Origin of the sequence: Anaerocolumna sp. (assembly GCF_032079385.1) — a bacterium.
Taxonomy (GTDB): Bacteria; Bacillota; Clostridia; order Lachnospirales; family Lachnospiraceae; genus Anaerocolumna.
In genome coordinates this window covers 1-40518 of sequence record NZ_DAMAUC010000036.1, presented here as the reverse complement: position 1 = coordinate 40518, position 40518 = coordinate 1, and the positions used below count along the sequence as shown (strand labels likewise).

General features: G+C 36.9%; 38 protein-coding genes and 1 riboswitch. Of the genes, 6 read left to right on the top strand and 32 right to left on the bottom strand.

The features are described 5' to 3' along the window. Positions 1–340: 340 nt before the first annotated feature. The 9 genes from RT261_RS19500 to RT261_RS19460 all read right to left on the bottom strand — a co-directional run bounded on the left by RT261_RS19500 (position 341) and on the right by RT261_RS19460 (position 9395). Positions 341–844: a MogA/MoaB family molybdenum cofactor biosynthesis protein gene (locus RT261_RS19500; RefSeq protein WP_313134801.1), complete on the bottom strand. Its 504-nt coding sequence runs from the start codon at positions 842–844 to the stop codon at positions 341–343. A 49-nt stretch (positions 845–893) separates the two neighbouring features. Continuing rightward, positions 894–1340, bottom strand: a complete 447-nt coding sequence (locus RT261_RS19495) for an MOSC domain-containing protein (RefSeq protein WP_313134800.1) — start codon at positions 1338–1340, stop codon at positions 894–896. 210 nt (positions 1341–1550) lie between these two features. Further along, complete coding sequence (gene moaA, locus RT261_RS19490) at positions 1551–2579, bottom strand: GTP 3',8-cyclase MoaA (protein WP_313134799.1); 1029 nt, start codon at positions 2577–2579, stop codon at positions 1551–1553. 73 nt (positions 2580–2652) lie between these two features. Beyond that, the gene (moaC, locus tag RT261_RS19485; protein WP_313134798.1) at positions 2653–3153 is read right to left on the bottom strand and encodes a cyclic pyranopterin monophosphate synthase MoaC; all 501 of its coding nucleotides are present in this window, start codon (positions 3151–3153) and stop codon (positions 2653–2655) included. 36 nt (positions 3154–3189) lie between these two features. Continuing rightward, positions 3190–4416 (bottom strand): molybdopterin molybdotransferase MoeA, encoded by a 1227-nt coding sequence (locus RT261_RS19480; RefSeq protein ID WP_313134797.1) that lies wholly within the window; start codon positions 4414–4416, stop codon positions 3190–3192. 2 nt (positions 4417–4418) lie between these two features. Next, positions 4419–5444, bottom strand: coding sequence for a molybdopterin-binding protein (locus tag RT261_RS19475; protein ID WP_313134796.1), 1026 nt, complete (start codon positions 5442–5444; stop codon positions 4419–4421). Between the two features lie 145 nt (positions 5445–5589). Next, positions 5590–5724: riboswitch (molybdenum cofactor riboswitch) on the bottom strand. Between the two features lie 16 nt (positions 5725–5740). Further along, positions 5741–6535, bottom strand: coding sequence for a hypothetical protein (locus RT261_RS19470; protein ID WP_313134795.1), 795 nt, complete (start codon positions 6533–6535; stop codon positions 5741–5743). 87 nt (positions 6536–6622) lie between these two features. Beyond that, positions 6623–8749 carry an aldehyde ferredoxin oxidoreductase gene (locus RT261_RS19465; RefSeq protein WP_313134794.1) on the bottom strand — a complete coding sequence of 709 codons (2127 nt, stop codon included), beginning with the start codon at positions 8747–8749 and terminating at the stop codon, positions 6623–6625. Positions 8750–8762: 13 nt separating this feature from the next. Next, positions 8763–9395, bottom strand: a complete 633-nt coding sequence (locus RT261_RS19460; RefSeq protein WP_313134793.1) for a ferredoxin-like protein — start codon at positions 9393–9395, stop codon at positions 8763–8765. A gap of 269 nt (positions 9396–9664) precedes the next feature. Between RT261_RS19460 and RT261_RS19455 the strand changes: the two genes are divergently transcribed. Together RT261_RS19455 and tatC are read left to right on the top strand one after the other, a co-directional pair. After that, positions 9665–9862, top strand: coding sequence for a Sec-independent protein translocase subunit TatA/TatB (locus RT261_RS19455; RefSeq protein WP_313134792.1), 198 nt, complete (start codon positions 9665–9667; stop codon positions 9860–9862). Between the two features lie 10 nt (positions 9863–9872). After that, positions 9873–10616: a twin-arginine translocase subunit TatC gene (tatC, locus tag RT261_RS19450; RefSeq protein WP_313134791.1), complete on the top strand. Its 744-nt coding sequence runs from the start codon at positions 9873–9875 to the stop codon at positions 10614–10616. A 131-nt stretch (positions 10617–10747) separates the two neighbouring features. Here tatC and RT261_RS19445 read toward each other — a convergent pair whose 3' ends face one another. Both RT261_RS19445 and RT261_RS19440 read right to left on the bottom strand, forming a co-directional pair. Continuing rightward, positions 10748–11278, bottom strand: a complete 531-nt coding sequence (locus RT261_RS19445) for a GNAT family N-acetyltransferase (RefSeq protein WP_313134790.1) — start codon at positions 11276–11278, stop codon at positions 10748–10750. Between the two features lie 275 nt (positions 11279–11553). After that, positions 11554–12345 carry an FMN-binding protein gene (locus tag RT261_RS19440; protein WP_313134789.1) on the bottom strand — a complete coding sequence of 264 codons (792 nt, stop codon included), beginning with the start codon at positions 12343–12345 and terminating at the stop codon, positions 11554–11556. Between the two features lie 396 nt (positions 12346–12741). Here RT261_RS19440 and RT261_RS19435 point away from each other — a divergent pair, with 396 nt between their 5' ends. Together RT261_RS19435 and RT261_RS19430 are read left to right on the top strand one after the other, a co-directional pair. Next, positions 12742–13317, top strand: a complete 576-nt coding sequence (locus tag RT261_RS19435) for a hypothetical protein (RefSeq protein WP_313134788.1) — start codon at positions 12742–12744, stop codon at positions 13315–13317. A gap of 704 nt (positions 13318–14021) precedes the next feature. Then, the gene (locus RT261_RS19430) at positions 14022–15719 is read left to right on the top strand and encodes a methyl-accepting chemotaxis protein (protein WP_313134787.1); all 1698 of its coding nucleotides are present in this window, start codon (positions 14022–14024) and stop codon (positions 15717–15719) included. A 143-nt stretch (positions 15720–15862) separates the two neighbouring features. Here RT261_RS19430 and RT261_RS19425 read toward each other — a convergent pair whose 3' ends face one another. The 15 genes from RT261_RS19425 to RT261_RS19355 form a co-directional block, all read right to left on the bottom strand. After that, complete coding sequence (locus tag RT261_RS19425) at positions 15863–16681, bottom strand: FAD binding domain-containing protein (protein WP_313134786.1); 819 nt, start codon at positions 16679–16681, stop codon at positions 15863–15865. Further along, complete coding sequence (locus RT261_RS19420) at positions 16675–17151, bottom strand: (2Fe-2S)-binding protein (protein ID WP_313134785.1); 477 nt, start codon at positions 17149–17151, stop codon at positions 16675–16677. The genes RT261_RS19425 and RT261_RS19420 overlap by 7 nt, the downstream gene beginning before the upstream one ends. After that, a complete protein-coding gene (locus tag RT261_RS19415; protein WP_313134784.1) occupies positions 17148–19268 on the bottom strand; it encodes a xanthine dehydrogenase family protein molybdopterin-binding subunit in 2121 nt (706 codons plus the stop codon). The genes RT261_RS19420 and RT261_RS19415 overlap by 4 nt, the downstream gene beginning before the upstream one ends. Positions 19269–19354: 86 nt before the next feature. Further along, positions 19355–19984, bottom strand: a complete 630-nt coding sequence (locus tag RT261_RS19410) for a nucleotidyltransferase family protein (RefSeq protein ID WP_313134783.1) — start codon at positions 19982–19984, stop codon at positions 19355–19357. A gap of 39 nt (positions 19985–20023) precedes the next feature. Then, on the bottom strand, positions 20024–22585 hold the full coding sequence (gene xdh, locus RT261_RS19405) for a selenium-dependent xanthine dehydrogenase (protein ID WP_313134782.1): 2562 nt from the start codon (positions 22583–22585) through the stop codon (positions 20024–20026). Positions 22586–22742: 157 nt separating this feature from the next. Further along, positions 22743–23690, bottom strand: a complete 948-nt coding sequence (locus RT261_RS19400; protein ID WP_313134781.1) for an NTP transferase domain-containing protein — start codon at positions 23688–23690, stop codon at positions 22743–22745. Between the two features lie 278 nt (positions 23691–23968). Further along, the gene (locus RT261_RS19395) at positions 23969–24913 is read right to left on the bottom strand and encodes a nucleoside hydrolase (protein WP_313134780.1); all 945 of its coding nucleotides are present in this window, start codon (positions 24911–24913) and stop codon (positions 23969–23971) included. A 142-nt stretch (positions 24914–25055) separates the two neighbouring features. Then, entirely contained in the window at positions 25056–25832 is a 777-nt protein-coding gene (locus RT261_RS19390) for a nucleoside phosphorylase (RefSeq protein ID WP_313134779.1), read from the bottom strand. Between the two features lie 49 nt (positions 25833–25881). After that, positions 25882–26655 carry a nucleoside phosphorylase gene (locus RT261_RS19385; protein ID WP_313134778.1) on the bottom strand — a complete coding sequence of 258 codons (774 nt, stop codon included), beginning with the start codon at positions 26653–26655 and terminating at the stop codon, positions 25882–25884. Continuing rightward, a complete protein-coding gene (locus RT261_RS19380) occupies positions 26642–27580 on the bottom strand; it encodes an ABC transporter permease (protein WP_313134777.1) in 939 nt (312 codons plus the stop codon). The genes RT261_RS19385 and RT261_RS19380 overlap by 14 nt, the downstream gene beginning before the upstream one ends. Continuing rightward, positions 27573–28661: an ABC transporter permease gene (locus tag RT261_RS19375; RefSeq protein WP_313134776.1), complete on the bottom strand. Its 1089-nt coding sequence runs from the start codon at positions 28659–28661 to the stop codon at positions 27573–27575. The genes RT261_RS19380 and RT261_RS19375 overlap by 8 nt, the downstream gene beginning before the upstream one ends. Continuing rightward, positions 28651–30213: an ABC transporter ATP-binding protein gene (locus RT261_RS19370; protein ID WP_313134775.1), complete on the bottom strand. Its 1563-nt coding sequence runs from the start codon at positions 30211–30213 to the stop codon at positions 28651–28653. Before RT261_RS19370 ends, RT261_RS19375 begins: the two co-directional genes overlap by 11 nt. A 290-nt stretch (positions 30214–30503) precedes the next feature. Then, the gene (locus RT261_RS19365) at positions 30504–31688 is read right to left on the bottom strand and encodes a BMP family ABC transporter substrate-binding protein (RefSeq protein WP_313134774.1); all 1185 of its coding nucleotides are present in this window, start codon (positions 31686–31688) and stop codon (positions 30504–30506) included. A 213-nt stretch (positions 31689–31901) separates the two neighbouring features. Continuing rightward, positions 31902–32669: a GntR family transcriptional regulator gene (locus RT261_RS19360; protein WP_313134773.1), complete on the bottom strand. Its 768-nt coding sequence runs from the start codon at positions 32667–32669 to the stop codon at positions 31902–31904. Next, positions 32662–33444, bottom strand: coding sequence for a nucleoside phosphorylase (locus tag RT261_RS19355; protein ID WP_313134772.1), 783 nt, complete (start codon positions 33442–33444; stop codon positions 32662–32664). The genes RT261_RS19360 and RT261_RS19355 overlap by 8 nt, the downstream gene beginning before the upstream one ends. A 591-nt stretch (positions 33445–34035) precedes the next feature. Here RT261_RS19355 and RT261_RS19350 point away from each other — a divergent pair. Further along, entirely contained in the window at positions 34036–34614 is a 579-nt protein-coding gene (locus tag RT261_RS19350) for a hypothetical protein (RefSeq protein WP_313134771.1), read from the top strand. A 386-nt stretch (positions 34615–35000) separates the two neighbouring features. Here RT261_RS19350 and RT261_RS19345 read toward each other — a convergent pair whose 3' ends face one another. From RT261_RS19345 to RT261_RS19320, 6 genes are all read right to left on the bottom strand, one after another. Further along, entirely contained in the window at positions 35001–35345 is a 345-nt protein-coding gene (locus tag RT261_RS19345; RefSeq protein ID WP_313134770.1) for a LytR/AlgR family response regulator transcription factor, read from the bottom strand. 1020 nt (positions 35346–36365) lie between these two features. Next, on the bottom strand, positions 36366–36641 hold the full coding sequence (gene rpsR, locus RT261_RS19340) for a 30S ribosomal protein S18 (RefSeq protein WP_313134769.1): 276 nt from the start codon (positions 36639–36641) through the stop codon (positions 36366–36368). Positions 36642–36693: 52 nt separating this feature from the next. Then, positions 36694–37128, bottom strand: coding sequence for a single-stranded DNA-binding protein (locus tag RT261_RS19335; protein WP_313134768.1), 435 nt, complete (start codon positions 37126–37128; stop codon positions 36694–36696). A gap of 21 nt (positions 37129–37149) precedes the next feature. Continuing rightward, positions 37150–37437, bottom strand: a complete 288-nt coding sequence (rpsF, locus tag RT261_RS19330) for a 30S ribosomal protein S6 (RefSeq protein WP_313134767.1) — start codon at positions 37435–37437, stop codon at positions 37150–37152. Between the two features lie 164 nt (positions 37438–37601). Next, complete coding sequence (locus tag RT261_RS19325) at positions 37602–38654, bottom strand: NAD(P)H-dependent flavin oxidoreductase (RefSeq protein ID WP_313134766.1); 1053 nt, start codon at positions 38652–38654, stop codon at positions 37602–37604. Positions 38655–39118: 464 nt separating this feature from the next. Beyond that, entirely contained in the window at positions 39119–39304 is a 186-nt protein-coding gene (locus RT261_RS19320; protein ID WP_313134765.1) for a DUF951 domain-containing protein, read from the bottom strand. 405 nt (positions 39305–39709) lie between these two features. Between RT261_RS19320 and trhA the strand changes: the two genes are divergently transcribed. Next, complete coding sequence (trhA, locus tag RT261_RS19315; protein WP_313134763.1) at positions 39710–40378, top strand: PAQR family membrane homeostasis protein TrhA; 669 nt, start codon at positions 39710–39712, stop codon at positions 40376–40378. The last annotated feature ends 140 nt before the right edge of the window (positions 40379–40518 follow it).

Here is a 40518-nt window from a genome sequence, read left to right as displayed (position 1 = left end):
ACTATTAAAATTTTATGTCAGTTTTTTGAGTTTACACGGACTTTGAAACGGTCTCCATCATCAGATATTGCATCATGATACTGCACCTTGAGCCTGGGACTTACCTTACAAATCATTTTTAAAAATGCCTAAGGCAAGTCCGCTTAACTTAATACAGTACCATTCTAAAATATATTTTCGATTTCATTATTAAAGTTTTGTTAATTTTAAAATTTATCGTTACTCACTGAATTCCATGGATATACTTATTTTTCAATGTTCACCTACTCTACAGGCTGCTTTATTCCGAAAGATTCCGAGAGACAATATAAGTGATACTTCACTTATAAATTCTGAATGATTATTTTATTTCTGCCGGTTGCCCGCACTCAGATGCTTCACCTTTTAAGATGTCAAGTCCATGTCCTAATCCATCTATAATAACTTCCAGATTTTCTTTTACACCTTTAGGACTTCCGGGAAGATTGATAATTAGTGTACCTCCTCGAATGGCTGCAATACCACGGCTTAACATGGCATGTTTTGTAATCTGAAGGCTGTAATAACGCATTGCTTCCCCTATACCAGGAACCAATCGTTCTGCAACTGCAAGAGTAGCTTCTGGGGTTACATCTCTTTTAGAGAATCCAGTGCCTCCAGTTGTTAGAAGTAAATCCACTTTATTATTATCGCACAAGTCTATCATTTTCTGTTCCAGCTGTTGCTGTTCATCTGGCAATATCTCGTATTCTGTTACTTTCCAGCCTTGGTTTTCAACAATCTCACGTATAACGCCACTGCTAGTGTCCACACGTTGTCCAACAGAACCTTTGTCACTAGCTGTAATGATGCCAACTCGAATCATTTTGATGTCTCCCTCCCATCTATAGTATTTTCTTCACTCAATGCTAAAATTATGCGTTAGCTCCTTCTGTGAGAATAACCATTTCATCTCCTTCGGAAATAGTCCCTCCGTGTTTTACTATCGCAAATACACCTTCTCTAGGCATAATACAATCTCCAACTCTTTTATAAATCTCACAGTGGGAATGGCACTCCTTTCCAATCTGAGTCATTTCAAGAACTACATCATTACACTGAAAGACAGTTCCGATAGGAAGGTTCTTAAAATCAAATCCATCTACAATTAGATTTTCACCAAATGCACCGTCTTCAACCTTAGCACCACGCTCATTAAATGCATCTATCTTTTCTTTTGATATTAAACTAACCTGTCTATGCCAGTTACCTGCATGAGCATCTTTTTCTATACCATAATTCTCAATAAATGTAGCAGTATGTACATTTACTTTTTGAGTACCTTTTTTTTCACTAATACAAACTGCAATAACTTTTCCCATATTTATAACCCTGCTCCTTTCATAGGTTGAAAAATGGATTCTTTCAGCCTTCCAAACATAATGCCCCATTGCGGTATCTCAAATAATGAAGCAGGAGGATTTTTTTCTTCACACTTGCTCCCATTGCATGCCATGTCTGCTTGCAGATGCGGCACTGCCATAAATCAGGGGGTGTGAATTAGGTATTTCAATAATTCACACTTGCTCCTATTATCCGCCTATTTGAGACATTCTGCGGCTTTCCAGTTCCTGGTCTATATTTTTACTAATATCATTTTGGATATTAGATAAATTATCTTTCTCTTTATTAACAACTTCATTAAAATGATGTTCCTTCGGTTTATGGGAGATGGCTTCCCGAATCGCCCCTATAAGTTCCTCATCACTGATTCCCTGTCGCATTAAGGATTTTAAATCAATGCCATTGGCATATTGAAGGCAATTTTTCAAATATCCTTCTGAGGTAAGCCGGACACGATTGCAGGAATCACAGAATTGATGGCTTATTGCGCTGATAAATCCGATTTTCCCTTGAAATCCTTCCAAACTGTAATAATGGCAAGGGCCATTTCCTATAGATGTTTTATAGGGTGTGAGAGTTCCATACTCTTTTTCTATGATTTCTTTGATATTCTCTTCTGTCAACCCCTTTAAATCTTTCCCCAGCCCAATTGGCATAACTTCAATAAATCTCACATGAAGTTTCTGATTTTTTGCAAGAGAAACCATTGACAATATGTTATTATAATCCTCTCTTAAGGGAACACAATTTATTTTTAGGGCAATATCAGTGTACTTAAGTGTTTCTTCTATTCCTTCCAAAACCTGATCTAGTTTACGAAATCTGGTCAGTTGTTCAAATTGATCCGGATCTAAAGTATCAAGGCTTACATTTACCGCGTCAATACCTGCCTGTACCAAATCTTCTATTTGTTCCGCAAGTAAGATTCCATTGGTAGTAAGGGTAACATTTTGTATGCCGCTGATATTCTTAATCTCCTTCACCAAATAAGACAGATTCTTTCGAACCAAAGGTTCTCCTCCTGTCAGCTTTACCTTGCTCATACCCAAACTGGCAAAACACTTACAGAGGCGAATAATTTCTTCATAAGTTAATATATTTTCATGTGGTATGAATTCCATGCCTTCTTTTGGCATGCAATAAATACATCTTAGATTACATCTGTCCGTAATGGATATACGAATATAATCAATAACTCTGTTATAATTATCTACCACCTAATCGCCTCCTCCCTATACTCAAAGCAGCAGGTATATCTATCTCTCTTTTGCGATTTTAATCTCAATAAGATCAGCTTTCACTATTACGTGAATTTAAATTAATGAAAGTACCGCTTTTTCCTCCGGTTTTCTGAACCAGATGTATATTTGTCATCTCCATCGATTTATCAATAGCTTTGCACATATCATATATGGTCAATAAGGCAATTTGAACACCGGTTAGTGCTTCCATTTCAACACCTGTTTTTCCTTCAACTTTAACGGTGCTTATAACAGTAATGGAATTATTTTTCTGATCTATTTCAAAATCAATGCTGCACTTTTGAATCATTAGGGGGTGGCACATAGGAATCAGCTCCCAAGTCCGTTTAACAGCCATAATTCCTGCCACTCTTGCCACTCCAAGCACATCGCCCTTTTTAACTTCTTTATTCACAATGGCATTCATTACCGCATCATTTACCAGAATTCTGCCTTTTGCTATAGCAGTTCTGGAGGTATCCTGTTTACCTGATACATCTACCATGATTGCATTCCCATCATTATCAAAATGATTTAACTTATTCTCCATAAATACTCCTTACTATTAGGACTTATTAAAGGTTTCTTATAATAAGAGAATCTCAACCTCACTGCCCTTATACAATTCCCCGCTGCCTGTCGGTATATCTATCAGGCAATTACATCCAGCCATAGATGCCAGCATACCGGAGGAATGTTTTGCAGCAGGGGGGATGGATACCTTTCCCTCTTCCATTTTTCCGCGTATAAATCTCCTGCCATTACTTATTTTTATGAAATCATCCTCTAATACTGCTCTTTTTCTCACTGTATATAAAGATTCATCCCTGCCTGCCTTGGCAAGGTATGGTCTTACTAATAATTCAAAAGTAGTAGCTGCTGCAAATGGATTACCGGATAAATGAAACATAGGTACTCCTTCATAAATAGCAAACATTGCTGGTGTGCCCGGCTTTAAATTCACTTTCCAAAAAAGTCTTTCCGCCTTAAGTATAGGTAATACTTCATGGAATATATCTTTATCACCTACGGATACGCCCCCAGTAGTTATAACAAGATCCACCCTTTCACAGCTCTGTTTTATTGCATCGGCAACTTTCTCCGGCTCATCGGATAGATGCTTTGCAATAACGGGAGTAATGCCAAACTCACAAAGTCTTGCATATAGCATTAACAGATTGGAGTCATATATTTTTCCCGGTTTTAATTCTGTCCCAGGCTCTATCAGTTCGTCTCCAGTTGCAAATACTGCAGCTCTTAATTTATCATATACTTTTACCTGCTCAACACCTAAGGAAGATAGAATTCCTTGTTCAATATAGGTTAGCTTAACACCTTTTTTCAGTAGAAGGGTACCCTTCTTTACATCCTCCCCTTTAAAGCAGAAATTCTCATACTGTTCTAATTCTCTGTCAACCAATATGAGAGTATTCTCCTCATTAAATCCTCCATTTATGTCCTCCAGCCGTATAACACAGTCGGCTCCATCAGGTATAGGTGCTCCTGTCATAATTCGGACAGCTTCTCCTTGATTTAATGTCCGGCTACAGAAGCCTCCCGCATAAACGGTATCAATAACCTGAATAGGTTTTGGCATTTCCTTAGAAGCCCCCACCAAGTCTTTGGAACGGAGAGCAAAACCATCTAAGGGAGAACGATGAAAAGGCGGATTATCAAAAGAAGCATATATATCTTCAGCTAATATTCTCCCATTTGCCTCTTTGGTAAAAACAAACTGGGTCCTTTTCATCCTGTTTCCGGTATTTAAAATAATTTCAACTGCCTGTTCCAATTCTATTCCTATTTGTTCCATTCTTACACGCCTTTCCCGAAGCCGCATTCTGGGAAAGTACAGACTTTACAGCTAAGACATAGCCCGCCATGTCCCAATTTTACCAAATCCTTTTTCTCTATTTTTAAACCTGCTGCAACTCTTGGGAGTACCAAGTCAAAGATCGTTGCTTTTGCATACATAACACAACCCGGCAGTCCCATAATCGGGGTTCCATCTTCAAAATATCCCATTAAAAACATCGCACCCGGCAATACCGGCGCACCATAGGAAATAATACCGGCTCCACTTGCCTTGATAGCACCAGGGGTACGGTCGTCAGGGTCTACGCTCATTCCACCGGTACAGACAATCAAGTCCACACCTTTTTCCTTTAATTCTTTAATTGCCGTCACAATGTTATCCATTTCATCATTTACTATAACGTGTTCCACTGTTTCTATATTATACTGGGATAATTTATTCACAACCACAGGGGTAAAGGTATCTTTGATACGTCCATAAAATACTTCGCTTCCTGTAGTTACAATACCTGCCTTTCTCTTTGGGTATGGCAGCAGTTTTAACAAAGGTTCCGGTCCTGCGACTTCCTTAACCTCATCCATTTTTTCTTTTTCTATTACTAAGGGAATAATTCTGGTTCCCGCTAATTTATCACCTTTTTTTACCGGATAATTGGTATGTCTGGTTGCTATCATCATATTATCCATGGAATTAATGGCTTCCAATCTATCCACATCAACTATAAACAAACCGTCACATCCGGCAAATAACTCAATTTTTCCCTCTTTCGTTTCCGAACGAGTCATATTCTCATTTTTACAAACATCGTATAAAATTTCTGCTGCTTCATCTTCATGCAATAAATTACTATTTTTCTCCCATACATAAAGATGTTCCTTGCCTATGGATAATAAAACCGGTATATCCTCTTCTTTTACTACATGACCTTTATGAAATGCCACACCTTTTTCTACATCTTTAACAATTCTTGTAATATCATGGCACAGTACATGACCCACTGCATCTAGGGTGTTGATTAATTTCATTATGTTACCTTCCTTTCCCGGAGAGACCAGAGATTAAAGCTTACTGGCCTTAGCTTCTAAGGCTGCATACCTGCTCTTCTACAATGTAAAAAACTGCCTTCTCTATTACAGAAAAGGCAGTATGAAGACTAGAGTCTGCTCCTGCAGTCTCTAACTAAATACTCCTTTTCAAACACGGAAGGCTGATGCGTTTCCACCTCAACCCAAAAGCAAATTCTTTGCTTAGGCGAAGCATCCTAGAATTCTCCTTAGATGCTTTTGCTCGGAGTTTATTATTAAATTGTATTCGTTAATAATTAGTCTATGAAATCATCCTCATGTGCTAATGCCTTGGCATACTTTGGTGTCATGAATTTTGTAGAGAATAGAAAATCAACATTTTTGTTATTGGTAAATCGTTCTATATCACTATTTTCTTCTTTACCGGAAAGAACCGAACAAGCCCTTTCTATCTGAGGTCTGCTTGCATAATAAGGATGTCTTTCAAAGTAGGTGATGGGAGTTGGCGCCGGATATGTTTTACTATTAAATCGTACCATATTGACTATGGTGGTGACCAAGTCTTTATCTTCTACTAATGATGTTATCATAGCATAATTATCGCTCATATTCAACTTTGAATAAAAATATTTATCCTTCTGACCTTCCTTATATACAATGTCTTTACAGGCTTCATCTTCCTTTATTTCCATAAGAAGTTGATCTACCTCCTCTATCTCTTCTTTTAAAGAAGCATATTTGGTTAAATTACCGGCAGCTGAGCGAAGACGTATATAATCTGCCAACTTCCTTGCTTCTGACATTTCTTCTTTTTCAGCTTCGTTTTGATCTTCAGGTTCCACAACATCTGCAAATTCATCTTCTGCATCAGGCAAAGCAGAAAGGTATTCCAGTAAATCAGGTTTTTCCGTAGATTTGTTGGAATCTCCTTCTTCAAGCTCGGCTGCAGGCACTGTTGACGCTTTGTCACCCACATTTACTGAAGCTTTACTCTCTGTAACATCCTTAATTGTTTCTTCTGATGAGTTATTTGCAGCTTTATCGATTTCTTCAATCTTTACAAAACCCGGTTTCTTTCTTCCAAATAACATGTTAAAACCTCTTTCTATGTACCAGCCTCCTATATCAAGGCTGCACTATCAATAAATTATTGAACTAAATATAATGATTTACCTTATTTATCTAGGAAGAATTCCTCTAGCTTCCAAATCGTCTGCCATATCTCCTAGACCAAATTTCTCAAGAGTTTTTCTGGTAGGAATACCGGTTTTTACATCCCAGCCCATTTCTTCATAGAAATAGTCCTTTGCAAGTTCCATATCTTCACGGCCCATCTTATAAGTTCCTTCTTCAAATGCTTCAAAATCAGGATCTTGATCAAATACCCAATCAGGAATCGCATCGTGTGTGTCACGTAGACTAGTATCTCCAAAGGCAATATTAAACGAAATTGCTGTCATAGCACGAAGCATTTGCGATATACGTTCTGATGCAAATTCAAGACTTTCCCTTGTATAGTTTACACCAGTAACAGCTGCCATAAAGTCGGCTTCCAGATTTAAATCACCAACATAATTTCTTTCTTTAGACGGTGATTGTGTCATTGGCCACATCCAGTTACATAAAGTAGCACTATCGTGGAATTGTTTTCCGTTAAATGCCCATTTAGCTACTTTGGCTTTATTACGGTTCATAGGAGCATAAGCTTTTTTATTATCGTAACAGCCTTTACCAAAGAAGCCTTCCATGGTTGCTTTCGTTACTTCGTAAGGAGCGCCGGAATTCTCAACATTGGTTAAATGATGAATCATACAGTCACGATTGTACATTAGGTTGAATAACAAACCGATTTGACCGGAATCTTCATTTGCATGATGTTTTGGATAACCATTATAAGTAATGTTAGTGTTGTTGGAATCCACCTTATCAAAGTATTCTTTTCCAAGTTTCCATTTTTCAACCATGGCAAGTGTACCTTCACCTAAAGTTGCAAGTTCGCCTTCTTTATAAGCAATACGGCGAATAATTTCTACAGCCCAGCGAGGATCACTGCTCTTTTCCCATTCCCAGGGAAGGCTGTCATATTCTGCTTTCGGAAGCACTTCTTTAATCTTGCCGGATACACATAACCAGTTAAAATCTCTATAAAGGTTGGCATAGTTACACCATAATCCCATATCATCCAGTGCATGTGATGTCGCGCCGCTCATAACCAGGCTTGCATCTCCTTCATATTCAAAATCTTTAACACCGCTTGGATAAAACATAAATCCATAAAGGATAGGAACACAAGTGTTGGATACATGAACGGGAAGATCAAAATCTGCAAGAGGATCCATTTCATATTGGGTGTAACAGCGAATTGGACAAGAAGTACATCCGCCTTGCTTTATTATGTAATTCGATGCAACTTCACCATGGTCAAATACACCTTTTAAGCAGCGATATGCAATCTTATTAATATCGCCGCATGGCTGTTCTCCCATGTCAATAGGTCCACCTTCTGCTTTCTTCCACTGACGGCCGGGAGCACCTGACCAACGATTTTTTCCGCCTACTGCAGAATATTCTGCCCAGCTTTGAGGAACTGCAGGAACGTTATGATTGTTGTTAGCACCAATCAGATCTTTTAGCATGTAGTTATTTAACTCCATTAATCTTTGAGGATCTGCAACTTTAACCGAGCCGGTTCCACGCACTGCAATACCTTTTAATTTTTTACTTCCCATTATGGCACCGATTCCACCGCCCCCTGAATTACCGAAGGAAGTATTAATGGTGGAATAATTCACCAGGTTCTCCCCTGCAGGGCCAATAGCTGCTGTTTCAAACTCACGGCCATTCTCTTCCGTCATAATTCTATTGGCCTCAAAAGTTCCTTTTCCCCAGATATGGGATGCGTTTTCTAAGGTTACTTTATCATCGTCTATCTTAAGATATACCGGTGCAGAAGATTTACCTTCTACTACAATGGCGTCATAACCTGCATATTTAATACGTGATCCAATATGTCCGCCCATATGTGCATCAATAACGGAGTTTCCTTTTGACCATGGTGATAAGAAGGAAATATTCATTCTTCCTGAACATGGTACACTGGAACCTGTTAATGGCCCTACTCCCATGACAAATTTGGATCCTTCATCATATGGTTTTGTTTCTAAAGGTACTTCTTCATATATAATTCGGTAGCCCATACCCATGCCACCAATATAATCCTGGTATCTTGTTGAATCTTCTGTTGTAATTTTCCCTGTCGTTAAGTTAACACGAAGAATTTTTCCAGCCCATCCGTATGTTGCCATAATTTATCCCTCCTTATACAATAGCTTGAGCAGCTGCAGTTACTTCATCCCAAGAAATGATAGCCAAAGCACCGCTTGGACATCCTGCTGCGCACGCACCACATGCAATACATTTGCTTGATTTGTTTGTTTCCGGATTCACGGCTGGCATATGCCATGGACAGGCTTCTACACAAGCTCCACAACCAACACATTTGGATTCATCTACCACCCTTGTCCCTTGACCATTAGCAATGATGGCCTTTTGAGGACATGCATTTCCACAAGCAGGATCTTTACATTGACGGCAGGTATCCGGATAGTATGTAAAACTGCCATTATACATTCCGTCTTTTCCATGAATATGTAGGTTACGACTTACTTTAACTCTTGAAATATAAGTAGATATTTCCCCATCGTTTACTAATGTACAATTGTTTTCGCATCTTTCACAACCAGTACATTTTGCAGAGTTTACCACTAGTAGGCCTTGAGGGAGTGCCCAGGTTGCTACTTGTTCATCATCAATTTCTTGCTGCGAGCAACCAAATAGGGAAAGCATTGTTGCAGTAACAGTAAGTCCTGCTATGCTTTTCCCCGAAACTTTTAAGAATTGCCTCCTTGTCATTTGTTTGTCAAAGAAGCTCTCCTTTACATCGTTAGACATAAAAAAACCTCCAATCTAGTAATTTTATTATATTTATGTCTCTTTCATATTGCATTGAACTCCACCCGCTAAAATACAGGAAAGTTCAAGCCCTGTGCAATATTTTTTAACTTCTTTATTGTATATCGACATAACATAGTTAGTCAATATGATTTCGTTATTTTTTTAACATTCTGGACAAATATTTATTGATTTTATAGTATATCTAATGTATAATAATGTAGAACTTAAAACTGATTTAACAAATAAATGGAAATGAGGTAATTGTTATGTTTGGAAGATTGGGACCTTTTGAATTAATTCTAATCCTTTGTATTGCTTTGGTTGTCTTTGGACCTAGTAAACTTCCGCAAGTTGGACGTTCTTTGGGAGAAGCAATTCAAGAATTTAAGAAGGGTACTTCTCAGGTAAAAAAGGATCTAAATAGCATTACAGAAGATACTATAGAAAACGACAAAAACGCTTAAGGTGACAGATATGGATTTAACGAAAAAGACCAATAAACTGGTGGAACATTTGGCTGCACTTAGGAAAAGGTTAATCATCATTTTAGTTGTAAATATTGGTGCTGCATTGGTCTGTTATCAATTTGCGAGAACTTTGATACAATACATTTTAAACTTAAACCCGGGGATGCAGTTCGTATATCTATCACCCTCTGAGAACTTTATGGCATGTATAGAATTAGCACTAACCTGTGCTATTGTCTTATGTTCCCCTATAACTATTTTACAGATTTGGATGTTTGTATCCTCTGGACTTTATAAAAAAGAAAAACTATACGTCCTTTTATCCCTGTTTTTTGGATTCTTTTTCTTTGTTGGTGGCGTGTTGTTTTGCTATTATGTTGCGCTTCCCATCACCTTAGACTTTTTTATGAGGATAAGTTTGGAAACAGTAACTGCAGCTGTATCAATCAAAAGCTTTATTTCTTTTTGTAATACAATGTTATTATGCTTTGGAGTCGTATTTGAATTACCTGTAGTCGCTTTCTTATTATCACTACTTGGTATTTTAAAACCTGCCTTTTTGAAAAAAAGCCATGGTGTATTAATTTTAATTATATTTATCATTGCTGCAATTATTACTCCACCAGATGTTGTAACACAAATAATGCTGGGAGTTCCTATGACAATCTTATTAGAATTAAGTATATTAATATGTACTATAGTAGATAAAAGCAAAAAGAAAAAGCGAGTTATGAGCGAAAGCCATACATAATAATGAGGGGAAACTTTTATAATATAAAACAATTAACTACTATAAGTAGATAATAGAAATCTGCTTTCTAAAAAACCATGATGCACTTGGTATGCACCATGGTTTTTTATTTATAAAGCTATATTATAAACCTATTTATACCATTCTTCTTTCAATATGGCATATTCGTAAGTATCAACCCATATAGGCTCACCATTGCTATTTGTTTTAAAATAGATATTTTGCAAAAGCAAACCCTCCCGTCTCATATGTACGCGTTCAAGCAATTTCCACGAAGGGCTATTCTTGGGATTACACATGGCTGCGATGCGCCTTGCTCCTAAATGTGTAAAGGCATAATCAAGCAATGCTTTGGCACTTTCTGTGGCATAACCTTGCCCTTGATACTTCCTGTTAAATACAAATCCTAATTCCCAAGTATCAAAGTCTCCTTTATCCAGATATAAGTTTCCTATTACTTTTTCATTTTCCTTTAAACAAACGGCATAGAATGATTCACTCTTTGACCTTTCTATTGCTTCTTCTTTAGCCTGTTCTTCCGAATAAATATCATATGGCTCAAATTTAACAACTTCTTTATCTGACAAGTATTCATATAAATCCTGCCAGTCATTTTGTTCAAACTTTCTAATAATTAATCTATCTGTAACTATGCTTTTCATATTATCTCCTTCATTATCTTATAGGAGAAGGTACCCCCTATAATTTGATCCTTTAATACTAATTTCTTTTTTCATATTAATTTCCTCCCTTCCTTAAAATTAAATCTATGTATATTGATAGATTTGCTAAATAGAATATAGATGGTTTCACTCAGTAACCCAAATAAATGATTACTAATTTACAAACCATCTATATAACGATTAAACCATTTCCAAATTTATTATGCACAAATCCTGTCTATGACAGTTTTCCCTTTTTACATAAGAAGCTTCTGTTACTTTAATACTGCTTCCTTTAAAAAGAAATACCCGTTATTAATTGTAGTAGCAACCGCTTTTGAAGAAACCGTTGCGCCTGACACTGCATCTACATCCGTGACAGTCACTGGTTCTCCTGTCGGTTCATCTTCACTTGCACTTACTAACAGATTCGCTTTTTGCAGTTTTGCCTTCGCCTGTTCTTCCGGTGATAAGTCAGTAATTGGTGTGGATAGCTTTTCACCTTTCTTAGAACTTGCCAGCAAACCGGAATCATATAACGTACGCATTGCATTAGCTTCTGGTGAGGTATCCTCCGGATTCCATTCTATAGAACTATAATTTTCATCAGCTAATTCTGTTGTTGCAGCAGCTTCTCCTGAAGTATTCACCTTTCCTGTAGTTGGTGATACCACTTCTAAATCTGCAACTTTAATAGGAACTGCAATATTATGAAACTGGCTTATAAATTCATCTTCCGTTACCTTACTGCCTATTCCATCTGTTTCTCCTTGGGATAGAACTTTCAAAGATAAGATATTCTCTCCGGTTTCATCAAAGGTTGCCGCAGTTTCTATATCACCTGCAAATCCTTTCGCCGCTCCATATACAACATAGCTTCCATCCTCCAGTTTATGTAATTCTTTCACCTGATATGTATCCGCATTCATTCCGACCACATCTACTGGTGTACCGCTAGCGGCAACCGTCCCCTGCTCTTTCATTGTTTTCATACTAAAAATTATCCCCAGAGATAAAACACACATTGCACCTAAAGCAATACCTTGACCATATCTTTTTCTACTCATTAACTTCATCTCCTACCTGTTTTATTCATAATTTAACAAAGCAGCTGTCATAGCCATCTACTTTGTCAGAATTCATATATTTAGGACCACTCTCTAAAATGATACCAAATTATCCCTAGCATGTAAAGATTCTTGTTAAATTTTTATCATATTCTTTCTAGTTGAACAGGCTGGTTTTCCCGCTTATTTTCTTTATAAAAAATACCTTCATTTTTTATTTGTTTCGTATATAAGGTGCTTATACTAACTGAACAATTTATTAACCCATTCATCCATATTGTAACTTAATTGGGAAACTGCTATAATATATGCAGTTTTAATTGAGGAAAAAGTATCAAGATTGAAAATTAATTATCAACCCTACTTTATATATTTATTGAAAGATTGGAGCTACATATGAATTCAGAGAAAGCAGAACTTCTGCAAGTAAAGCAAATGATACTAATTGGTGCAACAGGGCGGAATAGTGGAAAAACAACCCTTGCTCCCGGGATTATTGATGAATATAAAGATAAGTTTCCTATTATTGCATTCAAACTAATTACCGTACATAATCAAGGCGATATATGCCCCAGAGGTGGTAAAGGCTGCGGTATATGCAAAGGATTAAAAGGATGCTTTGATATAACAGAGGAAATTGGCAAAGGAACAAAAGATACCATGTTATTAAAAAAAGCAGGTGCCAGACATGTTTATCTTATCCGCGCGCTTAAAGAAAATATAAGAGAAGCATTAGAAGAAGCATTAAAATTGGTACCAAAAGGCACCCTGATTATCTGTGAATCTAATAGTGCACGCCTTGTAGCAGAGCCTGCCTGCTTTATTATGATTGAAAGTAGTACGTCTTCCAGTGTAAAACCAACAGCACAAGCTGTAATGGGGTATTCTAATCTTAAATTAAAGCAGGACGAAGAGGCATTTGAAAACTTTGTTAAGAATATGCTTCCAAAATTTATAAAGTTAAAATATTAAATATTTACAATTTCATTTTCATCGTACTTTACAGACTTTTCTTCAAAATAGATTGTTATCAGCAGGGAAGGAGTTTCTTTTTGCTACTTTGCTCCATAATAGTCTTATGAGTATATTTAAAATACTTTTTTGGGACTATTATATATGGATATTCTATAAAGTAATATTGTTTTACTGTGAAGCATCCTGTGATCACACGGTAACTTTTAATATAAGGCTTAAATAAAAAGCATTATAAATGTTGTATTAATCAGCATTTATAGTGCTTTATTTGATATATTGAAAATATCAAATAAAGGTGAGGAAATTGCGGTATTTAGAACAACAGTAAAAAATAATTTTTAATTTCATGAACATAATACCATTTCCCTGCATTACAAATAACATATGAAAATTTTCTCTTTTATTATGCATGACTGCAGAAAAGCTTTAGAAGAGGCATTGAAATTGCATCCAAACGGTTCGAAACTATAAGCACCTCCAAACGCGATTTACTCACACTTATTTTTGAAAATAAAAACTTGATATATAAACGATTTTGATATAAAAACAACGTCGTATTTTGTCGATATATAAGGTAATAATTATTACCTTATATATTTTTTAACATATTTTAAAGTACACTTAATAAGCTATGATCCAATATTATATGAGATATTAATAAATTTTATTAATATAGACAAATTGCAAACGGAGGAATACATATGACACTTAAGCCAAAATCAGTAAAACAGTCAGTTATTATGAAACAAATGACAGCAAAGATGGTAATTCTCTTAATATCGGGATCAATCGCTTTTCTACTTGCAATTATACTAAGTATTTTTATGAGAAATGCTTTGGAAGATCAGAATCAATTAACAAAATCTACTAACCAATATCGATTAGCCTCAAAAAGATTGACCTATGATGTCCAGTTCTTTGCCACTAGTGGAGAAAAAAAGTATTATGATGATTATCTGGCAGAATTAAATGAAGACAAGAACCGTGATCACGCTTTAGAAAAAATGGATAAAATCGGATTGACGGATAAGGAATGGGATTATATTAATAAAATATCTACTTTATCCAATGATTTAGTTCCTTTAGAAACCGACGCATTTAAATCAGGTTCTGCAGGTGATTATGAAACAGCAGTAAAATCTGTTTTTGGTGAATCATATGGAAATACTGTTACTGAAATTAATGAGCTATCTGATAAGCTGATTGATGCAATCAATTCAAGAATGAGCCGAAAGGCTACTATATCACAAGTATTAGTATTTATGTGTGAAGGGATCGTTATTCTATGTTTTCTGGTCATAATAAAACACGTACTTTTTTTAATCCGCTTTGCTAATACCCAATTGCTCCAGCCAATCATACAAGTTGAAAAACAAATGAGTTTGATAGCAGCAGGAAATTTTTCTGAAGAATTTCCATTGGTGGAAGATGAATCTGAGGTTGGAAGAATGATAGGTTCTATTCATCAGATGAAACGGGTTTTGAAATCTGTTATTTCGGATATAAGTAACGTATTGAATGAAGTTGCTAATAAAAATCTTACCGCCGATCCAGGAGCAGAATATGTAGGGGAATTATCCAGCATTAAAACTTCCATAAACGGTATTATGATCCACCTGAATGAGGTAATGAATTATTTGAAAGAAAGTGCATTACAAGTGTCCTGTGGTGCTGATCAAATCTCAGATGGGGCACAGACGCTATCTCAGGGTGCAACTGATCAGGCTGGTTCAGTAGAGGAATTACAGGCAACCATTACCGATGTGGCGGAAGAAGTAGAAAGAAATGCAAAGAACGCCCAAGATGCTAATGCCATGGCTCAATTAGTAGGTAATGAAATTGAAATGAGTAACGAGCAAATGAAAATAGTAGTGGATTCTATGCTGGATATAGCAGACTGCTCAAATAAGATAAAGGCGATTATAAATACCATAGAAGGAATAGCTGCACAGACAAATTTGCTATCCCTGAATGCATCCATCGAGGCTGCCAGAGCAGGCGAAGCCGGAAAGGGTTTTGCTGTAGTTGCTGATGAAGTTGGAAAACTTGCAAATGAAAGTGCTGAAGCGGCCAAGATATCCTCGGATTTAATTCATTCCTCCATTCAGGCTGTAGAAAAAGGTAAAGCAATCGTAGATGAGACCGCTGAAAAATTAAATATATCTTCCATAAAAACAAAAGAATTAGTAGATAGCATTGTTGAAATTTCAGATGCAACTGTTCGGCAGGCAGATTCATTAGATCAGATAACCAAAGGGATTGATCTTATCTCTTCGATTATTCAAGAAAATGCTGCCATGTCCCAGGAAAGTGCTTCTTCTTCAGAACAATTAGCGGAACAATCCAAGGTATTACAAGGTATGGTAGAGGAGTTTCATTTAAAAAGCACAAATTCTTAAAAGCTGAAAAAGATTTGCTATAGAAAGGGAAAAAGTCCATGAACTTTTTAAAATGGTTCATGGACTTTTCCATTATCTCTTAATAAAGTGATTAAATTCTTTCTCTGCCCTATAATTGGCCCCCATTTGTCAGCAGCACCTGATTATATATGATTCTGCTGTAAAAAATCATTCAGCAGGTTAAGACATGTTTCTTTACGGTACTCAGAAGACACACGGCCGCTAATTGGAACAATTGCTTTTTCATATGCATCAAGAAAAACCTGTTTCTGTGCTTTTGCCTCTTCCAGTGTTTTTCCGATCATGATTGCTTCAATTTCCTTAAAGCGAAGAACGGTATCTGCAACTGCACCAAAGGCTATACTTAATTTAGAAATTCTGTCTCCCTCCATACCAAATATACCCACGAAAGCTACTTTAGAAATAGCAAGCGCCTTTCTTCCTCCAACCTTCTGGTAATAGTAATTATCAAGACCGTTCTTTGGCAAAAGAATCTCTACAATCAATTCATCTTCTGCCAGATCCAGTTTCTTACGTCCAAGATAGAATGCATCAATATTAACAATACGTTCACCCCGGACACTTGCCAGACGCAGTTTGGCATCCGCAGCATAGTGAATCAGAACGCTGTCGGCTTTAGCCGAGCCATTTCCGATGTTGCCTCCCATGGTACCCAGATTACGGATTGCAGGAGCTGCAATAAGGGATATTGCATCCTTAAGAATCTGAGATGTCAGGCTATTTTCCAACACTTCCGTAAAAGTTGCTGCTGCACCGATTCTAATATAGTCCTGATCTTCTATTATATTTTTCATTTCCGGAATCAGGTTCACAAATAAATAAGTATCAGGCTTATCCTTTCCAACCATAAGGTCAGTTCCGCCCCCATATATTGTTACTCTATGTTCTGCTTTTATGTTAAGTGCTTCCTGCAGAGAGACTGGTTGATAACCGTTTACCATAATCCATTTCCCTCCTTTGCTGCTATATTAATAGCTTTCACAATTGCATTATATCCGGTACAACGGCATAAATTGCCTGAAATACCTTCTCTGATTTCGTCTTCTGTTGGATGAGGATTTTTAGATAAGATAGCCTCTCCTGCCAGAATCATGCCGGGAATGCAAAAGCCACACTGAACAGCTGACACCGCTGCAAAGCCTTTTTCCAAAGCTGAAAAACGTTCTGTTTTACTAAAGCCTTCAATGGTAACAACCTTTAATCCATTGACTCTTCCCATTGCAACCATACAGGAGTTTATGAGGCTTCCTTCCATAAGCACGGAACAGGCTCCGCATTCTCCTTCATTACAGCCGCATTTTACTCCTGTCAATTTATATTCATCCCGTAATACATCTAATAATCGATTATCTGCACTGCCGGTATAGGTCGTTTCTTCTCCATTCAATATAAATTTGATTACATTATTCATCTCTTAGCCTCCTTAAGAACCTTCATGGTATCCTCGTATGTAAATGGAGCATGGTTTAATTTCGAATCCACTGCCTGTTCCAATGCTTCCACATAAGCACCAGGAACACCAACCAAAGGTAATTCTCCAGCTCCTTTCGCACCATATGGTCCAAGTGGATATTTCTCAACATGCATAATTACCTCAAGATTGGGAACGTCCACTGCCGTAGGAATGATGTAATCGCTGAAACTGTTATTCCGGATTCTGCCTTGGCTGTCGGTTGCCATATATTCCATAGAGGAATATCCAATACCCTGCATAAGTCCTCCTTCCATCTGTCCTACCACAATATTCATATCAATCGGAGTACCAACATCAAAGCTTCCCCATGCACCAAGGACCTGATTGGTTGCCGTTAGTGTATCTACCTCCACTTCAACTGCAACCACACCCCAGGCATAGGTAGGATAAGCATCTCCCTGGAATTTATCAATATAAAATGGTATCACGAAGTCCGGTTCTTTGAAATGTTCTTCCACAATCTGATCTTCTCCCTCAACCCATTGGGAGCGAAGCTTAATGGCAGCTTTTCTTAAAAGTTCACCAACCGTCATCAGGGAACGGGAAGCAACGGTTGGGCCTGAATCAGGAACTCTGTCCGTATCGGGATTTTCACAAATAACTCTTTCCAGTGGAATATTCAGTTCATTTGCAACTATTTTTGAGAAAGTGGTTTTAAGTCCCTGGCCGATGTCGGAATTACTTGCCAGAATCTCTACGGTACCGTCCGGATATTTGTGCAGCTTTGTAACAGCTTTAATAATGTCCCTTTCCCCGCTGCCGGTAAAGCCTGCACCATGGAAGTATAAGGAGATTCCAATCCCTCTTCTGTATCGTCCGCTCTGAGGTTTACTGTAAAGTGCATGCTTTTTACTGAAATCACTTGCTTTTTCAATCTCTTCAATCATTGCAGGAACAGGAACTGGGAAATGGTATTTTCCGCTTGTGGAAGTAGGATCACCCTGTTTTACAAGATGCATCTTCTTAAAAGTTAATGGTTCGATACTTAAATCATTTGCAATATGATTCATCATCATTTCTACAGAAAAGAAAGTCTGAGGTGCACCAAAACCACGGTATGCGCCGCAGGGAACTGTGTTGGTCTTTACAGCACGTCCTCTGACACGCAAATTGTCTATATTGTATACACCATTAGAACAAATAATACCTCTTTGCAGAACAACTGCGGATAAGGTAGTGTACGCACCTCCGTTAAATAAAACATCAATATCCATAGCTGTAACTTTATTATCCTTTACCGCTACTTTGTATCTGTTTAAGGAAGGATGACGTTTACTTGTGAATTCCATATCTTCTCTTCTATCAAATACCACTCTTACCGGCTTCTTTGCCTTGTATGCGGCAACAGCAACCTGACATGCCAGAATGGATGGATATGCTTCTTTACCTCCAAATCCCCCTCCGGTAACATCCTGAATAATCTGAACTTTACTTGCCTCAAATCCCATGGCTTTCGCCACAGCACCGTGTACATAATAAGGACACTGCATGGAACCATTCACTGTTACTTTTCCATCGCTGTGAACTCTTGCCATTAATCCCTGGGTTTCAAGGTATGCTTGTTCCTGATAACCTGTTTCAAATTCTTCTTCATATATTTTATCTGCCTCTGCAAAAGCCTTTTCCACATCACCTTTTCCATAATTATAATCGAAGAATACCGTATCAAACTTACGAATATCAACAACAGGCTCTAATTCTTCATATTCTACAACGATCTCTGAAAGAATTCTTAAGACTTCTTTTTCAACCGGCCCCACCACCATAAGTATAGGTTCACCTATGTATTCAACGGTTTCATTTGCATATACCGGGGTATCATCCTTAACAATGGCTACCCGGTTAATTCCCGGCACATCATTCTTGTCTACCGTGAAATATCCTTCTGGTAATTTAGGAACTGTTACAGTTACAATTCTGGCTTTTGCTTTTGATGAGCGTAGAAATTTACCAAACAGTACACCCTCCTGGGGATAGTCAGCAACATACATTGCCTGACCGCTCACCTTGGCAAAATGGTCTTTCTTGACAACCGACTTACTAATAGGTTCCATGCTAAATCCTCCTTCTCCAATTCATATAAATGTTTTTAATTTTTATTTATAATAAGTTTCAGCGTTACCTTTATTGGTACTTCTTTTTACAAATATGCCTGTTCAGCAGTAAATGGCACTAAATATCGTTCTATCCGGCTAAAGTCCTGCTTTGTATCAGCATCCATTCCACAACCCATATCCTGAATGGGCACTTCAAGTAATTTATCTCCCAGTTGATTCCATACCCCTCTCAAGCCTTCTGCACCATTGTAATCCATGATATCCGGTATGCAGCTCCACCGTACTAATGGCGGATGCTTTCTGCGGTCATGTAACGTGGGAACCACTACTAAGATACCCGGATTATCAAGCGCCTCTTTCATTGTCTGAAACGTACGCATATTTATAGCAGGCATATCTCCCGGCAGAATATAAAATGCATCACATTTTTTTAGTGTACTGATTCCAATTTTAATAGAGCATAGCATATCCGTAGTAAAATATTCTTCATTGAATGCAGTTATTACCCTCTTAGCAGAGTACTTTTCGGTTATCAGTTTTTTTACTTCTTCACCCCGGTAACCAAGTACAACAACAACCTGCTCTATTCCTGCTTTCAACATACTGTCAATTGTCCGTTCAATCATTGTTATACCATTGATAGACATTAAAGGCTTAAAATCTCCCATACGGCTGGAAAGGCCTGCTGCTGTAACCACTCCACATATATTCATAATATCCCCTATTCCGGCGCTTTGGCGCCTTTTCGGCCGCTATTTCTTCTTGTTATAATAAGTATCCCTTAAGGGAAGCTGGGTACGAAGTTTTCCGTCCAGGCGGTAGTATGCATGAGAACATGCAGGCGCAGTAGGAATCATGCACAGTTCCCCACAACCTTTTGCCCCAAGGGCCTCGGGAATCTGTCCTTTTGCCTTTACCAGTTTCACTTCCAATTCGGGTGTTTCCGGAGCCCTCATAAAACCAATGGTTCCAAGTTTGGATTTCGGATATCCTTCTTCACACTTGAATTCCTCTGTCATTCCATATCCCAGCCCCATTACCATTCCGCCTTCAATTTGTCCTTCTACCGATTGGATATTAACAGGTGTACCAACATCATAGGCTGCCACTACCTTTTCACATCTGCCTTCTTCATTCAGAATAACAACCTGTACCCCGTAACTGTAGCTTACATGACTAATAGGATTTTCCTTGATTGCTCCTAAAGGATCTGTTTGGGCTGAATATTCACCATAAAATTCTCTTCCTTCCAGATCCTTTATAGTAAGTCCTTTATTCAACTCTATTTTTAGCTTTTCTGCCACCCTGCGGGTTGCTTCTCCGGTAACAACCGTCTGTCTTGATGCGGTACTGGTACCGGAATTTGGCGTACGTTCTGTATCAGCATGCTCATGCACAATTATGGCTGGATCAATACCGGACACATCACACAGTATAGTTGCACACATTTGTCCAATGCCCTGCCCCATACAGGAGGCGGAAGTACGTACATGAACTTTACCCTCTTCAATAGAAAGGATAACACGTCCAATATCCTTCTTACCCATACCGGTTCCGCTATTCTTGAATCCGCAGGCGATACCTGCATAAGGATTATTTTCATAAACTTCTTTGACTGCTTCCAAACATTCCGCTAATGCAACACTATCATCTGCAATTTGTCCGTTTGGTAAGGTCTGTCCGGGACGAATTGCATTCCTGTGGCGGATTTCCCAAGGTGAGATGCCGGCTTTTTCAGCCAGTAGATTTATATTATTCTCTGTTGCAAAGCAGCTTTGGGTAACACCGAATCCACGGAACGCTCCACTTACCACATTGTTGGTATATACGGACATGCCATATATATCAATGTTCTGGAAATTATACGGTCCTGCTGCATGAGTACATGCACGATGAAGAACCGGTCCTCCAAGTGAGGCGTAGGCGCCGGTATCTGCTATAATAAGTCCTTTCATTCCTGTAAAATATCCATTTTCATCGCAGGACATGGTGAATTCCATTTCCATCGGATGACGTTTCACATGATAATCCAGGCTTTCTTGCCTCGTAAATTTAACTTTTACCGGCTTCTTGGTATACCATGCCATCAGAGCTGCATATTGCTGAACACTCATGTCCTCTTTACCACCGAAGCCTCCACCTACTAATGCGGCATGTACATGAATTTTTTCCGGTTCCACTTTCAACATTTTAGAGACTTCTCTCTGCTCATCATAAATTGACTGACTGCTGGTATATAGCAGTAATCCATCTTCCCCCTCCGGCAAGGCAATGGCACATTCCGGTTCCATAAAACCGTGTTCCTGCCAGGACGTTTTATATTTTGTAGTAACAACGTATTTTGAATTCCTGATAGCCGTATCTGCATCCCCACGTACAAGCCCTGCACGGCTCATAATATTACCATCATCATGAATCAATGGTGCATCATATTTTAAGGCATCTTCCGGTGTAGTAACTGGTTTTAATTCCGTATAATCAATTTCCACCAGATTACATATCTCATCTAATTTATCCTTTTTATCCGTAGCAACCAGTGCCAGTACATCACCAACGTATCTGGTAATGTCTCCTTCGCCCCTCATAACATCCCAATCCTGCTTGATATGTCCTATTTTATTATCAGGAACATCTTTTTTCAAAAGAATACGTATACAATCCGGATGAGCAAGGGCTTTGGAGATATCTATTTTATTAATAAGGGCTCTTGGATACTTGGAACGAACCCCTTTTGCATACAGCATTCCTTCCATCTCAATATCATCTACATATATACCTGTACCATTTATCTTTTCTACCGCATCGATTCTCTTAAAGTGCTGATTCATCTTCAATTCTTTCGGTTGTACGGGAATTGGCTTGTTATCTCTGAAAAAATCGGCAGCCATCAGGATTGCTTCTTCAATTTTTTTATAGCCGGTGCAACGGCAAATATTTCCTTTGATTGCTTTCTTAACATCCTCAATTGTTGGAGCAAGATTCACATCCAGTAAAGACTTTGCACAAATTATCATACCCGGTATACAGAATCCACATTGCACCGCACCCGCTTCCGCAAAACAATGTTCATAAACTTCTTTTTCTCTTTCACTTAATCCTTCTACCGTAAGCACTTTCTTCCCAACAAATTTAGACGCTTTCTGTACACAGGCCTTGACCGCTTTCCCATCCACAAGCACCGTACAGGTACCGCAGGCACCTTCACTGCATCCGTCCTTTGCAGAAGTAATGCGTAAATCATCTCTTAAAAAAGATAGCAAAGATTTATCCTGTTCACATTGCACTTCTTTTCCGTTTACATTCAATATAAACATTCTTACCTCTCTCCTCCATATTCATTATATAGTTTCTGGCTTTAATAAAAAAAATATCTGAGCTCAAATATTCTTTTGAAATCAGATATTTTTAAGGCCTTAATTAAATTATAGAAACAGGAGGTAATTATTGCAAATTGTTTGTCGGTACAACTCGTTATAGCGATTTTTTATCTATAAAAATATTTTTAAACTCTTTTGCTGCATAGAGTTTTAATTTTTTCTCAAAAAGTTCATAATCTTTCAAAAGTTCTTCACCTTCCGGAGTCAGGTAGGTCTTTCCTCCGTGACTTCCTCCCTGCTGCCTTGTTAACACTTGAAATTGCAGTGCCTTTTCTAAACTGTTCAGCATCTTCCATGCCTTGCTGTAGGAAAGTGCCATGCACTTACAGGCTCCTTTTACAGAATTTGTTTCCTGAATAAGTGTCAGCAGCAATCTCGTTCTTGCATCAAAAAACAGGTTTTCCGTTTCAAGGCTCACTTTCAGATAAGGGTGAAATATATTCTTATTATGCCTTTTAATAAGTTCTGAGGTATGTTCTAAACTGTCAATATCCTTTAAGATTCCTTCATCGTCAACTTTGATTCTTTTTTTCTGAATACCCAATTTCTTCAAAGCACCACGCATTCCCATGTCCCCGTCATAAGCAAGGATGTCCGGAATAAGTCTGGAGGCTATCAGGATGGGATGTCCTCCTTTATCCTGGTAGGAAGGAGATACCACTTCGTCAGGGCAATCCATCATTTTCTTTAAGGTATCAGGACTAAAAAGCGGAATATCTACTGGGGTAAACATAACTTTATCACATTTATCCTGTACAAATTCCAATCCCATTTGGGCAAGGTGGAACAGCTGTGACTGCTCATAATTTTCTTTATGGAGAAAAATAGCACCATAGTCCCAAAGTTCTCTTTCTATATAATCTGCATCATAGCCTGTAATTATAACTATGGGATCAATGCCGGCAACCTGAAATGTCAGAACGATTCTTTTAATTGCAGAAATAGACCCAATCTGCAAAAGCGAGTGTGCCTGTTGATTTCTGATTTTCTTTTTTCCTGCCGCAATAACACCGGCAGTTCTGTAATTAGTCTCTATCAACATATTTATCCCTCGTATTCCAACTTTCTTAAAAAAACAGCTTGCTTTACAAGCTTTCTCAAAATCTACACTCTCATCTTATATAAATAACGGACTTGTGTCAATATTGCTAATTAATCTTTCTTCCTGAAAAACGTTTGTACCTAACTGGGCGGAATAATAGTCTATTATATAGCAATGCACGAATAACCTCCTCTTTTGACGTTCCGGTTATTCGTGCATTGCTCCATATATCAGGTTTAAGCTTATTTAATTTAAAATATCTGCTACAGACTGTTTCATCAAAATACCGATAATAATCTTCTTGTTGCTAAATCAGAATCTACCTTAACACAATATAAAATTTCGTCATGAGTATAATCTGAAATAAATCTTTCATCCGTCTTTATCATGCCGCGGAATTCCTTGTTTTCATATTCTACAGCGGCGCGTATCATACGATACTCACCAATAGACGGATCTTCTGCAATCAACATTGCTAAAGGATCGTGTACTACGCATCCGTCTTGAATCCCCGTTGAATCATAATTGAACTTAAAATAAAACTTTAAGGCAGATTTCATATACGCAACAATATCTTTATTTTCCTCATCACAATAGTTTTCTAATATAGAAATATCCTGACCTGATAATAACGTTTCTGTAGTAACATCCAGACCTACCACAGTCATGTGGAATCCTGCCCGGAATACTATGTCTGCAGCCCTTGCATCACCATAGATATTGGCTTCTGCATAGGGATTTACATTCCCTGGTTTATTCAGTGTTCCTCCCATTATAATCAGGTTTTTAATTTTATATGGGAGCCTTGAATCTTTTTCTAAGGCTAAGGCAATGTTGGTTAAACGTCCTAAGGCTACAATCGTTAAGTCACCTTGAAGCTCATCCGCTTTACGTATGATAAAATCCGGAGCACTCTCCTCCAGTAATCTTTGTTCTGACTTTGGCAATTCTACATTACCAATACCATTGTCTCCATGTATATGAGTTGGTATTGGGCCATATTCACCATCCAGGTTCTGATTTGCACCAAGTGCTACCGGCGTTTCATATCCGCATTTGGATAGCTTAATTAGACGCAGGGTGTTTTCCGCTGCCTGTTGGGAAGATGTATTTCCATATACAGTTGTAAATCCCTCTACATGCAATTTTTTACTTTTTAGCGCATACAAAATTGCAATAGAATCATCAATGCCGGTATCGCAATCAATTAATATATGTTTCATTATTATATTCCTTTCATTCCACTTGCAAATCCTAAAATTATTATATTTATGGCAGGGCGGAAGATTCTGATTAAAACTGATTTTGGTTAGACCATGATGCCAGCTTTCTTAATCATTATATCTAATATACTTATATCTATTACTAGAGAGTCTGAGATTTTTCCATATCTTTTTTGATTATTTCCCTCATTGCTTCAATTCCTACGCGAATTGCCCTGTCTTCCCATTCACGTGGATAATCTTTATCATCGTTTGAATAACATTTATAATTGGTCGCACTAATCATAACTGATGACATTCTTATGCCTAAAGATGCTGCAACAAGGAATAAGGTTGAACATTCCATACTTGTATTGGTTGCTCCGCCTTTTTCATAAGAATCCCATTTGTTTTTCAACTCATAATACACCGGTTTTGTCTCCGGCGATGCTTCTGAATAATAAGAATCCTTTGTAATCGTAACCCCGATATTATAAGGAATATCAAGACGAATTGCTGCTGCTTCCAATTCTTTTACCATTTGAAAGTCCGGTACTGCCGGAAACTCCATGGGAAGATAATGTATTCCTGTGCCCTCCATTCTCACTGCACCATTTACGATTACTACATCTCCAATTTTAACCTTTGGAGATGTGGAGGCGCAAGAACCGATTCGCATCATGGTATGAGCCTCGCACTGAAATAACTCTTCCACTGCAATTGCAGAAGATGGTCCACCAATTCCCGTACTTGTAACGGATACAGGTACACCTTCCAACGTCCCTGTATAAGTTAAAAATTCCCGCTTATGTGCCACTTTAACCGGATTATCAAAGTAATTTGCTATTTTTGCCGCACGTTCCACACTGCCTGGTAGGAACACATATTTTCCGATTTGGGTCTTGGTTATATCTAAATGCATCATTCTTTTCTCTTCCATGTCAATATCCTCCTGTCATTTTACTATCTAATAGAACCGATAACTCTGTTTATATATGTTGTTCCTGCTCGAACCTATAAATTGCTTCCAGTACAACTCGGATTTCCTCATCCCATCCTTTTGTCAATCCATGATTTTCTGCTTCATATATTACTTCCCCGGTAATAAGATTACCGGAGGCCGCACTAATCATAGCTCCTCTTACCTTTCTGCGGTGACAGACGGTATATAAGGCAGAGCTTTCCATCTCAACATTTAAGCAGCCAAGCTTAGATAAATGTTCAATCCACTCCTCTGTTTCACCATAAAAAGCATCATCAGAAGCATTGATACCATAATGTATCTTACCGGAAATATCATTTTGCATATTCTTAGCCGTATCAATTAACATGCAGGTAAAATCAAAATCCGGCACTGCCGGAAAACAATCCGGAACATAGAACTTTGATGTTCCCTCATTTTTCATGGAAGCAGTAGATATTAATAAATCACCAATATTAATTCCTTTCTGCAAAGCTGCACTGCTTCCAATCCGTATTAAACATTCCGCGCCGATATTAATTAGTTCTTCCGCCGCTATAGCTGCTGACGGACATCCCATCCCCGTTGACGTAACAGAAACTTTTACTCCTTTATAATATCCTGTAAAGGTGCGGTGTTCTCTATTATTGGCAACCAGTTGTACATCATCAAGGTATTTGGCTACGCGATCGGATCTTGCAGGATCGCCGGGCAGAAGTATATATTTTCCGATATCACCCGGTTGCAACTGTATATGATACTGTTTTTTCCCAAAAGTTTTTTCATCTTTATTCAGCGACATTTTGCTGCATCTCCTTATTCTTCTTATTTTGAAGCCTGATTTTTTGAATAGAATAAACCGTTAAACCGAAAATAGTGGCTATATAAGGTAGCATTTGAACAAACTCAGAGGGTATTTGCAGTAGTTGTAATATATTGGATAACCCATCAAAAAAGGCAAATACCATGGAAGATATTAAAGCTCCAATGGGGGTAGCCTGGCCCATGGCACATGCCGCAAGAGCAATAAAACCACGGCCTGCAACCATATCTCTGGTAAACATGGACAGATAGCCCATTGATAAGTACATTCCTCCAAATCCTACTAACACTCCGCATAACAAGGTTGCTAAAATTCTGATTTTAATAACATTTTGTCCCACGCTGGAAGCTGCATTGGGATTTTCACCAACGGCACGCATACGTAGTCCCAAAGGAGTTTTATACATTAAAATCCAAATTACAACTACCATAACAAACGCAATATATGTAATTAAATTATGGCCGGACAGAATATCTCCAAGGATCGGAATGTCTTTAATAACAGGGATATTCACTGTAGGAAAGACATAGCTTTTTAAAGATGAGCTGGAACCCTTTTCGCCGGTTGCCAGTTGTAATGCGAATACCGTAAGGCCGGAAGCAATTGTATTCACTGCCGTACCGCATAAAACAGCATTGGCCTTTAAAACAAGATGGAAATAAGCAAAAATTCCACTTACGATTACTGCAGAGCCTATACCGGCAATAATTCCCCAAAATAAATTTCCTCCATAGGCACTGCCCAGCACTCCGAATAAGGCAGAAATTAACATGGTACCGTCTAATCCCAGATTAACAACCCCTGCCTTTTCGCATATTACCGCGCCCAAAGAAGCTAATAATATTGGAGTTGCCACACGAATCCACATAAAAAGGAAGTCCACTATAAATGAATAATCAATCATTTATTACATCTCCTTTCATACCAGCCTCTGTCTTTGCAGCTTTTACAATCATTTTCTGCTTCCACTTTTTTAATAAAGCTTCAGCAGCAATCATTAATATCATTACACCTTGAATTATTTTAACTACTTCACTGCTGACATCACTGTTTCTAGCCATAATATTAGCTCCAACATTCAGATAACCCATGAACAGTGCAGCCAGAGGAACCATCAAAGGATTATTTCTTGCCAGCAACGCAACTACAATACCGGACCAGCCATACCCTGGAGATGATGTCCATTTAAAACGATTATACATACCTAATATTTCTGCTCCTCCACCCATTCCTGCCAGAGCACCTGCAATTACCTGGGAAATCACCATGACACCGGTGACCTTTATACCTGAGTAATGAGCAAACTTTGCATTGTTTCCTACCGTTCTTAACTTCATTCCGAACGTAGTTCTAAAGAGTAAAAAGTACATTACGATACATAGAATAACTCCTAAGGCAATTCCCATATGTATTCTGGTTCCTCCAACAATAACGGGAAGGATAGAGGTGTCTAAAAATGCAATAGAGGCTAAACTGGAGCTGCTGATTTCACGAAAATAATAGCTAACCATATAGATACAAAAGAATTGAACCACATAATTTAACATCAGCGAGGTAACAACTTCTGATACCTGCCATTTCATTTTTAGCAATGCCGGTATGAATGCAACAACTGCTCCCATTGCTCCCGCTGTCAATATGGCTGCAATAGGATGTATACCAGCAGGTAGTGGCACCGAAGTTGCAATTATCATAGCACCCAGAGTTCCGATAAAGAAGGCACCTTCGGAAATCATGGAAAATTGTCCTGCTCCAAAAATCATAATGACAGCCAATGCTGTAAACATTAAGGGAGAAGCAGCTTCTACAATATTGCCTATACGACGCAGAGAAGTAAATGGCCCTAAAAAGAAGCTGGAAAATGCATTGACCGGATTTGAACTGGTTGCAAATACAATCAGTGACACTAATCCACAGGATACCAAAATGGTAATTAGTAATTTTGTAACATCTACGATTAAGCTAATTCGTTTATTACTGTCCATGGAGCACCTCCTTAATCTCATCCTCAGACTGCTTCTCAATACCAAGCATGTATCCCCCAAGCTGAAGTTCCGTTATCTTTGACGCATCCGGGAAATAAGCTGCAATTCGTCCTTCATGCATTACAATAATACTGTCTGACAATCCTAATACTTCATTTAAATCAGAGCTTATTAACAGTACGGATTTTTTATTGTCTCTCATGTTAATTAACCTTTTATGTATGAATTCCGTAGCACCAACATCAACCCCTCGGGTTGGCTGATCCGCTATGATAATTTTAGGGTCGCTGGATAGTTCACGGGCCAATACTGCCTTTTGAATATTTCCTCCTGACAAACTATCAATACTGGTATCCGGATTCTTACACAGTATTTGATATTGTTTTGCCATATCAATACCATATTGCTTAATAGCGCGTTTATTGATAACTCCGTATTTTGAAAATGGTTTTGAGGATATTTTATCTGAAAGCATATTCTCAGTAATAGATAAGGAAGGAGCAACTCCTGTTATCATACGGTCTTCCGGAATATGAGAAACTGCAAGTTTTCTAAGATCTTTTACACTGCTATGGGAGATTTCTTTTCCGCAGACCTCTACAGAACCTGCATGATACTTTCTAAGCCCTGTCAGTGCTTCTACCAATTCAATCTGCCCATTACCTTCTACCCCTGCAATTCCAAGAATTTCTCCTTCTCGTAAAACAAAGGATAATTTATTAACAGAGGACTTACCGTTTTCTCCTATAATAGTCAAATCCTTTACCCGAATTGTGGTATTCCCAATCTTAGGTCTGCTTTTCTCAATATTTAAAATAACATCCCGGCCTACCATCAGATTAGATATATCCTGTTCGGTGACCTCTTTTACATCATATATGCCCATGGATTGTCCATGACGAATAATTGTAATTCGATCACATAATTCTTTTACTTCATTTAACTTGTGGGATATAAATATAATCGTGTATCCGCTGTCTCTAAGTCTTTTCAACTCTTCAAATAATTCTGTGGTTTCCTGAGGCGTCAACACCGCAGTGGGTTCATCCAATATTAATATCTTGGCGCCCCGAAACAAAGCCTTCAAAATTTCCACTTTTTGTTTCTGTCCTACTGTTAAATCTTCAATCTTCATTTTGGGATTAATATTCATATTAAACTTTTCTGCTATTTCTTCTACTTGCTTTATAGCATGTTTCATATTTATTAAAATCCCTTTTCTCGGCTCAGCACCCAATATAACATTTTCCGCCACAGTCAGAGAGGAAACCAGCATAAAATGCTGATGCACCATACCAATACCTAATTTGATAGCCAGTTGGGGGGACGTAATTATTGTTTTTTGTCCATTTATGTATATATCTCCTGATGTGGGCTGTTCTTCTCCAAAAATAATTTTCATTAATGTAGATTTACCGGCTCCGTTTTCACCGGATAGTGCATGGATTTCACCGGCATTAATGGAAAAGTTAATCCCTTTATTGGCCATTACTCCATTGGGATAAACTTTTACTATACTTTCCATTCGCAATACTTCTTTTTTTGCCTCCATTATTTCACTCCTTAAAGAATCCTTATGGAAAAACAAGATGAATTGGGTAAACCATTCATCTTGTTATGAATATTAGGGTGTGTCTAAAACTGCTTATTTCAATGCACGTCATATTTTACGAAGATTTGCCCCAAATGAAGGGGGAGGTAGTGGGTATACCAACTGAATCTGGAACAAATATACCGCAAAATGTGGAGCGTACCGATTAGGGCAATACGTTTTCAGACACACCCCAGATACTGTATGAATTTTAATTAGATAAACAGTATCTGTGAATATTCTTACATGGCCTATTTCATGCTGTCACGTAATGCAGATACTTCTTCTGTCGTCATTTTCATTGCACTGCTCACTTCAATTTCACCATTTATAATTTTATCTTTCACAGTATCCAGATTAACTTTAATATCATCCGGTACAATTTTGTCAAAGTTTTCATTATAAGCTAATCCAACTGCTCCGCTGTCTAAACCTAAGGAATAAGTCTGGTCACAAGTCATAGAGCCGTCAACAATACCGCCTACCGCTGTAACTAAGGATTCGCCTACATTCTTTAATGTTGAAGTTAAAATATTTTTTGCAATATCCGGTTTTTCATCGATTAACTGAGTATATAAATCCTGATCACAGGCAATCAAATATTTGTCTGAATTTAGTGCAGCAGTTGCAGCTCCCAGAATACTCTGAGAAGCCGGTGCATATACAATTTGGGCTCCCTGATTGTATAACTGAGTTGTCATTTCCAAACATTTTGGTACATCTTCAAAAGAACCTACATAAGATGTAATTACTTTAATTTCAGGATCCACATATGCAACACCTTCCAAATAGCCTACTAAGAAGTCATTAATATTTCCGGCATCCATGGAACCGATAAACCCTAACGTTCTTTTTGAGGCATCAATTTTTGCATCTTTAGAATCCAACATCTGTGCTGCTAACACTCCGGCCATAAATGCTCCCTGATTGGAATTATATGTAATACCCATCATATTGCCATCTGTTACAATTCCACGGTCTACATCGCTGTCAAAGAATACATATTTTTTTTCAGGGAATTGTGCCGCTGTGTTTTGTGCAATTTCTTTGACTGACCAGGTACCTGCTATAATAACATCCCAATCTTGTTCGGAAACATCTAGAAAATGTCCTTCATAGCTAGTCTCATCACGTCCCATTTCAATGATTTTCATTTCAGCGCCAAATTTTTCTTTGATTTCAAAAAGACCAATAGCCGCTGAATCGTAAAAGCCTTTATCACCCAAATTACCATTAACAAGATAAACTACTTTTAATGCATCCTTGTTTGTTTCTGAATCTGTTGTTTCATCTGTTGATGTATCACCTGTTGTTTGTTCATCTGATGTTTCATCTTGCGTTGATGTTTCGTTAGCATCTCCCTTGTTTTTGCCACATGCTGTTAGCACCATAGAAAAAAGTGCACACACTAAAATTAGCTTTAAAACTTTTTTCATTCTTTCATCCTCCTAAATAATTTGGCATTTTACTTTTGTGACCTATGTTAAAAGAGCTCCAATGAAATTGTATATCAGGGACCTAGCTTCCTAACTCTTCATAAAAGCCTCTTTAACCCTAAAAAGGCATTACTTAATAAAGACAATAGCCAACAATCGTCATTGTCTAATTTTGTAAATATTTAATTAGTTATCAATGGGTACTGTTACGTATTAAATATGTGATTTTCTTTCAATGGAGAAACGATATTTACTTCCTAATAACTGGTGTTTTGAGTATGCTAATGGTTTGTCATTGTTTCCAACCAGTATTTCTTCAACGATAATAATTGGTTCGTTTTTATTTGTAACTGCTATAAACGAATTGGTATCAGCGTTTAAAACGTTAAATACTGTCTTTGCACGTTTAGCAGCCTGATATAAATCATGAACAACAAATTTCTGAATTGCTTCTTTGTTATTAAAATCAAGATTGTATTCTTCCAAATATCTGGCATCGAAAATAGTGCTAGTGTTGGCCAATTGGCGTTCCCCTGAAAAATAATCAGTTCTGACAGATATCATTAAAGTTCCTGATTTTTCATGCCCTAATTCATGTGCCACATAAACACCACAGGGTTGATAATTAGGCTCTGACCGTATCTCATCAATTTTATCAACACAATTCTCTAAACATGGATTAAACAACCATTGAAATCCATCTTTTGATTGCATGGCATATGCTGCCACCACTGCCTGTTTGCCCTGGGTTTTATTTATATAGCCATCTTCTTCCAGTTTTCTCATAGCCATACGGACAGTACCACGACTTACTTTCCAGTAGTTTGCCAATGCATTTTCACTTGGAACTACATCCCCTGGTTTTATAACACCTTCAACAATTAAGTTAAAAATGACATCATATATTTTTACGTAATTGGGTATCAGGGCATTATCTAAAATATCTTTTTCAATTAATGGTAATTGATTGTAATCAATCATTCTTATTCACCGTTTTCTGTATATCTTTTTTTATAATGGATTTCATAGCTTCAATACCTACAACAATTACTCTGTTTTCTAAATCTACAGGATGTTTTCTGGCTTGATTCTCATATTTTTTATAATCCGTTGCACTTACAAGAACAGAAGAAGCACGGATACCTAGACTAGCTGCAACCAGGAATAACGGGGCACATTCCATACTGGTAGAAGTCGCTCCCCCTGCTTCATAGGCACTCCAACTGTTAATAAGATTCTCCTTAACAGGTTTCGTATCGGGGGCAGTCTGACTATAAAAAGACGCTTTTGTTATGGTAACTCCAACGTTATAAGACATGTCCAGTTTTTGTGCGGCAATTTCCAATTCCTTTAACATTTCAAAGTCAGGTACAGCTGGAAACTCCATAGGCAAATAATGACTTCCCACTCCTTCCATACGTACAGCTCCATTAGGAATTACAATATCTCCGGTTTTCACCTTTTCTGACGTAGAGGCGCAGGTACCAATTCGCATCATGGTATCAGCTCCGCATTGGTATAGTTCTTCTATTGCAATTGCAGCGGATGGTCCTCCAATTCCTGTACTGGTAACTGCTACTTTTACCCCTTCCAATTCGCCAACAAACGTCCTATATTCACGGTTATAGGCAATTTCTTTTGGATTGTCAAAGTAAGCAGCTATTTTTTCTGCACGTTCGGGACTTCCCGGCAGAAACACATAACGTCCAACATCACCTTGGGTAAGCCCTATATGCATCATCTTTACTTTTTCCATTTTACCCTCCATTGCTTAAGTTTTTCATGGCATATTATGTAAGATTATTACTTTCTACCTTCTATATAGTTTTTACTTGGCTGCCATGTTATACACTAAGCTTATCACTTGGCTTCCATGTTGTCAACATGAATTAGTGATTTTTTGAATATTTTTATTGCACATTGCACAACTATATTGATTTACTTGGTTTGTTATATTATCTTACTGTAGAAATATATAGTTACTCAAAGGAATTCCTTGATCAAATTGAATAAAATATTCTTTTTGCCACAACCAAGTTATTATACAATTTCAGAATATCACTTCTCCTAATATCCTTGATTTTATGCTTTGAATACATGTATTTTACTATATTAATTATTTAGTGTCATTACTCTTAAGTTATAACACTTTATATTATTGGATTCTATTTTATAACCATAATACTAATTATATAAAATCCGACAGTAATATAATGATAACTTTATAACCATTTTTCAACTTTTTAATACATATATTTATGTTTATTGTACATTTTTTACATATGTATATCTTAAAATGATACTCTTTAATTGTAACTTATAACAAATTACGTAGGGAGGTATCATTATGAAAAAGGCTTTTAAAATATTATCATTAGCTTTAGTTTTAAGTGTTTTAGTAACAGCTATATCACCAGCAGCATCTGCACAAGCTGCGGATCGATATGTTGTCGGATGTAATTGGACCAGAGATACAACCACTTTAGAATGGAATGAGTTAGATTTTTATAAAGCTGAGATCGATTATATTCCATATGACATGTGTGTAGCCATTAGAGGATTAGCCGATAACTATAACCTATGGCAAGATTTTTATGACCTTGCTAAAGGTGCCGGATATACAGCTGCAGGTACATTTGTTGCTCAAGCTTTGGGGTTAACAGCAGCATTGCCTTCAGCCATAGTTGGTATATTAGTAGGATGGGGTTATGATATTTTATTTTCTTCTAATAGTAGAGCTTTTGAATCAGCCTTAGAAACTATGACCTCTAATCGTTATCCATTTATGCGTGTTACATATTTAGTCTCAGGTGGTAACATATATAGGTCATATGAAGCATGGCCTAATCGTTATTTTGTTGGGGATGGTGCTAAAAAAGGAACATTTCAAGATGGCATATGTTATCTATTTAATTTAGCAATATAACAATAAAAATTTAATAAATTGAAACAGATATCACCGCTACAAATAATATTTCTATTAATAGCGGTGATATCTGTTTTTTTATTTTAATATCTAGCATAAACGATATTATAATGACTACAAATATAATAAAAAGTAAATAAAATTATAAATGATAGAGTAGTAAAAATGATTTTTTTTGTTAGTGTATACTCTTTAATACCTGGACCTTTTATTAAAACAATCGACCACAAAAGCAACGATAATCCCATTATAATTAGTTTAAATATTTTATTGAAAATATTTAAACTAAAATATATTGAAATAAAAATTATGTAACTATTTAGTAATGCTAAACCACAGAATTTTAGAATGTATAGGACTTTTTCTTTCATTTTAAACACCTCTCTTTATATATTCGATATTATATTAGTTAATTCATTTCTATTATTTTTAGAAACTATCGCAATATCTTTAATATCAAAAAATATTATCTCATCTTTATCTATCATAAATACCTTCTTAAAATTTATTATATATGATTTATGGCATTTATAAAAATAATTACTATTAATTATTTTTTCTAAGTCTTTAAACGTTCCATAATAAGTAATACGTTTATTGTATAATACCACATCTATTTTTCGTCCAAATTTTTCAAAGAAGTATATGTCTTCAATATTTATTGAATAGATAATATATTGGTTTTTTAAAATTAATGTATGAGAATGTTTATTAAAACTTATTTCTGTCATAATTTACACTCCTATAAAATAAATATATTTTATTGCTTCTATAATATATTTCGGACTTTTTTACAGTTTGTGAATAGATAAAAATTACTATTGATTTACATAATTTTCTGTTCCATATTTAATAAATAGTGTAATTATGATACATTTTGACATTACTATAACCTTAATGATACTATATTTTATATAAAAAAACATGCATTCCTATATGATAATGTATTATAATTTAAAGAAATGATGTGGTATTAGATGAATTATAACGATATTGATGAAATATTAACCATTGCTGTAAGTGATCGTTACACTAATACCTTAACAATGATCAGGTTGAACGAAATACATTTTCCCACGTTGGATAGTCTGTAATATCATACAAATATAATCCATAGATTCTTCCGGATACTTCAACGTCTACCGTATCAGTTGCTACATAATTATTTAATTCTAAATTGGCTAGAGTTTCCGTTTTATTGGTTCCGGAATTAGCTTTAGCATTGATTGCAATACTTCTAAAGTCTATGGTGTACTTTCCTTCCGTTACCCAAGTAGGTAAATAAAATTGTGTATCTTCACCAATACTTGTCCAGGTATTCTTCGGTACAAATGTTCCACACCGGGGGGGCAGGAATATTAATATACAAGCATCCTTGTGGGCACTATTCCTTTAATAATGGACAGCATCATACTTGCTCTTTTGGCACTCAATAATTAGTTTTTTCCACTGTTCCTTACGGAACCGTGTTTTGACCAAAGTAACTTCATCCATAGAAACTATACTCCTTACCGAGTTTAGTTCAAGTTGAAAAACTTGAAAAACTCTAGATTATTTAGTTTAAGTTTAGAGTCATTATCACATGGATGTTAATAAGAATAAAGGCACTTTGTTATTGAGCCTTACAAAAAAACCGCCATATCAGATGATATGACGGTAATCTTTTTATAAAATAACTATTTTTACACATTTGGTGTAAAAGTAGTGTAACCTTTCTTTTACAACCTTCAAAATCCTTAAAAAATCAAGGATTAATCCAGTGTGTAAGGCATTAAAGCGATATGTCTTGCGCGCTTAATAGCTACTGTTAAAGCTCTTTGATGCTTAGCACAGTTTCCGGTAATTCTTCTAGGAAGAATCTTACCTCTTTCTGATACATATCTTTTTAATTTGTTTACATCTTTATAGTCAATTCCTGTATGATTCTTATCTGCGCAGAATACACAAACTTTCTTTCTTCTGCGAGGTGTTCTTCTTCTCATTGGGGAATCACTTCTATCGTTTCTATCATTTTTATTGAATGCCATTGCACCTAACCTCCTTATCCGATGATGATTATTACATCTTTTATTCTAATGCTTAATTAAATGGTAATTCCTCGTCAATACCATCCGGTATATTCATGAATCCATCACCGATTGCTTCTGTTGGAGCTGGTCTGGATGTATTCTGATAACCTGATTCACTACTAGCGGATTTACTTTCTGCAAATTCTGTTTCTTCCACAACAACTTCCGTTGTGTAAACCTTCTGACCTTCTTTGTTGGTATAACTACCTGTTTGAATTCTTCCGGTTATCGCAATTTTAGTTCCTTGTTTCAGATATTTTTCAGCAAACTCTGCAGTTTTTCCAAAGGAAACACAACTGATAAAATCAGCATCCTGTTCACCTTGTCTTTTAAATCTACGATCTACTGCTAATGTGTATCTTGCTATTGCTAAGGAATTCTCTCCTTGAGAGTATCTAACTTCAGGGTCTCTAGTAAGACGACCCATTAAAATGACTTTATTCATATTAAGGAATACCTCCTTCTATTATGCGTCCTGTCTAATGCATAAGAATCTGATAACATTTTCCATGATACGAATTCTATCTTCGACTTCGCCTGGGCATGTTGAATCAGCATCGAATTGGATAAAATAATAGAAGCCTTCTTTCATTTTCTGAATTTCGTAAGCTAATCTTTTCTTACCCCATTCATCAACGTTATTAATTGTACCGCCAAATCTAGTAATAAGTTCTTTAACGGCATCTACTGTTGCTGTTCTGGCTTCATCCTCGATTTTTGCATTTACAACTAAGGCTAATTCATATTTGTTCATAGTTGTTTGCACCTCCTTTTGGTCTCTGGCCCCTTCTTACGAAAGAGCAAGGAAAATTTTGTATAACATATCACGAGTATAAATTTTATCATAGTTTGCCAAGCAATGCAAGTAATTTTTGCTTTTTAAGCAACATTTCTGAATTTTCGTTACTTTTAATAAAATTATTCAAAATAATCGGCTAAAACTTCCCTTACTGTTCTTATCCTTGTTTCCTTATAAGCATTGGCACCACAGAATAATAACGCTTCATCTAAATTACCTTTTGCAGCGTTGGTCAGGGCATCGGTAATACAATAAGGTGTAGTAGCAGGATTACATGGTATAATGCAATTATGGCATTTTCTAACCGGAATCCGTCCCAATGCTGCACGTTCCATAAACTTATTTCGAATTGCCCGGCCAGGCATCCCCACCGGACTCTTTACTATAATAATGTCCTCTTCTTTGCAATTAATATAAGCTTCTTTATATTTTATGTCTGCATCGCATTCTTTCGTTGTAACAAATTTAGTAGCTACTTGAATACCATTCGCCCCTAAAGACAGGTAATGTTCCATATCTGCTTTATTTTCAATGCCGCCTGCTACGATAACCGGAATCTCTTTTTTATATTTTACTTCATAATCTTTTGTCAGTTCTATAATCCTTTTTATTTCCTTATCGTAATCAGAAGGGGTAATAGCTTCTAACTCCTCCGGCTTAAATCCTAAATGTCCTCCGGCTTTGGGTCCTTCTATAATAATGGCATCCGGTGCTGTATTATCTTTTTTATCCCACATTTTAAATATAACATTCGCAGCTTTTAAAGAAGATACAATAGGTACCAGCTTGGTATGGCTCTCTTTTGCAATAGAAGGAAGCTCCATCGGCAGACCTGCCCCTGATATAATAAGATCAATTCCATTTTTTATGGCTTCTTTTACATAGGATGCATAGTTCTGGGTAGCCACCATAATATTAACACCCAATACTCCATTAGGCGCCAACTCTCTGGCTCTTTTTATATGCTCTCCAATCATTCTTAAGTTAGCCTTTAAGGGATTCCTATCAAAATCCGGTTCTGTAAAACCTATTTGGGCCGTAGAGATTACACCGATTCCACCTTGGGCGGACACAGCTCCTGCCAGAGAACTTAAACTAATTCCCACACCCATACCCCCTTGAATAAGAGGAAGCTTTGCAATTAAATTTCCAATTTTAAGTGGTTTATACATATTAACCTCGATTCCAGCGCTTTAACGCCAATTAGTGGCGGACCGCAATTTGTATAACAATACAAACTGCCGGTTGAAACGCATTCTTTCCAACCTTCCTAATACGAGCCCGTCTTTCGGTGTCTCAACTTATGGCTGTCCGCATATAAAGTGCAACTATCTATAATTATTTATTTCATATGGTTTTAAAATTGTTTGAATATTTCTGAATTCACGTCATAAACCTATACACTCAATTAACTTTAATCTTGCAGAAATTTTTTATGTAGTTATCGCAAGTTCAATGCAATTCATTTTCCTGATAAAAAACTTATAATTAAAATCCAGTAAAGCAAAAAGGCTTTTGCAAACTATATTTGTCAAAGTCAAAATGACAAATTTGCAAAAGCCTTCTATATATAACTAACTTTATTTTTTACATTAAAGTAAAATGGTTATGTTAATAATCTCTAAATTCATTATATTTATGCTTCTTTTTTTGTTATCTGCCTAATACTTTTTTCAACTTGTTTTCTAGGCAGCATAATTTGATGCCCGCATCCCATGCATTTCAAACGAAAATCTGCACCTGTTCTTAGAACCTCCCATTCGCTGCTTCCACATGGATGCTGCTTCTTTAATTTTAAAATATCTCCCAATTGAATATCCATAGGTCTTTTTTGAGCTACTGCAAAATAAATATTTACACCGGCGCTAATCCAATATCCGTCTAATTCTCTATATCCGGTATCCCATTCTATTCCACAACAGTCCCTGCTCTCCTTTCTACTTTTACTTTGTTACTCTCTGCTTTCACATCCTGATCTTCCTATATATAAGATCAACATACGTAAATTGTCTAATAAAATCGAATCTTTTTTATAAATAAACCAAATTTACTATTGAAATTTAGTTTATGAAGGTGTAGTATTAATTTATATTTCATATGGTTTTAAAAACTACGTCATAAAGTTATTGTGTTTTCCTAAAAGAAACAATAACTACATAATATGAATAGCTATAATTATAACTACTCATACTATTTTTACATTATATAATAAGAAAGGAATGATTTTATGTCTCAAAAAATTAAGAAACTAAAAGACCCAGGCAGCGCAATTACACACTTTATCGGCATGTTGATGGCTATGTTCTCTACCCTTCCGCTGTTAATCAGAGCTTCTAATTCCCCGGAGAAAGTGCATGTAATCTCCTTGGCCATCTTTGCCCTAAGCTTAATCTTATTATATACTGCAAGTACAGTATATCATACCTTTGATTTAACAGACAAGATTAACCGACGTTTAAAAAAATTTGATCATATGATGATTTTCATATTAATTGCAGGCACCTATACACCGATATGCCTCATTCCTTTGAATGGTAAAATCGGTATTAGCTTACTTATTGCCATATGGGGCATGGCCATTCTTGGTATCTGCCTTAAAGCCTTCTGGGTGTATTGCCCAAAATGGGTTTCTTCCGTCATATATATAACCATGGGATGGACTTGCGTTCTGGCATTCACACCACTAATGAGTGCTCTGCCATCCGCCGCTTTCGGCTGGTTGCTGGCAGGCGGTATTATCTATACCATCGGCGGATTAATCTATGCCTTAAAGCTACCTATATTTAACCAAAGACACCCCAACTTTGGAACTCATGAGATTTTTCATTTATTCTGCCTTGGTGGAAGCATTTGTCATTTCATCTTCATGTATAGATTTATCGCAGTAATGCCCTAATTCTAACTATAGAAATAAAAAGTTAGGTTATTAACAATAGTATGCTTTGCCCAATATGGGTTATTCAGACCATAGAGAGTGGGGAATATTGTATATTGCTTGTTCCATATAGAAATTCGATGGTTCTAATACGATAGTAA

What these genes read in the sequence shown, in the direction of transcription:
- RT261_RS19500 (WP_313134801.1), bottom strand. Translation starts at nt 844, where the DNA reads ATGATTCGAGTTGGCATCATTACAGCTAGTGACAAAGGTTCTGTTGGA.
- RT261_RS19495 (WP_313134800.1), bottom strand. Translation starts at nt 1,340, where the DNA reads ATGGGAAAAGTTATTGCAGTTTGTATTAGTGAAAAAAAAGGTACTCAA.
- moaC (WP_313134798.1), bottom strand. Translation starts at nt 3,153, where the DNA reads ATGGAGAATAAGTTAAATCATTTTGATAATGATGGGAATGCAATCATG.
- RT261_RS19480 (WP_313134797.1), bottom strand. Translation starts at nt 4,416, where the DNA reads ATGGAACAAATAGGAATAGAATTGGAACAGGCAGTTGAAATTATTTTA.
- RT261_RS19475 (WP_313134796.1), bottom strand. Translation starts at nt 5,444, where the DNA reads ATGAAATTAATCAACACCCTAGATGCAGTGGGTCATGTACTGTGCCAT.
- RT261_RS19470 (WP_313134795.1), bottom strand. Translation starts at nt 6,535, where the DNA reads ATGTTATTTGGAAGAAAGAAACCGGGTTTTGTAAAGATTGAAGAAATC.
- RT261_RS19465 (WP_313134794.1), bottom strand. Translation starts at nt 8,749, where the DNA reads ATGGCAACATACGGATGGGCTGGAAAAATTCTTCGTGTTAACTTAACG.
- RT261_RS19460 (WP_313134793.1), bottom strand. Translation starts at nt 9,395, where the DNA reads ATGTCTAACGATGTAAAGGAGAGCTTCTTTGACAAACAAATGACAAGG.
- RT261_RS19455 (WP_313134792.1), top strand. Translation starts at nt 9,665, where the DNA reads ATGTTTGGAAGATTGGGACCTTTTGAATTAATTCTAATCCTTTGTATT.
- tatC (WP_313134791.1), top strand. Translation starts at nt 9,873, where the DNA reads ATGGATTTAACGAAAAAGACCAATAAACTGGTGGAACATTTGGCTGCA.
- RT261_RS19445 (WP_313134790.1), bottom strand. Translation starts at nt 11,278, where the DNA reads ATGAAAAGCATAGTTACAGATAGATTAATTATTAGAAAGTTTGAACAA.
- RT261_RS19440 (WP_313134789.1), bottom strand. Translation starts at nt 12,345, where the DNA reads ATGAGTAGAAAAAGATATGGTCAAGGTATTGCTTTAGGTGCAATGTGT.
- RT261_RS19435 (WP_313134788.1), top strand. Translation starts at nt 12,742, where the DNA reads ATGAATTCAGAGAAAGCAGAACTTCTGCAAGTAAAGCAAATGATACTA.
- RT261_RS19430 (WP_313134787.1), top strand. Translation starts at nt 14,022, where the DNA reads ATGACACTTAAGCCAAAATCAGTAAAACAGTCAGTTATTATGAAACAA.
- RT261_RS19425 (WP_313134786.1), bottom strand. Translation starts at nt 16,681, where the DNA reads ATGGTAAACGGTTATCAACCAGTCTCTCTGCAGGAAGCACTTAACATA.
- RT261_RS19420 (WP_313134785.1), bottom strand. Translation starts at nt 17,151, where the DNA reads ATGAATAATGTAATCAAATTTATATTGAATGGAGAAGAAACGACCTAT.
- RT261_RS19415 (WP_313134784.1), bottom strand. Translation starts at nt 19,268, where the DNA reads ATGGAACCTATTAGTAAGTCGGTTGTCAAGAAAGACCATTTTGCCAAG.
- RT261_RS19410 (WP_313134783.1), bottom strand. Translation starts at nt 19,984, where the DNA reads ATGAATATATGTGGAGTGGTTACAGCAGCAGGCCTTTCCAGCCGTATG.
- xdh (WP_313134782.1), bottom strand. Translation starts at nt 22,585, where the DNA reads ATGTTTATATTGAATGTAAACGGAAAAGAAGTGCAATGTGAACAGGAT.
- RT261_RS19400 (WP_313134781.1), bottom strand. Translation starts at nt 23,690, where the DNA reads ATGTTGATAGAGACTAATTACAGAACTGCCGGTGTTATTGCGGCAGGA.
- RT261_RS19395 (WP_313134780.1), bottom strand. Translation starts at nt 24,913, where the DNA reads ATGAAACATATATTAATTGATTGCGATACCGGCATTGATGATTCTATT.
- RT261_RS19390 (WP_313134779.1), bottom strand. Translation starts at nt 25,832, where the DNA reads ATGGAAGAGAAAAGAATGATGCATTTAGATATAACCAAGACCCAAATC.
- RT261_RS19385 (WP_313134778.1), bottom strand. Translation starts at nt 26,655, where the DNA reads ATGTCGCTGAATAAAGATGAAAAAACTTTTGGGAAAAAACAGTATCAT.
- RT261_RS19380 (WP_313134777.1), bottom strand. Translation starts at nt 27,580, where the DNA reads ATGATTGATTATTCATTTATAGTGGACTTCCTTTTTATGTGGATTCGT.
- RT261_RS19375 (WP_313134776.1), bottom strand. Translation starts at nt 28,661, where the DNA reads ATGGACAGTAATAAACGAATTAGCTTAATCGTAGATGTTACAAAATTA.
- RT261_RS19370 (WP_313134775.1), bottom strand. Translation starts at nt 30,213, where the DNA reads ATGGAGGCAAAAAAAGAAGTATTGCGAATGGAAAGTATAGTAAAAGTT.
- RT261_RS19365 (WP_313134774.1), bottom strand. Translation starts at nt 31,688, where the DNA reads ATGAAAAAAGTTTTAAAGCTAATTTTAGTGTGTGCACTTTTTTCTATG.
- RT261_RS19360 (WP_313134773.1), bottom strand. Translation starts at nt 32,669, where the DNA reads ATGATTGATTACAATCAATTACCATTAATTGAAAAAGATATTTTAGAT.
- RT261_RS19355 (WP_313134772.1), bottom strand. Translation starts at nt 33,444, where the DNA reads ATGGAAAAAGTAAAGATGATGCATATAGGGCTTACCCAAGGTGATGTT.
- RT261_RS19350 (WP_313134771.1), top strand. Translation starts at nt 34,036, where the DNA reads ATGAAAAAGGCTTTTAAAATATTATCATTAGCTTTAGTTTTAAGTGTT.
- RT261_RS19345 (WP_313134770.1), bottom strand. Translation starts at nt 35,345, where the DNA reads ATGACAGAAATAAGTTTTAATAAACATTCTCATACATTAATTTTAAAA.
- rpsR (WP_313134769.1), bottom strand. Translation starts at nt 36,641, where the DNA reads ATGGCATTCAATAAAAATGATAGAAACGATAGAAGTGATTCCCCAATG.
- RT261_RS19335 (WP_313134768.1), bottom strand. Translation starts at nt 37,128, where the DNA reads ATGAATAAAGTCATTTTAATGGGTCGTCTTACTAGAGACCCTGAAGTT.
- rpsF (WP_313134767.1), bottom strand. Translation starts at nt 37,437, where the DNA reads ATGAACAAATATGAATTAGCCTTAGTTGTAAATGCAAAAATCGAGGAT.
- RT261_RS19325 (WP_313134766.1), bottom strand. Translation starts at nt 38,654, where the DNA reads ATGTATAAACCACTTAAAATTGGAAATTTAATTGCAAAGCTTCCTCTT.
- RT261_RS19320 (WP_313134765.1), bottom strand. Translation starts at nt 39,304, where the DNA reads ATGGATATTCAATTGGGAGATATTTTAAAATTAAAGAAGCAGCATCCA.
- trhA (WP_313134763.1), top strand. Translation starts at nt 39,710, where the DNA reads ATGTCTCAAAAAATTAAGAAACTAAAAGACCCAGGCAGCGCAATTACA.